Raw genomic sequence first — 57,671 nt, 5'->3', positions numbered from 1 at the left:
TTGTTGTTTATATCTTTATCTATAAGGTAATAAATTGTTCATCTTTGATTATAAATGTATTTGCCAGGGGCTCAATGGGAGAGAACCAGTTTGCGCAACCTGGGGCCAAAAACGTTTACAATCAGGCCCAGCATGACGACAGCACCGCCCAGCCATTGCAGGGTGGACAATTTTTCGTCCAGAACCCATGTGGCAGACAGCAGGCCAACCACCGGCACCAGCAGGGTTAAAGGGGCAATAAGGCCTACAGGGTGCTTGCCAAGCAGGCGTCCCCACAATACGTAACCCACCAGCGTTGCGCCATAAGACAGGTACATGATAGAAGCAATGCCGGTAAAGGTGGCCGATTGCAGGCTGGTTACCATAAGGTTGCCACCTTCAAAAATCCATGAGCAAAGCAGGAATGGGATAATGGGAATGGTAGCGCCCCAGACCACCAGACTTAGCATGTTTACATTTTTGGCCTGCTTGATGACAATATTGCCGGTAGACCAGCTAAAGGCGGCCAGAAAAATAAACACCAGCCCCAGGAAGGGAATGGGGTGTCCGGCATCGGCATTGGCGTTAATAATGAACAGGCCAAGCAGGGAAATGGCAATCGCCAGCAGGTTATGGGGCCGGATTTTTTCATGCTGCACCAGTGCGGCCAGCAAGACCGTGAAAAAAGCCTGTACCTGTAAAAGCAGGGAAGCCAGTCCGGCTGGCATACCAACCGCCAGCGAGGTAAACAGGAAGGCAAACTGCCCGAAACTGATGGTTAAACCATAGACAAGCAGCAGCTTGAATGAAATGTTGGGGCGCTTTATAAAGAAAATGGCCGGAAACACAACCGCCATGAAACGCAGTGCGCCCAGCAATAAAGGTGGAAAATCAACCAGCCCGAATTTGATAGCAATAAAATTGACGCCCCACACCATAATGACAAGCAAGGCGAATAACCAGTCGATCAAAGGCATAATAGGATCCTGAAGGATTAACTGAACAAGGCCAGCAGCCAGGCCAGCAGGAAAGGGGCCGTCAGGCTGAGTACCGCCCCGCTGAAAATGGCGGTGGCAATGTAATGGTTACCGGTTATTTTCTTGATAATGGGCAGGGTGGTATCCATGGCGGTTGCCCCCGATGTGCCAATGGCAGGAACCGGATGGCGGGCGCCCAGAAAAAACAGTACCACAATGGACAGCAATTCCCTGAACAGGTCGGTCATGAGGGAAGCCGCACCGTAGAATTCACCCAGACGGGCCGTAACCATCACGCCCGACAGTGAGAACCAGCCAAAGCCGGCGGACAAGACCAGGCCATTACGGATATCCATGCCCATTAACCAGGCCACGACAGCCCCGCCCAGCAGGGAAAACAGGATGACCACCACGGGTGTGGCTATGATTCTGAATTGCAGGAACTTCAGGGAAATCGGGGCATTGACCAGGTCTACGCCAATGAGCACCAGCAATATATACAGAAGGGTTTCAACCGAAGGAAGCAGTTCGGTATTCATGTGCGACATTAGCAGCAGTTTGGCCAGGCCAATACCGGCCAGTAAAAAGGCAAAGGCAATACCGCATTCCCGAATCACATGCCAGATACCAAAGTCCGAAGTGGTTTCGGTAGTGCTTTTTTGGCTTTTTGGCAAAAGCAGCCACAAGCCCGCAAAAGAAAAAACGCTTGTCCCCAGGGCATAGGCTGTGGCAATCCCCAGAATTTGCGTGACGTTTTGCAGGTTTTCCAGTTGCAGGCCAAATTTATAGCCAATCGCAAACAGCAGCAGCCAGACAAAAGGTGTAATCAGGCGGGCCAAACGGGCTGACTGGGTGGCGGGCAGTATTTTGCCAATGAGCAAGCCAAGAACCAGATACAGGCAAATGGGCAATAATGAGAGTAGCAGGTCTTTCAAGGTGGACGCCTTTTTGGGGCCTCATGGGTTTAGTCGTGTATGGATGGGTGACAGGCATGAGGCCAATAATGGGATTCAGGCAGGATTGTTTTTATTGAAAGCGGCCAGTTTTTCTTTCAGTGCTTTTTTGATGGCCGGCCACTCTTCACGGGTGACGCTGTACATGACCGTATCCCTGACAGAGCCGTCACGACGCTTGGCATGGCCGCGTAACACGCCGTCTTTTTTTGCGCCCAGTCTTTCGATGGCTTTTTGTGAGGTGTGGTTGATGATGTCTGTGCGCCAGCCCACAACATTGGCCTGCAGGCTTTGGAAGGCATAAAACAGCAACAGGTATTTGCAGGCGGTATTCACATGGGTGCGTTGCCAGGATTTGGCATACCAGGTATAGCCAATTTCAAGCCGGGCAATATCCGCGACAATATCGTGATAGCGGGTGGTGCCGATTATTTTTTTGGTTTTGGCGTCAAGGACGGTAAACGGCAGCATGTGGCCGTCTTGTTGACCTTTCAGGGCAGCTTCAATATAGGTGGTTTCCTGGCCCGGTTCGGGGACCGAGGTATACACCAGATTCCAGAGTTTACCATCACTGGCGGCGTTTTTAAGGCCTTCAGCATGCGCCAGTCGCATGGGTTGGAGAATAACGCCAAAACCTTCTAACTGGATCGGGTGGAAGGGGGTGACAAAGGGGCAGACTGCTGGCTGGCCGGATTCTGAAGAAAGGGTCATGGTACAAGACTATAAAGAAAAAGCAATCAGAGTTGAAAATCCGCAAAAAACATAGTGTATCAGATTGCGGTCAGCACGCCGCTTTTTGGCCTTGCCCCGGATGGCCCAAAATAAAGGTGTTCCCTAGTGGCAATAAACAGGCCTTGCGGTTATTATCGGCTTATGTCGGATAGGAAAACTTTCCGTATTGAATGGAAAGTATTAGTCTTATCTTTCGTTTTTGATTAATTTGCATAGGAAACGCAGGCATGAAAATCAGAAAAATATTGATTGCAGCAGGATTGGCATGTTCAGTTCTTGGAATGGGTAATCTTGCCACTGCCAATGAGTGGAAAGAAATACGTATTGGTGTGGAAGCGACCTATCCGCCTTTTGAATACAGAAATGCCCAAGGTGACATGGAAGGATTTGACGTGGATGTGGCCAATGCCATTTGCGGTAAACTGAACGCCAAATGCGTGTGGGTGGAACAATCCTTTGATGGCCTGATTCCCGCCCTTCAGGCCCGCAAGTTTGACGTTATCCATTCGAGTATGACCGCCACCGAGGCGCGGGCAAAGGTCATTAACTTTACCGATCCCCTGTATGCCATTCCCACCCAGCTGATTGCCAAAAAAGGCAGTGGCACTTTGCCTACTGCTGAATCCTTGAAAGGAAAACGCTTGGGTGTGCTGCAGGGCACCACCCAGGAAACCTATGCCAAAAAAGCCTGGGGCAAGGGAGGCGTGCAAATCGTGTCTTACCAGGACCAGTCACAAACCTATGCCGATTTGCGGGCAGGCCGTCTTGATGCCGCCCTGCTTGAAAAACCCAATGCGATTGCCGGCTTTCTGGTCACCCCAGAGGGCAGGGACTTTGAGTTTGTTGGAGAAGTGTTGTCTGGTGACCCTATCCTGACCAATGAAATTGCCATGGGATTGCGCAAATCCGATGTGAAATTGAAAGACGCCATTAATAAAGCCATCAATGAGCTGGTTACAGAAGGTACAATTGCAGAAATTGCCGGCAAGTATTTTCAGCCTGGTGAAATTGGTCTGATGCAGGCCAAGTAAGTATCAGCCCGAGTGGCATACAATCAATTGAAGTCATCGCTTGATTGAGCAATCGCGGGTTGCTCAATCATTTTTTGTTTTTAAGGGGCATTCATGTTTTTGCATGGCTATGGCGGCCAGATTCTCGACGGCACTTGGGAAACCATCACGCTGGCATTGTTGTCGCTGCTGGTGGCCTTTTTGCTGGGCCTGATCGGGGCAAGCGCAAAACTGTTTGGCAATTTCCTGTTCAAAGGGCTTGCCCAGGCTTACACAACGCTGGTGCGCAGCGTACCCGACCTGGTCCTGATGCTGCTTATTTTCTTTAGCATTCAAATGGGCCTTAACAATATTACCGATGCCTTGGGTTTGCCCATGCTGGAAATTGATCCGTTTATTGCGGGGGTTCTTACCATCGGGTTTATTTACGGGGCCTATTTTGCAGAAACCTTCCGTGGCGCCTTTTTGGCGGTGCCTAAAGGGCAGCTGGAGGCGGGCAAGGCATTTGGCATGAGTGATCGGCAGGTTTTCAGCCGAATTCTTTTCCCGCAGATGATGCGCTTTGCCTTGCCGGGCATTGGCAACAACTGGCTGGTATTGTTGAAGGCGACTGCCCTGGTGTCCATTATCGGGCTGTCTGATCTGGTTCAGGTTACACAAACGGCAGGTCGTGCCACAGCCAGCATGTTCCTGTTTATTTTAGTGGCCGGCCTGATTTATCTGGGGCTTACCACTGTTTCCAGTATTGTGTTGTGGTGGCTCGAGAAGAAGTATTCTGCTGGCGTGCGTGAGGCTCATTTATGATCGAGTCATTTGAACATTTTATGCTCATCATCAATGAGTATTGGGAACCGTTTTTGTTCTGGGATGGTACCCATTTTTCAGGTCTGGCTGTCACTTTATGGATTTTAACCCTGTCGGTGGTTCTGGGTTTTGTACTGGCTTTGCCGCTGTCAGTCATGCGGGTGTCCAAAAACAAATTTATCAGCGGCCCGATCTGGTTCTTTAGCTGGGTTTTTCGGGGTACACCGTTTTATGTACAGCTGTTGCTGATTTACAGTGGTATCGTGGGGCTTGAGTTTGTTCGTGAAACGCCCCTGCTATACGCTTTTTTCGTGAGTGGTTATAACTGTGTGGTGCTGGCACTGCTGCTTAATACCCTGGCCTACACCATAGAGATTTTTGCCGGTTATATAAAAGCGACGCCCTATGCCGAGTTGGATGCCGCCCGTGCCTATGGCATGTCACGCTGGAAAATGTATACCCGCATCATTCTGCCTTCCGCCCTGCGCCGGGCCTTGCCTGCTTACAGCAATGAAGTCATCTTGATGCTGCATGCCACTTCTCTGGCCTTTACGGCCACGGTGCCGGATATCCTTAAAGTGGCCCGGGATGCCAATGCGGCCACTTATTTAACGTTTGCCTCGTATGGCACGGCGGCGTTGTTGTATATGTCAATTTCGTTTGTACTGGTTTGGGCATTCAGGCGGATTGAACGCCGTGCACTGGCCTTTCTGGCATACGAAAAAAATTAGGAAAGCCATGTATAAACTGGATGTTAGAAACATACATAAATCGTATGGCCAAAACGAAGTCCTGAAAGGCGTTTCGTTGCAGGCCAGTGCCGGAGACGTGATTGCCTTGATTGGCTCAAGCGGCTCTGGTAAAAGCACTTTTTTACGGTGTATCAATTTTCTGGAGCAACCCAACAGCGGCAGTGTTTTTCTCAATGGTGAAGAGCTGACGGTTGTCCAGGATAAAAAAGGCCGTTTGCGCGTGTCTGATGAAAAACGCCTGCAATTGTTCAGGACCAAATTGGCCATGGTGTTCCAGCATTTCAATTTATGGGCACACATGACGGCGTTGGAAAACGTGATAGAGGCACCCATGCATGTTCTGGGTGTGAAAAAAAACGAAGCGCTTGAACGGGCCCGTCATTATCTGAACAAGGTAGGTCTGGCGCAAGCGGTGGAAAAACAATATCCCTCGCAAATGTCAGGCGGGCAGCAGCAGCGCGTGGCCATTGCCCGGGCGCTGGCCATGGAGCCCGAGGTGATGCTGTTTGATGAACCTACTTCGGCCCTCGACCCGGAGCTGGTGGGCGATGTATTGAAAGTCATGCAGCATCTGGCTGAAGAAGGTCGAACTATGCTTGTCGTGACCCATGAAATGGGGTTTGCCCGTAACCTGGCTTCGCAGGTCATGTTTTTACACCAGGGCAGTGTGGAAGAACAAGGGACGCCTGCCGAGGTTTTTGGCAATACCAAGAGCGTCCGTTTGCAGCAATTTTTATCAGGTAACCTGAAATAATGATATTAAGTTTTGGAATGGTTGTCGCCTTGCTTGTACTGGGGGCGTTTGGTGGTTTTATGGCCGGTTTGCTGGGTGTTGGTGGGGGAATGGTGCTGGTGCCATTTCTTACCATGCTGTTTACCTGGCAGCAAATGTCGGGTGATATTGCGGTGCATGCAGCCATCGCAACGTCCATGAGCATGATTATGTTCACCTCGCTATCAAGCATGCGGGCGCATCATAAAAAAGGTGCGGTGTTGTGGCCGGTTGTTTTTTCACTGGTGCCGGGCATTATTTTAGGCGGATTGCTGGCCGGTGGCGTGGCCTTCAGATTTATCAGCATGGCTTGGCTGGCCTTGTTTTTTGCGGTTTTTGTGGGCTATTCAGGGCTGAACATGTTAAAAAACAAAAAGCCCAAGGCGTCACGCCAGCTGCCGGGTGTGGCCGGCCGCACGGCCGTGGGTACCGGGATCGGGTTTATTTCCGGCCTGGTGGGCGCCGGTGGCGGATTTTTGTCAGTGCCGTTCATGGTCTGGTGTAATGTGCCTATCCGCAATGCGGTGGCCACGTCGGCGGCATTGGGTTTTCCGATTGCGGTGGGCAACAGTATCGGGTATATCACTTCCGGGATTGAAAAAATTGGTATCCAGGATGGGATGCTGGGTTATGTGTATTGGCCTGGTTTGCTGGTACTGATTACCATGAGTGTGCTGATGGCGCCTGTAGGGGCAAAGTGTGCGCATAATTGGCCGGTTGACAGGCTGAAGCGGATTTTTGCCTTGTTGTTGTTTTCGATTAGTGCATATATGTTGTATAAGTCGCTGACTGCGTTTGGAATCATTTAGGCAATTCAGTTAAGATTGCCGTTTTTTGCAAGGCTATACGTATCCGGGCCTGATTAAGGCTACCAGTGCAGCGACTTCGGCCCGAAGGGGCGCCGGAGCAAACTGGGTAGCCTTAACCAGACCTTTTTGGTGTCCTGAAAACCTTGTTGTCATCGTAAAAGCCGACCTGTGACTGTTCTTCATGCCAGCCCGGAATACCAAAAATCTGCAGCGGGATGAAAGGCTTGGTTTGCAGGGTTTGTTCTGTCAGGAACCCGGCTAGATAATCGTCCACTTGCTGGATGGCCGCTTCTGAAAATATCTCAGGCGTGTCGGGATCGGTTTGGTCTTTAGCGGTTACCTCGGCTACCCGCTCATCCGGGTCAGTCTTTTGGCGGCATGGCCCAATGAAATCGGGTATGCGGATGGCATGGGCGGTAATGGCTTTATAAGGGGTCACCAGTTTTTCCAGCAGGGCATGGCCGAAGGCGATAACCCGGGTTTGGCGCCACAGGGGGCGTAAGGTCTGAAAGGCGGTTTGCCATTGTTTGGCTTGCAGGGCCTGCCAAAGCTCGTCCGGGCATTGGATGAAGAAACCGTTTTCATCAATAATCGTAATGGCATCCCTTGTTTTTCCCCTGGTATCACCCACACCTGCTTGTTTTATTTGCGCCGCCTGTAACCGGTTAAGGCGGGTTTTGGTGTTCGGGAAGGTAAACCAGCACAGGGCATTGAAATAATCATGCAGGCCATCACGGGTGGGCACATTGCCGGTTTCATAAATATAGGTTTCATAGGCCATGCTGTCGGGCAGGATTTCCTGTGGGACGAAGTTAACCGGTAGGAGGGCAGGGCGATGGTCGTTCAGGAATGCGTGAACACTGGGTACGGTTTGCTGCGGGGCAGGGAAACGGGTTTTCCAGGGGGACCAGTAGGGGGCGTCAAGATGGATCCGGTTCAGGACAGAGATGGGCATGGCATTGCAAAAAAGTTAAGCCGCTCCTGTGGCAAGGGCGGAAAGGGTAAAGCCGGGTTATAACGGGCGTGGAGGGACTATTTCCTGAATGTTACTTCAGGCATTTTATCGCCCCAGGGCATGAGCGGAACGCCTGATATGCTGTTGTAAGGTGAGCCTTCAATAACCCGCTCACTCACCACCAGATAAACCAGCGTATTATTGGGTTTGTCCAGCAGACGGGTCACGTTAAGGTCTTTGAATAACAGGCTCATGCGCTGGGTGAAGATATTTTCTTTTTTGTCAGGGATGGCTTTTGTGGCCTTGAGGGGACCAACCTGGCGGCAGGAAATGGCAAAGCGCGAGGGGTTCTCTGCCAGGCCCAGGGCACCCGAAATACCGCCGGTTTGGGCATGCGACAGGTGGCAGACAACGCCTTCAATATCGGGGTCATTAAATGATTGAACGCAAACCTTGTCATTATTGACAACGCGCCAGGTGGTACTGACGCAGCCAACCTCGTCGGCCTGAGCGGCGGGTTGAAAGAAAAAACCGGACAGGGCAAGGGCGGCCAAAAGTATTTTTTTCATGCTAAGCGTCTTTGTGGTGTAGTGATAGTATGTCAAACTGCAATATGGGGTTCAATCACTAAAATTCAAAGCCAGCCAAATATAACCAGCTAAACACCATGACTGTTCAAACCAACCATAAAACATTATTGACTATTGTACTGGGTATTACCCAAATGCTGGCCTGGGCCTCTACTTATTATTTGCCGGCCATGATTGCCCAGCCAATGGCCAGTGAGTTGGGTATCCCGGTAGCATGGGTATTTGCCGCGTTTTCCCTGGCCCTTTTGCTGTCCGCTTTTGTGACTCCCATTACGGGTCGAAGAATAGACCGGGTGGGAGGAAGGCCGGTGCTGTTGCAGTCCAGCCTGTTCTTTATGACGGGTTTGCTGCTGTTGTCATCCGCGAAGGGCATCATGGTTGTGGGATTGGGATTTGGGCTGATTGGCCTGGGGATGGGACATGGCATGTACGACTCCGCTTTTGCAACCCTGACCCGGTTTTATGGCAAACAGGCCCGTTCGGCCATTATGGGCGTGACTTTACTGGGTGGACTGGCCAGTACGGTCGGCTGGCCCTTAATGAGTTGGGTATTACATTACTGGGGTTGGCAGCAGGTTTGCCTGATGTGGGCATTGTTGCATATGATTCTGGGAATGCCGCTTCATCTGCTGGTGCCATCCATCAATCATGAAACCCAAGTCGAAACCGGTGTTCTGCAGGAAACCGGAACAGAACCGTTGCAGGCTGAAAATCAGGCAGGCAGGTCACAGGGGTCAAAGCGGATTCTATGGCAAATGATGTTACTGTCCTATGTTTTTGCCGTAGCCTGGTTTATTTCCACTTCATTGGCGGCACATTTTCCTGAATTGATCGTACTGGCCGGGTATGGCTTGTCTGTGGCGGTCATGGCCGGAGCCCTGATTGGTCCGGCCCAGGTGGGTGCCCGTTTGTTTGAGTTCTTTTTTCTGGGGAAGGTGCATCCGGTTCTGGTGGCCGTTTTTGCCGCATCGCTGCATCCTGTGGGGGCGGTGCTGTTTTTGTTTTTTAATGGCAGTCCCAATTTGTTTGCCATTTTGCATGGGGCGGGTAATGGCATGTTGACAATTGCCATGGGAACCGTGCCGTTGGCTTTGTTTGGCCCCACCAATTATGGACAAAGGTTGGGTTTGATCGCCATGCCAGCCCGTATCGTGCAGTCATTTTCCCCTTTGGTGTTTGCGTTTCTGCTGGCGCAATGGGGCGCGTATTCTCTTATATTCACAACAGGACTGCTGCTGACGGCTATAGTATCATTGTTAAGTATTTATTATTTTGGTGTCAGGAATGAGCACGCTTGAAAAATTGCGTATTGATAAATGGCTTTGGGCCGCCCGCTTTTACAAAACCCGTTCGCTTGCAGCAACCGAAGTTGGCAAGGGCAGGATTGATGTGAATGGGCAGCCTTGCACCAAGCCTGCCCGGGAAGTCAAGGTGGGCGACAGGCTCACTATCCGGCAGGAGCGTATGAATCGGGTGGTGGAAATCAAGGCCTTAAGTGCGGTACGCGGCCCGGCACCGGTGGCGCAGTTGCTGTACGAAGAAACCCCTGAAAGCATCCAGGCCCGGGAAGCGGAAAAAGAAAGAAGAAGGCTGGCCAATGAGCCTGCCGATACCATCTTGCATGGTCGCCCCACCAAACGTGACCGGCGTTACCTGGATGACTTGAAACGGCGTTATTGAAGACAACCACATCTGATTTAATAATTATGTAATATTTTTTCCATAAAATTATTTATAGTAAATTATTTTAAATATATATGAATGGGTCAAATTGTAGTCCAGGATTATGGAATATATTGATATTCTGTTCCTGGTTCCCATGATCCTGCGTGGGAATGGGGCAAGACATAAAGCCAAATAAATGGTATGTTTTGTATTCAAATAAAAATATAAAAAACACCCACAAAGGAGGCATTATGTCTATTCAATTCAAGCGAAGTACGGTTGTTACATTCCTTGGTCTGGCATTATTGGCTGGGGTTTCTGTTGCACCCTTACAGGCCAAAACACCCGCCCCGGTGGCACCACCCCAGGTGCAGTATGACTATGATATGGATATTTTCCATCCGGTCATTGCCCATAACGGGATGGTGGCAACCGAGCAGCACCTGGCTTCTGCCATAGGGCTGGACATCCTTAAAAAAGGGGGCAATGCCGTTGATGCGGCCGTGGCAATCGGCTTTGCGCTGGCGGTTGCCCTGCCCAATGCCGGCAACCTGGGGGGCGGTGGTTTCATGATGGTGCATGACAAGGACAGCGGCCAAACCATTGCGCTTGATTTCAGGGAAATGGCCCCTGCCAAGGCAAGCCGTGACATGTATCTGGACGAAAAGGGGGATGTGGTTGCCGGCAGATCGCTTTATACTCACCTGGCGGTTGGGGTACCGGGTACGGTGGCCGGTATGGAACATGCCCTGAAAAAATGGGGCAGCATGCCTTTGGAACAGGTTATCCAACCGGCCATTGAGCTGGCGGAAAACGGTTATATTGTGAGTAACTCACTGGCAGAAAACCTGGCGGCCACCAAAGAAAGCCTGGGTAAGTGGGACACCACCAAAGCCATCTTCTTCAGGGATGGCGAACCGTTGAAAGCGGGTGATTTGCTGGTGCAGAAAGACCTGGCTGAATCGATGCGTTTGATTGCCAAAGAAGGTGCCGACGCTTTCTACAAGGGGAAAATTGCCGATCAGATTGTAGCGGAAATGGGCAAACATGACGGCCTTATTACTAAAGAGGACCTGGCCAATTACAAGGTGGTCGAACGAGAACCGGTTAAAGGCACTTACCGCGGGTATGAAGTGGTTTCCATGCCGCCGCCCAGTTCTGGCGGTATTCATGTCATCCAGATGCTGAATATGCTGGAACCGCACGATCTTAATGTTTTAGGGTTGAACAGTTCAAAAACCGTTACCCTGGTGGCTGAAATCATGAAACGGGCCTATGCCGATCGTTCCGAGTATCTGGGTGACCCTGATTTTTCCCAGGTGCCACAAAAAGGGCTTACCTCAAAAGCGTATGCCAACAGTCTGGCCAATACCATTTCTTTTGATAAGGTAACGCCATCCAAAGAGATTCTGCCGGGTAAGCCGCAACCCTACGAAAGTGACCAGACCACCCATTATTCGGTGGTGGACAAAGACGGTAATGCGGTAGCCGTTACCTATACCCTTAACCTGAATTTTGGCAGTGGTATTGTGGCTGGTGAAAGCGGTATTCTGCTGAATAATGAAATGGATGATTTTTCAGCCAAACCAGGTGTGCCCAATGCTTTTGGCCTGATTGGCGGCGATGCCAACGCGGTTGAACCGGCAAAACGGCCGCTGTCTTCCATGACGCCCACCTTGGTATTGAAAGATGGCAAGCCCTGGCTGGTTACCGGCAGTCCGGGTGGCGCACGCATTATCACGACCGTGCTGCAAACCATCCTGAACAGTATTGATTTTGGCATGAACCCGGCCGAAGCGGCGTCCACTCCCCGTTTCCACCATCAGTGGTTGCCTGATGAGTTGCGTGTGGAAAAGGGTTTCAGTCCCGATACCCTGGCATTGTTAAAGGAAAAGGGTTATGACATTGCCCTGAAACCTGCCATGGGGCGTACGCAAACCATCCAGGTGCGCGATAATGTGCTGTATGGTTATTCTGATCCACGCAACCCGGATGGCGTGACGATTGGTTATTAGCGGGTTACAGGCATTTTCCCATCTTGTTTCCAGCGATATAAGCTGTTATTGTTGCTTTTTTAACAGAGTATGGTGGCAAGGCAAATGAACGTTTCCGGCAAGGCATTGGTCGTATCGTTGATGATAGTTGCAGGCTTTTTGACTGGCTGTGACCAAGGGGCGCCTGTTAACAGCCCGCCGGTAACCGTTCATGGTGAAGTAGACCATTCCGAAGTGGAACTGGCCCGCGCCAAACAGGCTGAAGCACAGGCCAGGGCTGCCGAGGCCAAGTCCCGCAAAGACGAGGCCAAAGCAGTTGCCGATGAGGCGCGTTTGCGACAGAAAGAAGCGCTTAGTAAGGAAAACGAAGCAAAAGCATTGGCGGCCAAGGCTAAGTCTGAAGAAGAGGCCGCCCGCCTGAACGCCGAAGCCGCCAAACACAATGCCATCGAAGCGCAGGCCAATGTGGAACTGGCCAAACTCAAGACTGAAGAAGCTCGCCTGAAAACCGAAGAAGCCAAGGCGCGTGCCGATGAGGCCAAAGCCCGTGCGGATGAAGCACGCTTGCTGGCTGAAGAGGCCCAGGCACGACTGGAAACCGCCAGACTGCAATTGGAAGAGGCGCGTTTGCAAATGCCGGTGGCAGAGATTAATGAAAGCCCGGTGCCCGGCGCTGGCCTGTCTGCTCCTGAAAGTCCGAATCCAGAGCCGGGCTCGACTGTTCCAGATAGTACAGGCCTCACACCTGAAGCGGTGACTCCGGCTGAACCAGACTAGCTGCTGGCACAAACATCTGGCCGACCTTGAACAGGTTGCCGTGAATGTCAAAGGGGCCAACGGTCGCGCTTGAATTGCCGCAGTTGCCGCCACGCATATCCGTGGCGGGAATACCGGTTTGTGATGATCTAAAACGGGTGCAGGCCGGAAGCGTTAAAGGTATTTAAAAACGTTTAAAGTGGATAAGAACCATTAAAAAGCCACGGAAAGCCCGCCATCAACAGCCAGGATCTGGCCGTTGATATAAGAGGCGGCAGGGGAAGTCAGAAAAAGCACGGGGCCGATGATTTCCTCGGGTTTGCCCAAGCGTTGCAAGGGGTTGCGTTCCTGGATTTTACGCATGGTTTCGGGCTCTTTGATCAGTGCTTCATTGTGTTCGGTATCAAAAATACCCGGTGCAACCGCATTGCACAAAATACCCTCATGACCATATTCAACCGCAATGGAACGGGTCATGGTATTAAGGGCCTGCTTGGTGATGGGATAAATGAAATCGCCATGGCGGATAACGTGGCCGGCAATGGAGCTGATGGTCACGATGCGACCATGGCGGTTTTTGCGCATCAGGTCGATGGCCGAGCGGGAAATACCGATATTGGCCAGGATATTGGTATGAACGATATGTTCGATTTCAACCGGGGTAAGGTCGTGCAGGGTTTTACGAATCCGGATGCTGGCATTGTTAATCAGGATATCAAGGCGACCGTATTGTTCTTCTATCTGAGAAAAGGCCTCGCGGCGGGAATGGTGGTCATTAATATCAAAAGATAGCCAGCTGGCCGACAGGCCCATGTTATTGAATGCACCGGCGGTTTCTTTGGCGCGTTGCTCGTCTCGGGCATGTACCACAACGGTGGCGCCGGCGTTGGCCAGTCCATGGGCTATTTGGTAGCCCAGGCCTCTACAGGCACCAGTGACCAGGGCAACCTGGTCCTTCAGGGAAAAAAGCTGGTTGGTGTTGCTTGTTGCACTCATGAATTGGCTCCTTGGTCCCGCTGCTTTGGTGTGCTGGCAGGCGTATTCATGAATATGCCTGCCAGGGTGATGATTGTTATTTTGCAAGTATAGTGCGGATTGCCTGCTTTTCAAACACGGTAAAAACCATACTGTCGGGATAGCATGAATGCTCTTTTTTCTGTTATGGTAGTTTTGAAAAAACAATCAACCGTTTTCAGGACTATTAAAATATGGCAGACAACACTTTTTTATTACCCGGTATCCAATATCCCATTATCCAGGCACCCATGGCGGGGGTTTCCACACCGGCCCTGGCTGCGGCGGTATCCAATGCCGGCGCTTTGGGTTCATTGGGGGTGGCTGCGGTTGATACGGCCGGCGCACGCCAAATGATTGAGCAAACCCTGGCCTTAACCCATAAACCGTTTAACGTGAATGTGTTTTGTCATCGGCGAACCTCGCAAAACCCGCAGAAGGAACAGGCCTGGCTGGCTTATTTGAAACCCCTGTTTGATGAGTTCGGTGCCACGCCTCCCGCGCAGCTGAATGAAATTTATGACACCTTTGTGGATAACCGGCCTATGCTGGATATGCTGCTGGCGCTTAAACCCGCCTTTGTCAGTTTTCATTTTGGCCTGCCTTCCACGGACTATATACAGGCCCTGAAAACGGCGGGAATTACCTTGCTGGCCAGTGCCACCACCCTGGAAGAAGCCCGGCAAATAGAAGCGGCAGGCATTGATTTTATTGTGGCTCAGGGGTACGAAGCCGGTGGACACCGGGGGGTGTTTGAGCCTGAGCAGGGCGATGCCTGCATGGGAACGCTGTCATTGGTGCGTTTGTTGGTTAAAAATTGCCGCTTACCTGTTATTGCAGCGGGAGGGATTATGGATGGCAGTGGCATCAAGGCCGTCTTAAAACTGGGGGCCTGTGCTGCCCAGATGGGCACGGCCTTTGTGCTGTGCCCCGAGTCATCCGCCAATGCGGCTTACCGTGCCAACCTGAAAAGCGGGCGGGCCTTGCATACGGCCGTTACCACGGTTATTTCGGGTCGTGCCGCCAGGGGTATTGTTAACCGCATGATGACAGATCTTGAATCGGCTGGTGCTCCGCCCACGCCGGGTTACCCCATGACCTATGATGCTGGCAAGGCATTGATTGCCGCAGCCAATGCCCGGGGCAATTTTGAGTTTGCCGCCCAGTGGGCCGGGCAGGCGGCTTACCTGGCGCGGGAAATGCCGGCCGCACATTTGGTGGCAACGCTGGTGGAAGAACTGAAGTGATTGTTTGGGGCAATATCATTAGGGTATTGCGCCCAATGTGTTTTAGCGGCGATTGCGCGACTTGTTGCCAGTGGCGGCACCATTTGCCGGGCGACCTGGCAGATGCCTGAAAGTAATTCGGCCTTTATTCATGTCGTAAGGTGACATTTCAAGTGATACTTTGTCACCGGCCAGAATACGGATATGGTGTTTGCGCATTTTGCCACCGGTGTAGGCGATAAGCGGGTGGCCGTTATCCAGTGTGACGCGAAAGCGGGAGTCAGGTAGCACTTCGGTTACCATGCCATTCATTTCTATTAATGCTTCTTTGGCCATAGATAAATCTCCTGTGTGATTGAAAAATAACATGCATGAACGGGCTGGGCCGCAAGCTTCAACAAAAGCGGTATGCATGGATAGGCGCCGTGGCGCTGGCGGGTATCGGGATGTAGCGTATTTTTTCCGCAAGGGGAAAAGATGTATAGCGTATAGCCGGTATAGCTGCCTGGGGTTAGTCAGGGACTGGGTGAAATTCTTTAAGCATTAAAAATTAATGCTTGAGGAATAAGTGGTTAGCACTTGGCGAACAAGTGGTTGGATTAACGATACCCGTTGAATATTACGCCATCATAGCGACGACAATATGGCATTGTAACATACTTTGCGTTGTTTGTTAATGATATGAAAATAAAGCGAAATATACAGCGGGGTCAGGGGGGCGGCTGACCGTGTCGGTCAGCCGGAAAATGATTTTGGTTTCAAGCTTCAAGTTTGGCCTGGTTGGGTAGATCTTTCAGGGCGGGGGCCGGTGGCAGGCCGGTCACATCCAGAATTTCCTGTTCGTCCAGCGTTTCGCGCTCTAGCAGGGCGGCAACCAGCGCATCCAGCTGCTGGCGATGATCGCGAAGCAATTGCTTGGCCTGCTCATGGCTCTCATTGATGATTTTATGCACTTCTTCATCAATCAGGGCGGCGGTTTGTTCGCTTACACCGTCAAGCTGCCGTTGTGCCACACCCAGGTAAGGGTTCTGGCTGGCGGCCAGTTTTACCATGCCCAGTTTTTCACTCATGCCCCAACGGGTTACCATGTTTTGTGCCAGTTCGGTAACCTGTTCAATATCATTTTCAGCGCCGGTGGTTTTGGTGCCGTAAACGATCTCTTCGGCCGCCCGTCCGCCCAGCATGCCAATAATGCGTGCCCGCAAATAGGCTTCGGGGTAGTTGTAGCGGTCTGCCGGCGGGCGCTGGTAGGTGACGCCCAGCGCTTGGCCACGTGGCACGATACTGACCCGGTTGACCGGATCGGCACCGGGTACGACCAGGCCAAGAATGGCATGGCCGCTTTCATGATAGGCAATTCGCTCACGGTCGGCCTGGCTCAGGATAATGGGACGCTCTGGGCCCAGCATGATTTTTTCAAGGGAGTCCATAAAATCCTTCAGGTGGATTTCATGTTGCTCGCGTTTGGCTGCAAGCAGTGCCGCCTCATTGCTCAGGTTTTTAAGGTCCGCACCGGATAAACCGGGTGTGGAGGCGGCGATTTCCATTAAATCCACGTCTTGCGCCAGGGGTTTGTCGCGGGTGTGAACCTGTAAAATGGCTTCACGACCGGTTTTGTCGGGCAGGTTCACCACGACCCGGCGATCAAAGCGGCCTGCTCGTAGCAGTGCCTTGTCAAGAATGTCTGGTTGGTTGGTGGCCGCCAGCACAATCACTTCTTCCTTACCCGAAAAGCCATCCATTTCAGTCAGAATCTGGTTGAGGGTCTGTTCCTGTTCGCTGGCCCCGCCCAATACGGCCTGACCCCGGGCACGGCCGATGGAGTCGATTTCGTCAATGAAAATAATGGAGGGGGCATGTTCGCGCGCCTGCTTGAATAAGTCCCTGACGCGGGCAGCACCCACACCGACAATCATTTCAACAAATTCTGAGCCGCTCATGGAGAAAAAAGGAACATTGGCTTCGCCTGCCACGGCTTTGGCCAGCAGGGTTTTACCGGTGCCCGGTGCTCCCACCAGCAATATGCCTCTTGGGGCAGTGGCACCCAGTGCCGTGTATTTTTTGGGGTTTTTCAGGAAATCAACAATTTCAACCAGTTCGTTTTCGGCCTCATCAATACCGGCGACATCCTCAAATGTGACTTTTTTAGCCTGCTCATGGTCATAGCGGCGGGCCTTGCTTTTCCCCAAGCCAAACATGCTGCCACCCAGTGCGCCACCGGTCTGCCTGGAGGCACGACGGTAAAGCCATACATAAAACAGGATAATCAGCAGTACCGGTCCGAAACCGAACAGCAGGTTGCTTAGCGAGCTGCCGGTTTGGGCTGGCGAGGCGTTAATCCTGACATTATGGCTGGCTAGAAAGGAGGCCAGTCCGGGGTCGGTGAAGTCGGGTACAACGGTAGAGAATGTTGTGACGTTGCGGGGGGGAGCCGAGGCTGCCGGCTGGGCTGCGTTTTCAGCAGGAGGCAGGGTGACCGGATGGTTGAATTGTCCCTGGATGAGCTGGCCCTGGCTGTGAATCGACTGGACATTGCCTTGCGCAACCTGTTCTTTGAAGGTGGTGTATGGCACTGGGATTGCCTGGTTGGCACCGGGCAAAAGCCATTGGGTGACCACATAATTGACTACAAGGATCAGTAAAATGATGAGCCAGAAATTGCGTTGTGGCAGCCGGGCGCCATCGGGGCGTCCCGGCGTATTGTTGAATGAATTGCCTGAAGAAGAATTATTGCCGTTTTTCATCATGCTTTGATTGCTCTGGAGTTGTTATGGGGCAGAGGCCTTGCGGCTTTGCCCGAAGGACGCTTTCAGTGAACTAAACGGGGTAATCGTTTATGTCCAATCATAGCATTGAACATGTATCTGCATGCTACAGTCAGGCGGACGGGTGCTTGGTCACCTTCTGAGACCAGCCATCCAGGGGCCAATCCCGATCCGCTTTGTGAAAAAAAAAGCAGTTTCTTCCTTTGCGTCAGGATGCTGTTTCCGCAAAATTTCCGTCACGAAAATCCTGCAAGGCCTGATACAGTTCCTCCTGGGTATTCATGACAAAAGGTCCATATTGGGCAATGGGTTCATTCAGGGGCTGGCCGGCAATCAGCAGTACCCGGGTGTCGGCACTGGCCTGAATCACCACACCATCGGCCTGTGCCTGGTTTTCCAGAATAGCCATGCGTTGCACCGGTACCGCTTTTCCTTCAATGGACACTTCCCCACGATAAACATAAACAAAGGCATTATGGCTGGCGGGCAGGAGTTGTTCGAAACGGCTGCCGGCTGGCATATGCAGATCCAGGTAGAGCGGTTCGGTGGTTTCGCGTGTAACGGCACCGGCAACACCATGGCTGCTACCGGCAATCACCGTTACGTCAACGCCTTCCGGTGTGCGAAATTTGGGCAGTTCTTCGGCTTTAATGTCCCGGTACCAGGGTTGGGTCATTTTGTTGCGGGCAGGCAGGTTCAGCCACAGCTGGAAGCCTTCCATGACGCCTTCTTCCTGTTGCGGGATTTCCGAGTGGATGACTCCCTTGCCAGCCACCATCCACTGCACACCGCCATTTTCCAGCAGCCCTTCGTTGCCAGCGCTGTCACGGTGCTGCATGCGTCCGGCAATCATGTAGGTGATGGTTTCAAAACCACGGTGCGGGTGGTCGGGGAAACCGGCAATGTAGTCGTCGGCTTTATCGCTGCCAAAATTGTCCAGCATCAGGAAAGGGTCAAGCCGGCGTTGCAGGTTTTGGGTAAGCACCCGGGTCAGTTTCACGCCCGCGCCATCAGAGGTGGGCTGGCCGGCAATAATATGTTCAACCTTACGAGGGTGGGTAACGGTGCTGTGGCTGGTGTTCATGTTTTGCTCCTTGCCGGTATGCCTCATCCGCAGCATGCTGCTTGCAATACCGGAAATTGGGGGATTAATCGTATTGTTCCACTATACACAAGACACCGGTACTGAAAAACCACCAAAATGGACCAGATTGTTTCATAAGAGGAACAATGATAAAGGTGAAAAGCGCAGGCTTGTCAGGTGACGGCAATAGGATGGCAGCAGGAGTACTGATAACACTGGTATAAACCCTGAATAAATGAAGACAGGTCGTATTTAATTTGGATTTTGAGTCGTTAATATATATCATTATGCTTTTTTGTGATAAGCATATGCATATTGGTTATATTGAATATTAAGTGTCTGTGCTTTTTATTTTGTATTTCAGAGGGGGAATAATTCGATTATGCGTTATTCATTAGTTCGATTAATACGGGCCGGTGCCTGGGTGGCCGGCGGGTGGACGCTGGCCTTGCCTTCGGCCATGGCTGCCGATACCATCAACGCAGAGGCCATTGCCAGGGGTAAAACGGTTTCAGCCACCTGTGTGGCCTGTCACCAGGCCAATGGCGCTGGCATGAATCTGCCCCAGGGCGAATCCTGGCCCCGTCTGGCCGGCCTGAACCGGGACTATATGATTGCACAATTGAAAGCGTTTAAGGACGGCACCCGCAAAAATGCGTCTATGGTGGCTTTTGCCTCTATGCTGAATGACGAACAAATAGCTGATGTGGCCAGTTATTATGCCAGTTTGCCGGTTCCTGAAATTACACCCGTTGCCGCTGATGCGGCATTGTTGAAGCGGGGCGAACAGTTGGCTTTGCAAGGAGACTGGGAGCGTTATATCGTGAGCTGCAAAAGCTGCCATGGGCCCGGTAACCAGGGTAATGGTGCCGACTTCCCCGTTTTGGCAGGACAGCAGCCTGCTTACATCGTGCAGCAAATCCAGGCATGGAAAAACGGTACCCGTATCAATGACCCACAAGGGTTAATGGCAAGTATTGCCAAGCGTCTTGATGACAACGATACACAGGCAGTAGCGGCATGGCTGGCACAGCAGCCGGTGCAGGAACAAAAGTAAGGGGAAGCAGGCATGAAACATCGTATTAAATTCAGTTCAGTATTGGTTGCGGCTGCGTTGGTTTTTTCAGCGACAGGCGCCCAAGCCACTTCTTTTACCAAACAAGGCAAGGATTTGACACCGGCCGAGCTGGAAATAGTGAAACAAATGGTGCAAGGCGCCGCTTTACCTACTGAAAACGAGTTGGTTCATATTCCTCCCTCCATTGACGAGCTGGAAAACACTGATTTGCATCCGAAAATGAAAGAAGCCATCCGGCGCGGTCATGATTTATTCGTTAATACCCAACAGTTGCGCGGCAAAAACGTGTTCAATAATATGAATTGTTCAAGCTGCCACCTGGCAGACGGGCGGATGCCTTATGGTGGGCCGGTATGGCCTGCAGCCATCGACTTGCCTGCTTACCGCCCCAAAAACGGTCATGTGAATAATCTTGAAGAACGGATTGCCGGCTGTTTTACGTATTCAATGAACGGAAAACCACCTGCCTATGGCAGTGACGATATGTTGGCCCTGTCCCTGTACCATCAGTGGCTGGCAACCGGTGTGCCTATGTTCTCCAAAGATAAAATTTATGGCCGTGGCTTTCCCAAGCCGGCCGATCCTGAACTGAAGCCGGATGCCGCCCGGGGTAAAGTGGCTTATGAAGCTAATTGCACTGTTTGTCATGGTGCTGATGGTGCCGGTCAAACCGAGAATGGCAAGGTGATTTTCCCTGCCTTATGGGGTGATGACTCTTATAACTGGGGTGCCGGCATTTCGCGCGTATTTACCCTGGCCGGTTTTACCAAACACAATATGCCCCTGGGTCAGCCTAATACGCTGTCAGACCAGGAAGCCTGGGATATTGCGCAATACATTGATAGCCAGGAGCGTCCGCAAGATCCCCGTTATACCGGTAATATTAAAGAAACCCGTGAGAAGTATCTGGAAACCTTTCACAAGCACACGATGTATGGCACTGAATATAACGGTAAGGTTCTGGGTGACCACGACAATGTGGGCCATAAAGACTTCCTGAAACCGGACATATTGCGTGACCGTGACTTTACGGGTGCCGCGGTCAAGCCTTAATTGGTATCGGCCAGTTCTGCCATGTCCGTACGGGGGTACCCGAAACAGGATATGGCAGAATCAGGTTTCGATTGAGTTGGGCGGGTCCAGTTTGCGTATATGAACGGTGTCAATGCGTTGTTCTTCGATGCTTGCCACCCGTAATTCAAGCTGCTCATGGATCAGGGTTTCTCCTTCTTTGGGCAGGCGGCCAAACCGGCTGATCATATAACCCCCCAGGGATGCATAGTCACCTTCCGCGCTAACCAGGCCTTCTGTCTGGAGCGCAATTTCCAGCTGATGCAGGTCGGCACAGCCTGCCACTGTCCATTGCCCGGGTCCGGTTGCCTGGATTTCCATGGTTTCGTCTTCGTCGGGGAACTCACCGGCAATGGCCTCAAGGATGTCGATGGGTGAAACCACACCCATGAGTTCACCAAATTCATCACTGACCAGAACGATTTGCCCGCTGGCCCTGCGCAAGGTTTCGATCAGGTTGATGGCCGTGATGGATTCCGGCACGTAGATTGGGGTGCGCAAGCTGTTTTTTTCATTGATTTTGCCTTCGCGGATCAGGTCGCCAAGCAGGTCTTTCACACGGGCCACCCCAATAACATTATCAATGGTTCCACGGCAGACCGGGAAGTAACCATGGGGCACTTCAAGCAGTTTTTCACGGATTTTTTCAGGATCTTCATCCAGGTTCACCCATGAGATATCAGAGCGGTGCGTCATGATGGATCGCACGTTGCGTTCGGCCAGTGTCAGGACGCCGCTGACCATGCTGCGTTCTTCCGGGGCAAAGGCGGCAGGCATTATGTCTTCAGGGACATCAGGTAGCTCTCCGATGTGTTCCTCTTCTGACTGGCGTCCACCCAGCAGGCGAAGAACCGCTTTTGAAGTGCGCTCACGCATGGGGAAACGGGCCTGTTTTCGGACAACATTGCGTCGGGCGATCTGGTTCAGGGCTTCAATCATGATAGAAAAGCCAATGGCCGCATATAAATAACCTTTGGGTAGATGAAAGCCCAGGCCTTCAGCGAACAGGCTTAAACCAATCATGAGCAGAAAGCTCAGACACAGTACGACAACCGTAGGGTGTGCGTTCACGAAGCGCGTCAGCGGTTTGGAGGCGATCAGCATGACACCGATGGAGATGATGACCGCCGCCATCATGACTGGCAACTTGTCGACCATGCCAACGGCGGTGATGACTGCATCCAGGGAGAATACGGCATCCAGGACCACAATTTGTGTGACGACAACGCCAAAGCTGGCGTAACCGCCTGAGGCAGACCCTTTGTGAGAAACCCCCTCAAGCCGTTCGTGGAGTTCCGTGGTGGCCTTGAAAAGCAGAAAGAGCCCCCCGACCAGCAATATCAGGCTGCGGCCTGAAAAACCATGCCCGAAGAGACTGAACAGGGGGGTGGTGAGCGTGACGATCCAGGAAATGACTGAAAGCAGGCCCAGTCGCATGAGTAACGCCAGTCCAAGGCCGATGACACGGGCCCTGTCCCGCTGGTGAGGGGGCAGCTTTTCAACCAGGATAGCGATGAAAATGAGGTTGTCAATGCCAAGGACGATCTCAAGAACGACAAGCGTGGCAAGACCGATCCAGGCGGTGGGGTCCATGAGCAGTTCAATCATTGTGTTTTCGGGTAAAGGCGTGACAAGGCAAACAGGCGTACAGTGACATTGGCCCGGGATGGATGGGTCCGAAGCAGGCTATGAGGTGTAGCGGGGCGGGCAGGGGAAAAGGCAATCGAAATCTGGCTGGCGCAGGCCAGCCTCGTACTGGGTGGTTCCGTGTCAGAAGCCATAAGTTGGGTTCAATTGAAGTAGGATAAACATAGATAGCTGAATTAAATGTTATTTAAGCGTTGCATGATCCTAGCACGCGAATATGACAATGACAAGACACAAACATGACATATGGGCAGGTGTCCCGGTTGTGTGAAGGGCAATAATTTGTCTGATTTCAGCATTGGGGTGAGGCGGTGAATATGATATAGTTGCGGACTATGCGAATTTTTCAGGATCAACCTCGATACAAGATGACACGCGTCTGGCAAATGCTTTTTTGCCTGACGGTTTTGTCGTTCCTGTGCCGGGCGCTGATTCCTGTGGGCTATATGCCCGACTTTTCCGGCGCCCGTGACGGCAGATTTTCCATTACCATTTGTACCGTTGCCGGTACAAGCACCATCCTGGTGGATGCAAACGGACAGCCGGTCGAGCCATCGTCAGGCGATTATTTTGACAATCAGAATTGCTCATTTTGCCTGCTTGCATCGCAGGTATTAATCCCCGCATCGGAAGCGCCTGCATTGGTGACGTTCGTTACGCAACGTCCTGCCCCATTGCTACATGGCAATGAAGCACTCCCTCCTTTGCCCGCCCTGGGCCCGCCGCTGGGCTCCCGTGCCCCTCCTTTAAGCCTCGGTTAACTTTTTGCCAGTGATTGTGTTCGCCTCAATCATGCCTTGACGATCGTTTTCCGAGGTTTTTTTGTGTTTATTGTCCATTCCCGCTTACGCGACAGCGTCAGGCCGGTTGTGCTATTGCCTGTTCTTGCACCTGCTTCAAATATCAGGCCCGCGCCCAGGCATTAAGTCTTTCCGGCGATCCGTGAATCGGTCAATGCATCGGTAACAATCGTCTATTACAGACTCTGGTAACGTCCGGCGTCACAATCAGTTTACGTCCGTGCTTTGTTACCTATAAATATAAATAGATATATAAATTCACAAATGACAGATTTTAATTTTATTTGCCTATCACGTTTTCGCCTGTCTGTTTTGGCCTGCCCTACGGTAGCCGGTGCCCTATTTGGTACTGCCTGGGCCAATACCAGCGTTGCCAGTGTTACCCAATTGGAGCCCATTGTGGTAACGGCATCGGCAAGCGAGCGTTTGTTGGAGGATGCACCCGCCAGTGTCACGGTGTTAAACAGCGAGGAGCTGAGTCATCGGCCGATTTATGATGTGGCTCAGGCGGTGGAGGGCACCCCTGGTGTTACGTTGAGTAGCGTTGGCATTAATGGCAAGGGTATTTCAATCCGCGGCATGAAAACAGACCACACCCTGGTCCTGTATGACGGCATGCGTATCAACCAGTCGGGTCCCCTTATTTTTGGTTCGGATTTTGAACACGGCTGGATGCCGGCGGAAGCCATTGAACGTATTGAAATTGTCCGTGGTCCCATGTCTTCGCTTTACGGTTCCGAGGCGCTTGGGGGAGTCGTCAACGTGATATCACGACGTGCCACCGATGAGTGGGTCAGTGTTTTTTCTGCCGATGGCGTTTTTCCCCGCACCAGTCGGGGCGGTGACCGTCACCGTCTGGGTGCCTATATTTCAGGTCCACTGGTACAGGACGTGCTTGGCCTGACGGTGTCCGGGCAATATCAACATACGCAGGCCTTATACACGCCTCAAAGTGCAACGCCCACGGCTTTTCATGAGACCTCCATGGGGTACCGGAAAGACCTGTTGGGCACGGTGGGATTAACCTGGACCCCTGATGACAGGCAACGCCTGGACGCCACCATGAGTGTCGGCAAAGAAGATCGTTGGCGCAATAGCACCACTTACCGTTCAGATGACAATATTCGCCGGCAGCGCCTTTCCCTGTCTCATTCCGGAGACTGGGACTGGGGGAAAAGTGAAGTCAAGGTGTACCGCTCCAACCTCAAGCGTGTCAATGACCGGACAGACGGTGGCAGCACCGGCCCGCACCAGTTTACCGATAAGGTTGCCAGCGGCATGATCAGCTTTGAGCCATTGGCCGGACACACCGTTACGCTGGGCGGTGAATTGCGCAAGGAAATCCTGGAAGACCCCACCGTGAATGCGTCCGGTCGGGAAAATGCCACTCACAAGGCTTTCTTCCTGCAGGATGAAATGATGCTGGGGGAAAACTGGGAGTTGCTGCTGGGTAGCCGTTTCGATCATCATCCCAATTATGGCTGGCAGACCAGTCCGCGTGCCTATGTACTGTATCACTTCAATGATGAGCTGGTTTTCAAGGGTGGTGTGGGCAAGGGTTTTCGGGCTCCCACACTTAAACAGCTGTCACCCGGATATCGCGGTACATGGGGGCGGGGTTCAGAAATCTTCGGCAACCCAGACCTGAAGCCCGAGACCTCGGTGTCGTATGAAGCGGGGTTTGATTATACCGGTGACCGCTGGCAGGCCAATGCCATGCTGTTTTTGAATCAGGTGGATGACCTGATTGATAGCAACTGTGTGTCCGGGTGTGGCGGCAAACTCAAAACGTACGAGTACATTAACATCAACAAGGCTCGCATTAGCGGCCTGGAGCTGGTCTTTGGGGTTGAGCTGCCCTGGAACCTGCATCTGAAAACCAACTATACCTATCTGGATGCGGTGGATCGCACCAGCAAAACGCGCCTGACGGACCGACCGCGCCATACCGCCAATGCCACATTGAACTGGCAACCGGCAGATGACTGGGACGCCAGCCTCAGGTGGCAGTATGTCGGTTCACAACGGACGACTTCAGGGTCGGGGTATCAGCCTGCCTATTCAATCCTTTCCCTGTACGGCAGTTACGATGTCAACCGTCATGTGACCTTGCATGCAGGTATCGAAAACCTCACTGACAAGCGTCTGGCCGATGAGTCCGCAGATTATGTGTTCAGTGATGAAGGACGTCGCCTGTTTGTTGGTATGGAAATGAGGTTCTGATCCTATGCGCAAGTTTATGCTTAACTTATGGATATTGTTGTGGTGGTGTTTGGGGGGTGCCGGGCTTGTCCCGGCCCAGGCGGCAGCTGACGTTTCTGCTCCGCTTGTCAAGGTGGTCACCAACCGTTCGGTGCTACCGGCCAAATTTCAGGTGCTGGCTCCGATTGCCGAACGTGCCGGTGTCCGGCTTGAGCATGTGGATGTTGGGACGATAGGTGCACCTGCCGGGCAATGGTTGCTGGCCGCCAGCCTGGTGGTGCTGGATACACCGCGCCCCAGTGCCCGTGCCGAAGTGGATGGCGCGATTGGCGAAAATCTGAAGATGGGGAATATCCCCTGGCTCAGGGTTGGCAGCCGTGTTGAAGACTTTGGTGGCATGACGGCCGAACAGGCCCGGCAACTGTCCAGCTATTACACCAACGGCGGTACCGGCAATTACGGCTTGTTTTTCCAGGCCGCCAAAGACCTTGCCGAAGGCCGTTCCATTGCCTCGCTGCCGGCTGCCGAACCGGTGCCTGAGACGGGGTTTTATCATCCGGCCGCCCCGCAGGTATTCGAGTCGCTTGAGCCTTACCTGGCCTGGGCCCGGGCACGCATGCCCCAGCCCGTTGGCCACGTTGCCTTCCTGATTCACAATGGCGTGGTCAGTGACATGCAGACGCAGCTTATTGATGCCCTGATTGCCGCATCTGAAGCCAGAAACATCTTGCCTGTTGCCTTCTGGTATGACAGTAACGACCCCAAGGCGTTGACGAAAGTGGTCAAGCCGGCCGGTGCCGATGCGATGGTCAACCTGCGCATGACGCAGAACAGCACCGAGCGCGCTGCCGAACTGGCGCAACTGGGTATCCCCGCGATCCAGACCCTGACCTATCGTGAGGGTGATCAGGTCCAATGGCTGGCAGCGCCCAGTGGTGTGGCGCAAAGGGTTGTGCCGATCTTTATGGCCATTCCTGAAACCTGGGGCATGAGCGACCCGATGGTGCTGTCTGTCTTGCAGGACGGAGCAGCGGTGCCCATGGCCGAACAGGTGGACGGTTTGCTGGATAAATTGCGCAAGTTGATTGAGTTGCGCCGTAAGCCTGCCAGCGACAGGCAGCTGGCACTGATGTTCTGGAATTACCCACCCGGTGAGCGCAATTTTGGTGCTTCCCACCTGAATGTCCCGGTCAGTATTGAAAATATTACCGGGGCGCTGAAGCAGGCGGGCTACGACATTGATCCCATCAAGGAAGTCGACATGATTGAAAAAGGCCAGGCCATGCTGTCCATGCTGTACCGAAGCAGCCCGCCAGAAGACCTGCTGGCCCGTGACCTGGCAGCGGTGCTGCCGGTGTCACAATACCAGGCATGGCTGGACAAACTGCCGGCCGGGCCACGCGAGGGCATGGCGGTTTGGGGGAATCCGGCAGACCATTGGGCGGTACGCACGGTGGATGGCGTGCCTGCGTTCGTGATTCCCAGAATGAAGTTGGGTAAGCTGGTGATCATGCCACAAATGCCCAGGGCCGCGGAAATGGGCAGTCATTACCACGATGAATCGAAAGCACCCGATCATTTGTACATGGCGGCTTATTTGTGGGTGCGCGAAGTGTTCAGTGCCAACGCCCTGATCCATCTGGGCACGCATGGCACCCAGGAATGGTTGCCCGGCAAGGACAGGGGGCTTTCCATGCGTGACTATCCCTTCCTGGCATTGGGAGATTTACCTGTTTTCTACCCTTATATCCAGGATAACGTCGGTGAGGCGCTACAAACGCGGCGCCGGGGCAGGGCGGTGTCCATCAGTCATCAAACACCGCCTTTCGCACCGGCAGGGCTTTATGACGAACTGCGCGATATGCTGACGCTTATAGAGGAGTATGAGCAGCTGGACGAAGGTGCCGTGCAGCAGGCGGTCATGGAAAAAATCCTGGCCGCCACACGTGATTCCAGCCTGATTCAGGATTTGGGCTGGCAGGAAAGCCAGGCACGTGAGGATTTTTCGGGTTTTCTGCAGGTTTTGCACGATCACTTGCAGTCACTGGCCCAAACCGCCATGCCACTGGGGCTGCATCGTTTTGGCCAGCCTTCTGCGCCGGAGCACCGGCTTTTCGTGGTGATGCAACAGCTGGGACAGCCTTTTTATGAGGCGCTGGGCTTGCCGGATGGGGTGTTGGCGGAAGATTTCACGAAGCTGCAAAGCAGTGTTCCTTATCAAACCCTGAGCCGTTACTTGCGTGAGGGTGAAGATATTGCCACGGCTGTGCCTGAACTTCAGGCGCATCTGCGGCGTGCCCAAGAGCTGGACGCAGGCCTGGCTGATACCGGCGAGATGGAAGCGTTATTAAGCGGCTTGTCGGGCGGTTTCGTGTTGCCGGGGCCGGGGGGCGATCCCATACGCCGTCCCGGTTTGGCCAGCGGCCGTAATCTGTATGCGCTGGAACCCGATAAATTGCCCACGCCTGCCGCTTATGAAAGCGGTGGCACGGCATTGATGCAGCTGGTGGATACTTATCGCAGCGAGCATCAGGGCGTCTGGCCCCAACGCCTGGCATTCAGCCTGTGGGCGGGTGAGGCGGTGCGTCATCAAGGCATTACCGAAGGGCAGGTTTTACAGGCGCTGGGTCTGAAACCGGTATGGGCGCGCAATGGCCGGATTTCCCGTCTGGAGATCATTCCTGCCACTACGCTGGGCCGGCCGCGTATTGATGTTGTCATTCAGACAACGGGTGTGTACCGGGATCAGTTTGACGGTTTTATGCGCTTGCTGGCCGAGGCCATGAATCGGCTTGCGGAGCTGGACGAACCGGATAATCCGGTTGCGTCCAATACAAAGCGGATCACGGCTGAATTGCTGGCATCGGGCATGTCTGCAAACGAGGCCGGGCAGGCTGCCCGCTATCGGATTTTCAGCAGTGCGCCGGGCAATTATGGCACGGGCCTGCCCGGCATGATGCAGCAATCCACCCAGTGGGAAGGGGATGCCGCCTTGGCCGGGCAGTTCCTGAGTCGCATGCAGTATGCCTATGGCAGTGAAGGCTGGGCCATCAAGCCGTCTTCGGTCAACCTGCTGGCGGCCCAGTTGCGGGGCACCGATGCAGCGGTCATGTCACGCACCTCAAATATACATGGCGTGCTTTCCACCGACCACCCATTTGAATTTCTGGGTGGGCTGTCGGTGGCGATCCGGCATCTGGATGGCAAAAGCCCACCACTGTATATCTCTGATTTGCGCCACAAAGAACCCAAGACCACTTCCATGCAAGCCTTTCTTTCCAACGAAATGCGGGTCAGATACCTGAATCCGCACTGGATACAGGGCATGCAAACTGAAGGTTATGCCGGTACGCTGGAGGTTGTGGATACGGTTAACAACCTGTTTGGCTGGCAGGCCGTAGACCCGGCTACCGTGCGGCCCGATCAATGGCAGGCCATCTTCGACACTTATATTGAAGATACCCGCCAATTGGGTACGAATGAGTGGTTTGAGCAACACAACCCAACCGCCCAGGCGCAGTTGCTGGAACGCATGGCCGAAGCCATACGCAAAGGCTATTGGGATGCGCCCGAAGCCACCCGGCAGGCGCTGGCCGAGCGCTGGCAGGAACTGGTGCAGCAGTTCGATGTCACGGCCGGAGATTCGCTGACACAGGCTTTTGTGGCGGACATGGCCCAGGGCTTTGGCCTGGTGCAAGCGGCTGCAGAAATGGATGCCGCAACACCTGACTCCGCTTCTGCCGCCGACACCCAGGCACCGTCTGTGGTTAGTGGCCAGGTTATGCAGGCGGTGGAAACGGCACCGCCATCGTTTCCCTGGATGCTGGTTTTTTCATTTGTCCTGTTGGGGGCAGCCACCTTGTATGGTGCCCTGCGCCAATGGCGCGGGACCCGTACAGGGCATGCGCATGCATAATTTTTTTTGGAGTATTAAATGAACTTTCTTGAATCAGGCCTGTACGAACTTGCCAGTCTTTTCCTTGCACCCGTACTTGTAATGATTTTGTTGTGCCTGTTGTATTCCTTCGCTTCGCTGGGTGGCTTTGCGGTTGAGTGGTGGCAAAGACGCCAGCAACGTGCGCAATGGGTGCTACGCCGGCGGCATGCCAGCCATGGTGGCACTGCAGATGATCTGGAACTATGGATTATGCATCGCCTGGAACTGTTGCGTATTGTGTCGCGCACGGCACCCATGCTGGGTTTGATTGCCACCATGATACCCATGGGGCCAGCCTTGCTGGCGCTTGGCGGGGGCAATGCCGCCGGTGTTGGCGAGAACCTGGTGACCGCTTTTTCTGCGGTTATTTTGGCATTGATTGCCGCCAGCATTACGTTTTTCATTTTGACGGTGCGGCGGCGTTGGCTGTTACAGGAACTGCGTGAGCTGGAACGCCAGGGCCTGCTTGTCATGCAGGAGGCCTAAGCATGCGATTTCTGGAATCTGATGACGCAGACGATCCCATCCTTTCGGTGGTTAATATGATTGACCTGTTTCTGGTGGTGATTGGTATTTTGATGGTGGTGGTTGCCCTTAACCCGCTTAATCCGTATGCCGCCCAGGATGTGATTGTGATTGAAAATCCTGGCAAGGCCAATATGTCCATGACGATTAAAGAGGGTGAAGAGCTGACCCGTTATGAGTCCAATGGTGAAATCGGGCAGGGGCAGGGTGTAAAAGCCGGCATTACCTACCGGCTTGATGACGGGCGCATGATTTATGTGCCTGAAACGGTTGCCGCCCGTTAAAAAAATCTTCGTTGTTTAACGTGCTAGCCGTTTGCCCTGGATAGGGTGAACGGTTTTTAATTAATTTTGGTGCCGGTAGTCTTGGTAAGGTTTTGCCATTTGATGGCTTCCTGTTTGATGAAAGCCGCGAAATCTTCAGGGGTATCGTGTACGGAGCCAGAACCGGTTTCATCCTGAATGCGTTTGTATTCTTTTGTTTGCATGAAATCAAGGATGGTCCAGTTCAGTTTGTTGATGACATTCGTTGATGTGTTGGCAGGTGCAAACAGGCCGTACCAGGCAGAGATTTTCACGTCTGGCAGCCCGGCTTCGGCAAACGTGGGTACGTTGGGCAAGAGCTTGGAGCGTTCAGGGCTGGTAATGGCGATAGGGCGCACTTTGCCTGCCCTGATATGCGGCACAATGGCAATGGTGCTGTCGAACATCATCGTGACGCGGCCTCGCAGAAGGTCTGCGATGGCCGGTGCGGTGCCTCTGTAAGGGACATGGATCATATCCAGCTTGCCGTTTATCCGAAACAGCTCGCCCGCCAGATGTTGCGTGGTGCCATTGCCGGCAGAAGCCCAATGAAAGTTGCCGTTCTGCCCCTTGATGTATGTCAGCAGTTCCTGCAGATTGTGGGCCGGAACGCTTGGGTTCACCACCAATACCAGTGGCACTTGCAACAGGCTGCTGATGGGCGTGAAGTCTTTCTGGGCGTCATAAGGCATTGTCGCGTTTAGATAGGGATTGATGACGATGGGGCCGCTGGACGTAAATAACAAGGTGTGGCCATCGGGTCTGGCGTTGGCCACCATATTGCTGCCAACATTACCACTTTCTCCGGCCTGGTTTTCAATGACAACCGGGCGGCCCAGTACTTTTTGCATATGTGCGGCCAGAGGGCGGGCCCCCATGTCTGAAGGGCCGCCGGGTGGCCAGGGCACCACCATGGTAATGGTATGTGACGGGAACGAGTTTGCCTTGGCAGCGCCGCTTGAAACGGCTATTGCCATGCCTGCTGCCGCCAGAAAGGGTTGCCATTTTATTTTCATTATTGGTCTCCTTTGGTTGTTTGTTTCATTATTAAAATATTCGGAGTTTCTTGTAAGTGGTTTTTACCATGATGTGGAATTTGGCGAAGTATAGGACAAATTATTGTTTTTAACCATGCATCAGGTGCATACCAGCTTTGCTTTGGCCGGGCCTTGATGGCACCAGGCTGAGGTGCCAGGACTTGGTGCTGTGTAAAAATCTCCCCCGCCAGACCGGTAGGTTAGCGGTGGGAGCAGGTTAAACCGGTGCGTTGTCAATTCTGGACAAGTCATCATTCACCGCAAATATTTTTCCATTCACATGGGGAATGCCAAAGCTCTTCAAACGGGCGGCGTGCATGTCCAGATAGGCCAGGGCACTGGATTTGTCCTGAAACAGGTAAATACCACCGGCCTCATTGGCACTTTCATTTTCTGTCCATATTTTCCAGATCAGACCGGGTTCTTTCGCAATAGATTGGGCCAGCTCATTCATTGTTCGGGTCATTTCCTGACCCCAGGGGCCGGTGTAGGGGAAGTCAACTTGGAGCAGGTATTTCATGTTTGCATGATTCCGTAGTTAGGGATGAAAGTCTCTAGTGTACTACCCAGAACTGCTTCCTCCAATGTTCTGCAAAGCAGGGTGTCTATGTGCGGGCAGCTAAACGGCTGTATGGCAAAGCTGGTATGTACCGGGCGCATGGGTGGATTCATTGGCATGCCATATACTGCGAAACCATAAGGCTGCAATCACATTTTCACAGGCAGTCCGGTTTCAAATTATCGGGTTCATATGCGTACACAATTATTTAAGAACTATATAGGTGGTCAGTGGGTGAGCGCTGAATCAGTCAGCACCAACCGTAATCCATCCAATATTAAAGACATTATTGGCGATTTTGGACAGGCGGATCTTGAGCAGGCGAAAACTGCCATTCAGTCTGCCAGGGATGCGTTCCCAGCCTGGGCCATGTTTTCCATGCAAGAGCGTTCCAATATCCTGGCCCGTGCCTCGGCCGAAATTCTGGCCCGCAAAGATGAGCTGGGCCGGCTGCTGGCCCGTGAAGAAGGCAAAACATTGCCTGAAGCAATTGGCGAAGTGGCCCGTGCCGGGCAGATATTCGGCTTTTTTGCCGGAGAAGTCTTGCGCATGGCCGGTGAAAAACTGCCTTCGGTACGCCCCGGGGTGGATATTGAAATTACCCGCGAACCTTTAGGCGTCATTGGTATTATCACGCCCTGGAACTTCCCGATTGCCATCCCTGCCTGGAAAATCGCACCTGCCCTGGCATACGGTAATACCGTTGTTTTCAAACCGGCTGAACTGGTACCAGCCAGTGCATGGACGCTGGTGGATATCCTGGCACGGGCGGGTTTGCCTGCCGGTGTACTGAATCTGGTGATGGGACGTGGTTCGGTGGTGGGCGAAGCAATCGTGAGCAGCCAGGATGTGGACGGGGTTTCTTTTACCGGTTCGGTCGTCACCGGGCAGGCTATTGCGGCCAAAGTGGTGGCCCGCATGGGCAAGGTGCAGCTGGAAATGGGCGGCAAGAACCCGCTGGTTGTTACTGATGATGCCGATCTGGATGTGGCGGTGGAATGCGCGATCCAGGGCTCCTATTTTTCAACGGGGCAGCGTTGCACGGCCTCTTCACGGCTGATTGTCACGCCTGGTATTCATGACCGTTTTGTCCAGGCCATGCAAGAACGTCTGGCTGCCCTGAACGTGGATGATGCGCTGGCCGCGGGCACCGATATTGGCCCCGTGGTTGACCAGAATCAGCTGGAAACCGACCTGTCTTATATCAATATTGGTGTGGAAGAAGGCGCGCGCCTGGTGTATGGGGGCGAGCGCTTGCAACGCCAGCATGACGGATTCTACCTGTCTCCGGCCCTGTTTGTGGATGTGGACAATAGGATGCGCATTGCACGGGAAGAAATTTTCGGGCCGGTTGCCGCCGTGATTCGTGCCACTGATTATGAGCATGCCCTTGAACTGGCTAACGATACCTGCTTTGGCCTGTGTGCCGGGATCGTAACCACTTCACTGAAACTGGCCACACATTTCAAACGCCATGCCCAAGCAGGCATGGTGATGGTGAACCTGGCGACTGCCGGGGTAGATTATCACGTTCCTTTTGGTGGTCGTAAGGGCTCCAGTTATGGGCCACGCGAGCAGGGCAGGTATGCCGCCGAGTTCTACACCACCGTGAAAACCGCTTATGTGAATGCCTGATTGGCTTTTTGAACTAAAAACCATCAACCCCCCGACTTGATTAACGAGTTTTTCCATTAATACTTGAAGTAGATACATAACATGACGATTGCTCAAACGCCTGATATTCCTTCCCGCAATGGTGGCCAGATTCTGGTTGAGGCACTGCGCTATAACCAGGTTGATACCGTGTACTGTGTACCCGGAGAAAGTTACCTGCCGGTGCTGGATGCCCTGCACGATGCTTCGCAAATCCGCACCATTGTGACTCGCCATGAGGGTGCCGCTTCCAATATGGCCGATGCCTATGGCAAACTCACAGGCCGGCCGGGTATTGCTTTTGTCACCCGGGGACCGGGGGCGACTCATGCCAGTAATGGCGTGCATACCGCCAAACAGGATTCTACCCCCATGATTCTATTTGTGGGCCAGGTGGAAACCACCATGAAAGAGCGTGAGGGTTTTCAGGACGTGGATTACCGCCAGATGTTTGGTGGTCTGGCCAAATGGGCCACCGAGATTGAAGACATTGAGCGTATCCCCGAAGTGGTGGCACGTGCGTTCAGTGTTGCCATGTCGGGCCGGCCCGGGCCGGTGGTAGTGGCTTTGCCCGAAGATATCCTTTTCAATGCGGCCACGGTGGCAGATGCCCCGCCGGTACGCATTAGCCATGCTGCGCCTTCGCAAGAAGACCTGGATGAACTGGCCGGTTTGCTGGCCCAGGCCAAACAACCCTTGTTGGTGGTGGGTGGCACTGGCTGGACGCCAGAGGCAAGCCGTGATCTTGCTAGTTTTGTTCAAGCTTATAATTTGCCGGTGACCGCTTCGTTCCGTCGTCAGGACTTGTTTGATAATCGCGATGCGCATTATGTTGGCCAGCTGGGCCTGGGTACTTCGCCCCAATTGGCTGAGCGGGTCAAACAGGCTGATCTGTTGCTGGTACTGGGCTCACGCCTGACTGATACCCCTACGGCAGGATACAGCCTGGTCACCTCGCCCAGCCCCGGGCAGACCCTGGTTCATTTACATGTCGACCCGGCTGAACTCAACCGTGTTTTTGTGGCGCATTTGCCCATCAATAGCAGCATGCCTGCTGCTGCCGCCGCATTGGCCAGTCTGAAACCGCAGGCTGAGCCGGTCTGGGCCAAGTGGACAGAAACCGCCCATGCCGATTACCTGGTCCATTCCACACCGCAGGCACCCGTAGCCGACTATAAAGGCGTGGATATGGGGGCGGTTGTCGGGCATTTGAATACCGTGTTGCCGGAAGATGCCATCATTGCCAATGGTGCAGGCAACTATACCGTGTGGGTCCATCGCTTTTTCCGCTATCGCCAGCCCGCCACGGAACTGGCACCCACCAATGGGGCTATGGGCTATGGCCTGCCGGCGGCCATTGCAGCCAAGTTGCATGCCCCCGAAAAAACCGTGGTCTGTTTTGCCGGTGATGGCTGCTTCATGATGTATCCGCAAGAACTGGCCACTGCCATGCAGTTTGGCGCGCCCGTGGTGGTGATTGTGGTTAATAACGGGATGTTTGGCACCATTCGCATGCACCAGGAGCGGGAGTATCCGGGCCGGGTTTCCGGCACGGCGCTGTCCAATCCGGACTTTGTTACGTTTGCCCATGCGTTTGGTGCCTATGCCGAACGGGTACAGGAAACCGCAGACTTTCCGGCCGCTTTTGAGCGGGCACTGGCTTCAGGTAAACCTGCCTTGCTGGAGCTTTGCACCGATCCGGCACAAATTAACCCGCAAGTGCGTCTGGCATCTGTTTAGGTTGCCGGTGGTGTGACAGGCAAAGGGCCGGAGTGCAGGGCGGCATCAAGTTCTGTGTCCGGCCAGAGCCGGTTTTGTACCAGCTCAGTCACGGTGTGCCTGATGATCTGATTGATTTGCCAGGTTTCTGAAGCGTCTCTTGGCGTTTTGCCCATTAACAGCGCCACACAGCGGCTGATACCCGGTTCGGTAAGGCGATAGGTTTTAAGGCGGCCGGCGTTAACATCATCTATCACGGCGGCTAGCGGCAGTATGGTGCAGCCGCAACCGTCCATCACCAGCTGTTTGGTCATGGTGGTGGAACCATCGCATTCCAGCGCCAGCTTCAGGGAAAAACCATGGCGGGCGGCTGCGGTTTCAGCCATAAGCCGTATGCCGTGATGGGTACTGGGCAGGATCAGGGGGATATCAGCCAGCTGGCTGAGCGGTACGCTATTGGCTACCGGGAGCGTGAAGTCGGGTGGCGTGATCAGCCAGATGCCTTCATGCAGCAAAGGGTCGTAAGGCAGGGCACCGGCATGTTCAGGGCGATACAGCAACAGCAGATCAATTTCACCATCATTGAGACCGCTTAACAGCTGGCTGGCCAGTCCTTCAATGAAACGTATTCGGGTATTGGGGTAACGCGTCCTGAACGCATGATAAAGCCTGCCAAAGGTCATTCTGGCAATCGTGGGTTGGGCCCCGATGTGCAGTCTGGCAGGGCCGGTTCCGGTTTCTTTTTGCATGGCCCGCATGGCGGTTTCCAGTGTGCTGGAAATGGTTTGGGCATAAACCATTAATTGCTGCCCGCGTTCAGTTAGCGTTACACCACGCCCGCTGCGATGGAACAGACGGCCGCCCACTTCGGATTCCAGCATGCTTACCCGCCGGCTCACCGTAGACTGGTCCATCCCTTTTTCAATGGCAGCACGGGAAATGCTGCCTGCGTGCACAACCGCGGCAAATAGTGCCAAATCATCGGAGTTCATAAGGAGATTTTAACGCAGTAACAGGATTGGTTTTGTTGAGCGGGTAATAAGCCTGGTGGTGGTGCTGCCAATAAAAAACTGGCGTATTTTTGAGTGGCCATAGGCACCCACCACAAGCAGGTCTATCTGATGCAATGCGGCATAACTCATGATTGATTTATCCACTTCGCCTTCCAGTGTGTTTGTGGTGACGGTAAAGCCTTGTGATGCCAGTTGTTCTTTGGCCCAGGACAGCTGGTTTTGCATTTCCTGGCTGGGCTGGCCCACATAAACCAAAAAGGCGGCCAGCCCCTTAAGAAGCGGGCTTGATGCAATTTGTTCAATACATTTTCTTGCCGTCGGGCTGCCATCAAAAGCCACCAGAAAAGATTGGGGCGTCTGGAATGGAGAAGTGGCGATCAATACCGGTTTATAAATCGCACGGACAACATTTTCAATTTGTGTTCCGATTTTGTCGGAGCGCAATTCGGTTTGCGTGCCATGTTTTCCCATCACCAGCACACGGATATCTTCTTCCAGTGCAACCACTGTTTCCAACAGGCTACCATGGCGCTGGAAACCATGAGTTTTAAGATTGAATTTATGTAGCAGGTATTTGCCGGCTTCTTCAAGCAAGACCTTGCCATGCTTGATTTCAATTTTTCCCTTGCGCTCTTCCAGTTCTACCAGTTCCTGCAACAGCGTTTCCCGGCTGCCAAAACCAATGGCGCCACTTAAGTCTTGCGGGGCCTGGGCCTTGGGGGCATCAATAACATGCAAAAGTTCAAGGGGTGCATTCAGTTTATGGCTGAACCAGGCGGCGTAATCACAAACGGTATGGGTACCGGGTGAGCCATCAATACATGCAATAATTTTTGACACGGTATAAGCTCCTTTTAGTGCTTGCCCAATTGATCCAGGGCATCCGGTTTAAGGTGAACGCCGAATTTTTCAATCATGGTCTGGCTTGCTTCATTCATGCCAATCACGTTTACTTGCGTACCTTCACGCTTGAACTTGATGACCACTTTATCAACGGCGGCCACCGCGGAAACATCCCAGAAATGAGCCTGGCTGATATCAATCACGACGTTTGAAAGCGCTTCCCTGAAATCAAATGCCGCTGTGAATTTTTCGGCAGAACTGAAGAAAACTTGCCCCTTAATCACGTAAGTACGCGTGTTTCCCGTGTCATCCAGGGTTGATTGGACCGACATGTAGCGTTCAATTTTATTGGCAAAAAACAAAGCCGACAGCAAGACGCCAATCAGCACGCCATAAGCCAGGTTATGGGTGGCAACCACAACAGCCACCGTTGCAATCATAACAATATTGCTCGAGAGCGGGTAGGTGCGAATATTTTTAAGCGAATCCCAGTTAAACGTGCCAATTGATACCATGATCATGACAGCCACCAATGCCGCCATGGGGATGACCTTTAACCAGTCACTAAGAAAAACCACCAGAATTAACAGGAAAATACCGGCACAGAATGTAGACAAACGGGTACGGCCCCCCGATTTCACGTTAATTACCGACTGGCCAATCATGGCACAACCGGCCATGCCACCCATGAATCCGGCGGCAATATTGGCCACCCCCTGGCCCTTGCATTCACGGTTTTTATCACTGGAGGTGTCTGTCAGGTCATCAACAATCGTGGCGGTCATCATTGATTCAAGTAAACCCACGGCCGCCAAGGCAATGGCATAAGGAAAAATAATGTTGAAGGTTTCAAGGTTTAGGGGAATGTCGGGAAGCAGGAAGACCGGCAGCGTGTCGGGTAACTGCCCCATATCACCCACGGTACGGATATCCAGCCCAAGAATGACTGCCACCAAGGTCAGGACCAAAATTGTGACCAAGGGCGAAGGAATTAAGGCGCCAATTTTAGGAACCAGCGGGAATAAATAAATAATGGCCAGCCCTGCTGCCGTCATGGCATAAACAGGCCAGGTCACATTCGTCAGCTCGGGCAACTGCGCCATGAAAATAAGGATGGCCAGTGCATTAACGAATCCAATCACGACCGATTTGGAGACAAACCGCATCAGCTCAGCTAATTTAAGGTAACCCGCGATAATTTGAATGACACCGGTCAGGATTGTGGCTGCCAGCAAATATTCCAGGCCATGCTCTTTGACCAAGGTGGTCATTAATAAAGCCATGGCTGCTGTGGCGGCGGAAATCATGCCTGGCCTTCCACCAAAAAAAGAGATGACAACAGCGATACAGAACGAGGCGTATAAGCCGATTTTGGGGTCTACCCCGGCAATAATGGAAAAGGCGATGGCTTCAGGTATTAAAGCCAACGCAACCACCATACCCGACAGCACATCGCCACGGATATTCGAGAACCATTGTTCTTTGACATTGGAAAACATAGGAATAGGAATCCGTAATGAAGTTTGGCCCCGCATTATAGACCGGGTTGAACGGGACCGCGCTGTTTTATGGCATAAGCGCTTATTGCTGCAGGCTTAAGGCCGAATTCTCCAAATGGGTTTTCAGGCTTTCTTTTAGATCCTGTGCTGCTTGCATTAATTGTTGTAAAACGTTTTGTATGGACATGAGTGCTTTTTATTATGCTTTTTATTAATGAATGTTCAGCGTTATGTACGCTTGCCCTTTATTTTAAAACTTGGCGCAGCTTTTTCACTGCGCTTAGGAGTTGTGCCTCAGTAAAACCGCCGAATCCGAGCATTAGGCCAGAAAGTTGTAGATTGTCTGAACACATCGGTGAGAGGGCGCGCACAGAGATACCCGCTGTGCTTGCTGCAGATGCAATTGCTACATCATCCTGGCCTTCAGGAAGCGAGACAACGATATGCATGCCTTGGTCGGCAGGTTGAACTTTTAACTCGGGTATCTCTCTTTGGAGTGCATCAATTAACACTTGACGCCGCTCTCCGTAGATTGCCCGAATTCGCCGGATGTGAGTGTCAAAATAACCCTCCTTCATGTAGGCTGCGACAACGTGCTGTTCCGTTAATGGTGAGCTTCGACCTAACAGGGAACGAGCCCCTATGAAGGATTTGAGAAGAAACCCGGGAACCACGATGTATCCAAGGCGCAGCGAGGGAGCCAGCACTTTGCTGAATGTACCCAGGTAAATCACCCGCTTGGGGGCCAGACCCTGCATTGCAGGAAAGGGCTGTCCGGTATAACGCAACTCGCTGTCGTAGTCGTCTTCAACAATCCAGCTATCATACTGCCGTGCCCAATCGATCAGCGCAAGGCGTCGGGGCATGCTCATTGGCATCCCGAGGGGATATTGGTGTGACGGGGTAACAAACGCAGCACGGGCGGCAGGGCATGTTTCCAACGCACTGGCAAGATTCATCCCCTGGGTATCTACGGGTATCCGGCTCACTTGGACACCACGGTCTTGCAGTACAGCGGTTAGCCCGGGATAAGCGGGATCTTCAGCCCAGGCCAAGTCACCCGGAGCGAGTAAAACTTTGCTGGCCAGGTATAGGCCTTGCTGGGTACCCTCCGTAATAATGATGTTTTCAGCCTCACAATTCACGGCACGCGCCCGTCGCAAATAATCGGCAAGCGCTTCTCTCAAGGGGAGCAGGCCTTGCGGACAGGTATAGCCAGACGGAGCCGCCATTGGCGAAGTGCGGATTCGGTTGCCAAGTCTGCGCCAATGATCATCCATCGCGACCTCACCTCTTGGGACGGCGACTGAAAACGGTACGGATGGCAGCGGCGTTAGATGGTCTGCCATGGCGATGTAAAGGGAGGCTGATGTGGGAAGTGAGGGTGGTTGCTCTGTTTGTTGGTTAATGGTTCTTTGCGCAGGCGTATCCCATTCCTGGAGTCCGGCGGCAACGCGTGTGCTGGCACTGGCTTTAGTGTCCAGCAATCCCTCGGCTCGCAATTGCTCATAGGCTTCAGTTACCGTTCCACGTGACACGCCCAGTGAATCTGCTAACGCACGGCTGGAAGGCAAGCGTTCACCAGCCTTTAGCTCGCCTGTTGAAATGGCCTTGCGAAGTGAATCGGTAAGTTGTTGGCCAATGTGTCCCTTGGTGCGGTCGATGGTTCCCAGAGCGGGAATTTCAATGACAAGTGGACGTTTTGGCATTTGTTTTCCCCTTGGGTATTGCAAACTGGACTATTGATTTATTCATTATCTGGCCCTTAATTATAGACCAGTTAAGTGTGAAAATGAGCCCATTAACCGATAAAGAAGGAGTCATAATGCATTGTCCTGGCCTGTTTCGAGAAGAACGTATGGAGGTTCTCCATGGCTTGATAGCCGCCTATCCGCTGGCGACCCTGATAACTGCAGGCAGGGGTGGTTTGATGGCAAATTTAATTCCATTTTCGCTGCATGAAGGGGGTGATTATGGAATATTGCGCGCCCATCTTGCTCGAGGAAACAAGCAGCTTGAGGAACTATGCGAAGGCACCGAGATCTTGGTTGTCTTTCAGGGACCAGAAAGTTATGTGACACCATCGTGGTATCCGTCCAAGACAGAGCACGGGAAAGTTGTGCCCACTTGGAATTTTGTGATGGTTCAGGTGAGAGGGGATGCCCGGGTCATTAAGGATTCCGGTTGGATTCTCGCCCAGCTTGAACAGCTAACGAACAATCGTGAGCGTGAGCGGGAATATCCCTGGAAAGTCTCCGATGCGCCAGAGTACTTCATTGAGGCACAGCTCAAGGGTCTTGTTGGCATTGAGATTTCCATTCGTTCCATTGAAGGAAAGTGGAAGATCAGTCAAAATCGACTTTCAGTAGACCACCAGGGAGTTATTGACGGACTGAGAGCAGAGGGCGGTTGCCCCGCCATGGTGGCCTTGATGGAGCAACGGTAAGGGCACTGGTTCTGCGCAGAGTTACGGTCGTAATCTCTGCCATTTTTACTAGTTTGATGATTAGTCGCGTGGCGCTTACCGCTGCGGGCTTAAAGCCGAATTCTCCAAATGGGTTTTCAGGCTTTCTTCCAGACCCAGCTGGCGTGCCAGTTCGTCTAAATAAGCACGTTCCATGAAGCTGTCGGCGCCATTAACCAGCACGCTGGCCATATAGGCTTCGGCAGCCTGCTCGGGCGTTTTCACCAGCTTGGCAACAGTGGCCGGGTCAGCAGGGCCATTAATCTGGGCACGAATCCAGGCGTGCTCATCGGGTGATGCATTTAATCGGTCAAATTCGGCTTCCAGCAAGCGCTGTTCGTCGGCGTTGATATGGCCATCGGCTTTGGCGGCTGAAATCATCGCGCTCAGGATAAGCTTGCTGTGTTGCTCCAGTTCGGTGGCGGGCAGCTGCTTGAAGGCCTGGGTTTGATGGGCGATTTGTGCGGGTGCAGGTGCGGCAGGCGGCTGGCTGGTGGCTTGTTGTGGCTGGGCTTTGTTGCCCATCAATAAGGCTAACGCCCCACCGGTAAGGGCACCATCTGCAAAACCCTTAAGACTAGACGAGTTGCCTGAAGAAGAAGCCGGCTTGGCTTGTGAGTTGTTTTTCTCAGACATCAAGCCCTGTGCCGATTGCATCAATTGCTGTAAAACGTTTTGTATTGACATATGTCACTCTGGATTAAAAAAATGGTCAGGGCTAGATGATGAACAGCATAATTGGTTCATGAAAAAATAGTCTGATTTTCAACTCGGTTACTGAGGTAATCAGGTGTGGCCCCAATAATTGCTGACGCGATCAACACGGCAACAGCTGCTTTTTCAGGTATTTCCTGAATACGGGTAAACGATTATATGCTCTAGAATAAGTATTCTAGTATTATCCAAATCTTGTGATAACTTGATTTATATCAAATTATATTTTTTTGATTGTTATCGTCAGTGACTGCTCAAGATCGATGCAGGCACGATGCCATGATTAACCTTGCGCCACCTAACATCAAGGCGCCTATACAGCAGAGAGAGACAAATGAAAATTTTGACTGAAGAAAACACTAGTAAACGTATTAAGACCAAAAGCTGGGATATTCACTATAACGAGGCGGGTGAAGGCACACCGCTGGTTTTGGTGCACGGCGGTGGTCCCGGTGCTTCGGGCTGGAGTAATTTTCACCCAAACATTCCTTATTTGGCTGAGCGTTTCCGTGTATTTGCGGTTGACCTGCCAGGCTGGGGCAAATCCCAGTCCGTTAAGTACGATCAACGTGATAACAGCGGTGCTTTGGCTGAGTTCATCGAAGCGTTGGATTTAGGTCCTGTTGCTGTGGTGGGTAACTCGATGGGTGGTTCTTCTTGTATCCGTTTTGCCTATGAGCGTCCTGATTTAGTCACGCACTTAGTCACTTTAGGTTCTTCTGCTGGTGTACCTAGCATTTTTGACCCAGTGGGTTTGAGTGAAGGCGTGAAAGCGCTGGAAGCGGCTTATTTTGAGCCTGGTCCGGAAACGATGCGCAAATTTATTGCCACCATGGCATTTGACAGTAGCTATGTGACTGATGAGTTCATTGCTGAACGCGTACAGATTTTGACTTCAAGGCCTGACCATATTGAAGGCTGGATCAGCGGTCATGGCAAGCCCATGGTGCGTATTGACCAAAGTCGCCTGGCTGACATCAAAGCACCGACTTTGTTGATTCATGGCCGTGATGACAGAACCGTGCCCTTTACTGCCGGCCTGCACTTGGTACGTCATATCCCAGATGCACGCTTGTTGCTTGTAACACGTTGTGGTCACTGGGTACAGCTAGAGCATGCAGACGAATTTAACCGTTCTGTGGCTTCGTTCATCCAAGGCTGAAAAACATAGTGGGTGAGGGTGATTATTAGTCTGTTCACTCGGCCTGTTTTTTTTAATTTTTAATGAACTAATATTCTAGATTATGTGTTCAGAAGCAGCTAAAAAGGAAAAAGCATGATTACTTCTCTTGCTTATTTTGGTGCTACCTCACCTGATTACAAAGAGTGGGAAAGTTTTGGTCCTTCCATTCTGGGTTGTGAGCTCGTAGAGCCTGGTCCTGATGGTGCCGTGTGTTTACGCTTTGATGAGATGGCTTATCGAGTGGCCATTCATCCTGGTGAAGAAAATGGTGTTGCTTACGTTGGTTGGGAAACGACGGGTATTGAAGGGGCCGGGCAAGTTGTGGCCCGCTTGGAAGCCTATGGGATTAAAGCCAAACGGGCCTCAGAAGACGAGGCGGCTGTGCGGAAGGTGATTGGTTTTTACTGGTTCATTGATCCGGCAGGTATCCGTCATGAGTTGATTTGGGGACATATGCGTTCCAAAACATCTTTCCATCCAGGTCGTGCCATGAGTGGTTTCCGTACGGGAGACCAAGGTTTGGGCCATGTGGTGTTTGCGGTACCCGACTTGGAGCAAAACGATCGTTTTTATCGTGATGTCTTGGGCTTTAAATTGTCTGACACCGTGGATATGCCACCTATTTATGCCTTCTTTTATCATGTGAACGGACGTCATCACTCGTTGGCGGTGGCGCGAGCGCCTGGTGATAAAGCCGCGTTTTTGCATTTAATGATTGAGACCCGGTCGTTGGATGATGTGGGAGCCGGCCTGGATTTGTGTTTGAAGCATGACATCCCTATTACGCGAACGTTGGGTTGTCATACCAATGATCGCATGGTCTCTTTTTATCTGCAGTCTCCGGCCAATTTCCGTATTGAGTATGGTTGGGGGGGGGAGGATGTGGATGATTTGTGTGCGCCACGTTATTACGACCAGACCAGTTCGTGGGGCCACCATCCCCAGCACCCCGAGTTGTCCCCCTTTCTACCCATTAAACCCGCTAATCAACAGGGCTGAGCTTTAGCTCACAACACAAACTGTTTAAGAATTTTTAAAAAGGAAGTCAATCATGCAGGCTCTAGGTAAAGAAGCGTTAAAAAAGTTGAGCGATTTGGTCGCTAACGAAGTAAATGATAGTGAGGAGTTAGGTCGTATTTCGGATGAGGCTGCCCGTTTATTGCGTGACTCCGGTGTGATTCGTATGTTGCAACCCAAAGATTATGGTGGCCACGAAATACACCCGCGCGAGTTTTTTGAAGTACTCATGGAGCTGACCGCTCGTGCCCCATCTATTGGTTGGGTGAGTGGCGTAGTGGGCGTACACCCCTTTGAGTTTGCACAGGCAGATCCCCGCGTTCAAGAGGAAGTGTGGGGTGAGGATCCTGACACCTGGATCGCTTCGCCTTATGCCTTTATTGGCCGTGCCAAACGTGTAGAGGGTGGTTTTATTTTGAATGGTCAGTGGCCATTTTCTTCCGGTACCGATCACTGTAAATGGGTGGTACTGGGTGGCCGTGCTGAAAAAGAAGGCGGTCCCGCCGATGAGTTTACCGAGCCCCGCCACTTTATCTTGCCTCGTGCTGACTATGAGATCTTGCAAGACTCCTGGAAGGTAATGGGTTTGGCGGGCACAGGCAGTAAAGATGTGGTGGTGAAGGATGCTTTTGTACCGGATTACCGCACATTGGAAGTAGGGCGGTTGAACTCCAGGGAGTACGCGTCCAAATATCGCCCCGAGTCGCCTTTATACCAAGTGCCGTTTGATTTGCTGTTCCCGGGGGCTATTGCTGCCGCCACCATTGGTATTGCGGATGGTGTGGTGCGTCATTTCTCTGACTACTCTCGCGACCGCGTGTCCCGTATGGGGGTGAAAGCCACTCAAAATCCGTACCACATGGCGTCCTTGGGTTCCGCTATTGTGGATATCGATGCAGCACGCAATCAGGTATTGAATGACATTACTGATGCCTACGAGCTGGTATTAGGTGGTGGTCGTGTGACCAGTGAAATGCAAGCGCGTGCCCGAGTGCACCAAGTGCGTGCAGTTCATCGTGCTGCCGACGCAGCCGCTTTGGTATTTAAAAATGCCGGTGGGAATGCGAACCGTCTCTCGAATCCGATTCAGCGTCAGTGGCGTGATTTATCGGTGGCTTTGGGTCATGCATGTAACGTGCAAGAGCCTGTGTATGCTGCTTTTGCTGGTTCCTTATATGGAGTTCCAGTTCCAGCAGGTGTAATTATTTAATTTAGCTTGGGTGTCGTTGTGATGAATTGGTAGCGGCATCCGGCGTGACATGGCTTATATAAGGAAAACATCATGGAAAACAGGAACAGCCAAGTTAATAGTGAAACCTTTCGGGCGGTGTTAGGTAATTATCCCACGGGTGTTGCCGTAGTGACTGGGTTTGATCCTGCGGGAGAGCCAATTGGGATCGTGGTAGGCACGTTTACCTCGGTGTCGCTGGAGCCGCCTCTGGTTGCTTTTTTGCCAATGAAGTCGTCCCGGACTTTTAATCAGTTGCGAGCTGCCTCAGATCAATTTTGCATCAATATTCTGGCCGCAGACCAAGAGTCTATTTGCCGTCAGTTAGCCTCATTCGGTGAAAATAAATTTGCTACGGTGCCGTGGCATAAGAGTCTTGAAGGCAATCCCGTGATTGATGGGGTGGTGGCGTGGATTGATTGTGAATACGCCAATGTGGTGGATGGTGGCGATCACTACATTGTTTTAGGTGCAGTGAAAACCATGAGCCTGGAGCGTGATGCATCACCGCTACTTTTTTTTCAGCGGGGTTATGGGCGTTTTTCTACCAGCTCGCTGATGTTGGCGAGTGACCGGGAAGTATTGCATCAGGTGCGCCTGGCGGAATTGGCGCGTGAAGAGATTGATGCCGTAGCACGTGAGTTGCGCGTGGGCTGTAGCGTGGTAACAGCTGTAGGGCAGGAATCTGTGTATGTAGCCGTTGCGGATCATTCTGAAGCGCAGCTGGGTAAAAACCGTTTAGGGGTGCGGACTCCAATGGTACCGCCGCTAGGCACATTATTTGTAGGCGGAGCCAATGCTATTTCAGTAGAAGACTGGTTGGTACGGCTGGGGAAAAATGGTGCGGAAGCCGCCGATCGGGCACAGCAGCAATTGGAACGCGTGCAAGAACGCGGTTGGTCTATTGCTTTACTTGGTGATTTAAGTGCCGGTGAGCTTGAGGAGGCCGTGGAGTTGTACTCTTGTCCACATAGAACGCCAGAGCAGGAACGCCGCTTTTTACATACTTTATCTAAGATGTTTGACCTGCATGAGCCGGTACAAATAGAGAAAACCCAACACTACGATGTGCTGCATTTATCAGTGCCTGTACGTCGCTCATCCGGTGATACGGCTTTTGTATTGCGGCTTAGTGAGTTGCCACGTTCCGTACAGGGCGCTGAGGTAGATCGTTACTTAGATCGTTTGCGCAATGCGGCAACGCAGGTGGAAGCTTTGCTGGCGCAATTCTCAGACTGAAGGTTGAGAGGTCCGGGTAAATAAGTGCAGGCATTTGGTGTTTGGGTTTTTCTTTCTGTAGGTAAATTTCTATTATGACTTCCTCTGTTGCTATGGACCTTGCTCAACTTCGTACTTTCGTTGCCGTGGCTGAAGCCGGCAGTTATGTCAAAGCGTCGGATTTATTAAAAATTCCCCAGCCTACCTTGAGCAGGCATGTAAGGGCTTTGGAGCTGGAGTTACGGGCCTGCCTGTTTCATCGGCATGGTCGAGGCGTACGTTTAACGGATCGGGGGAATACTTTTATTGAGTATGCCCGCTCCATTATTCATACCATGGAAACGGCTATCCATTCGGTGCGTGACTCCAGTGCGATGTATGCCGGTAATGTAGTGATTGGCTTAACGCCCAGTATAGGGCGAGTGTTAATCCCTAAATTAGCCCCACGTTTGAAAGAAAAATTTCCCTTGGCTTCGTTACGTTTAACAGAAGGGTTATCGGGGGCTTTGTATGACAAAGTACTGCTGGGGCAGGTGGACTTTGCCTTGGTGCTAAGCCCTGCTGGTTCGCCGAACCTGCAGATTGAACCGCTTGCCACGGAGCAGTTGTATTTAGTTGGCCCGAAGGGTGAGAAATCTCCGGCAGCGACTATCACTTTGCGAGATTTAGTGCAATATCCTTTGATTTTGCCCTATAGCAATCAATGGACTCGCCCTGCCCTGGAGACAGAGGCAGCACGGTTGGGTCTGCAGTTGAATATTGTCTTGGAGATTGATTCGACTGCATCAACGGTAGAGATTGTTTCTAAAGGAGGTGGATACGCTATTTTGCCGGGCAGCTTACAGAAATTAAGTAGCTTGCCCGATTTAAGCTGGCAAAAAATTGTAGAGCCTCGGTTAGAAGCCACCATGAGTTTGATTTCCCAGGCAAAACAAGCGCGTAGCTTACTTTCGCAGGCTGCGTCTGCAGTGGTGAAAGAAACTCTGTTAGAAATTTTTAGTGATGCACCAAATAATGATTGGAAGGATGGAGTAGACCAGAATGAATGATCGATTAATTCAAGATTTAGCCGGGCGTTTACGCGAAGCTGAGCAAACACGTAGCCCGATTGCTCCGATTAGAGATGAGCTTATCAAGGACAGCGAAGAGCAAGCCTATGCCATACAGATGGCCAATGTGGAACATGCTTTGCTGCTAGGTAGACGCATTGTTGGCCGCAAAATTGGCCTAACCTCAGTTGTGGTGCAAAAACAGTTGGGTGTAAACCAGCCTGACTTTGGCACCTTATTTGCCGATATGGTGTTTGGCGATGATGAGGAAATTCAGTTGAATCGTACCTTGCAGCCTAAGGTCGAGGCCGAGGTGGCTTTAGTACTAGGTCAAGACCTGGTGCGCGAAGATACGACTTTAATTGAATTAATGAATGCAGTTTCCTATGTGTTGCCAGCGATTGAAATCGTGGGCAGCAGAATTGCTAACTGGGATATTCGTTTTGTCGATACGGTAGCCGATAACGCTTCCAGTGGTTTAGTGGTAGTTGGTGGCGCTCCCATTCCTTTGCAAGGTTTGGATTTGAAATTGGTTGAAATGAGCATGACCAGAAATGGTGAAATGGTTTCGGAAGGCAATGGTGGAGCTTGTTTGGGGCACCCTCTCAATGCGGCGTTGTGGTTAGCACGTAAATTGGCCCAATTAGGTCAACCATTACGGGCAGGCGACTTGGTCTTGACGGGAGCCTTAGGGCCTATGGTGCCAGTGAGTCCAGGTGATTCGTTTGAGGCAACGATTAGTGGTGTGGGGCGAGTACGCACTCGTTTTGCAGCGCCTTAATTTTTTGTCATTAATTAGGGAAGGCGAGGTTTTCGCTCCCGACTGATTTTTTCTTGAAGGTGGACGCAATGACGCGCAAACTAAAAGCTGCCATTATTGGTAGCGGCAATATTGGCACAGATTTGATGATCAAAATCTTGCGCAATGGTAAAAACATAGAAATGGGAGCCATGGTGGGCATTGATCCCAATTCCGATGGCCTGGCACGTGCTGCACGTATGGGTGTGGCTACAACGCACCAAGGGGTAGAGGGTTTAGCCCAGCTGCCTGTTTTTTCAGACATTGATTTTGTGTTTGATGCGACCAGTGCAGGGGCTCATGTCATAAATGACGGGTTTTTGCGCAGTTTTAAACCCAATATCCGTATGATTGATTTAACACCTGCTGCGATTGGGCCTTACTGTGTGCCTGTCGTCAATGGTGAGCAGCATTTGGATGCCTTGAACCTGAATATGGTGACTTGTGGTGGGCAGGCTACGATCCCGATGGTCGCAGCGGTGGGCAGTGTAGCCAAAGTGCATTATGGTGAAATTATTGCTTCTATTGCGAGCAAAAGTGCTGGTCCCGGGACCCGCGCTAATATTGATGAGTTTACGGAAACAACCTCTAAGGCCATTGAAGTGATTGGTGGTGCCACCAAAGGCAAGGCCATCATTATTATGAACCCTGCGGAGCCTCCTTTGGTGATGCGTGATACCGTTTATACCCTCAGTGATTTTGCAGACGAAGCGGCAATCGAAGCTGCTGTAGAAAAAATGGTGGCCGGGGTGCAAAGCTATGTGCCCGGTTATCGCTTAAAGCAAAAGGTACAGTTTGACCGAATTGAAAAACCGACCCGTATTCCCGGTGTTGGTGATGCGGTCACCGGTTTATGCACCAGTATCTTTTTAGAGGTAGAGGGTGCTGCGCACTATTTACCTGCTTATGCGGGCAACCTGGATATCATGACCAGCGCTGCGCTTCAGACCGCAGAGCGTATGGCTAAACGTATGTTGGTGAGCGAAGCTGTCGCTACACAAGGAGAGTAAACATGACAATCACTAAAAAAATTTACATTTCTGATGTGACTTTACGTGATGGCAGTCACGCCATTCGTCACCAATACAGTTTAGACAATGCGCGTCAAATTGCCCAAGCCCTTGATGAGGCGGGGGTTGACTCTATTGAGGTGGCTCATGGTGATGGCTTGCAAGGCTCCAGCTTTAACTATGGCTTTGGGGCACACACCGACCTGGAGTGGATTGAGGCGGTAGCCAGTGTAGTGAAACAGGCCAAAATTGCCACCTTGTTGTTACCAGGTATTGGTACTGTCCATGATTTGAAAGCTGCCTATGAAGCCGGTGTGCGCGTAGTGCGTGTGGCTACTCATTGCACCGAGGCTGATGTTTCCAGGCAGCATATTGAATATGCCCGCGAGCTAGGCATGGAAGCGGTGGGTTTCTTGATGATGAGTCATATGACTACCCCTGAAAATCTTGCCCAACAAGCCAGGCTCATGGAGAGCTATGGCGCCACATGTTGTTATGTGGTGGATTCGGGTGGTGCCTTGGGCATGCAGGATGTACGGGATCGTTTTAGGGCGTTCAAAGATGTTTTGAAGCCAGAAACCCAAACGGGTATGCACGCTCACCATAACCTGGCTTTAGGCGTAGCCAACTCAATTGTGGCTGTAGAAGAAGGATGTGATCGCGTTGATGCGAGCTTGTCGGGTATGGGCGCAGGTGCTGGTAATGCTCCCTTGGAGGTTTTTATTGCTGCTGTTGACCATATGGGCTGGAAGCATGGTACTGACCTCTACAAACTCATGGATGCGGCAGACGATATTGTACGTCCTTTGCAGGACCGTCCTGTGCGCGTAGACAGGGAGACTCTGGCTTTGGGTTACGCCGGTGTGTATAGCTCTTTCTTGCGTCATGCCGAGGCCGCCGCAGCCAAGTTTGACTTAAAAGCCGTTGATATTCTTGTTGAACTAGGCAAACGTCGTATGGTGGGGGGGCAGGAAGACATGATTGTGGACGTGGCTTTAGATTTGCTAAGACGAAATGACTGAACAGCACACAATTCATTGGGAGGTGGATTACACCTTGGGATATGATCCGATGGATCATATCCATGACGAGTTCCTGGCGTTGTTGGCTCAACTCCAGGAGGCTGCCGATGAGCAGTTGCCCGAACGCCTCAAACAAATGGAAACGCATCTGCAAGCGCATTTTGATGAAGAAAATACGTGGATGGAGCAGACTCTGTTTCCACCACGTCAGTGCCATATGGATGAGCACATCGCGGTGCTGAAATCGGTAGCTGAGGTTCGAATTTTGTTGGCTGAGGGTAATACTCAAGTTTGTCGATCTTTAACTCAGGCTCTAGCGGAGTGGTTTCCCGGGCATACTACTCATTTAGACTCCGCTTTGGCTCATTGGATGGGTAAAGATCGACTTAAGGGAAAACCCATGGTATTCAAGCCTATGAAACGTGTCTAAATTCTCAAAGCCATAGGTGCTGCGGCTTTTCGCCTATGGTTTCTGCAATCTGGTTTACGTATAGCAGTCATTCACGATTTTGAGTTGTGATTATCTGAGACTTGGTTAATAATTTTAGAAAATAAATTCTAGAGCGTTATTCTAGAAAAATAGGAGACAACACCATGCCAAGATTGCATAAGTATTTTAACGAAACGGATAGTCCCTGTACTAACTGTTCCCTGCTAGCGAGTGCTGCTTGTTTAAGCATTTCAATCTCGTTGCTTGTTTCTTCTTCTTTTTCCGTGGCCTTGAACTAAGGCTATTTCTGTCAACTTCGTTCAGCGTAAGTAAGAGCTATAAATCTATTTTAATTTTGCTCTATGACTTCATGAGGTGTTGATAATCGAAATAGGCTTGGCGAAATGCTTTCATGCTTATTCAGGTTACCTAATTACTGGAATGAAGGGCGTACTGTACTGTTACGCTGAGTACCCAACTTAACCTAATCTAATCTAATCTGAAACGTTATGACAAACTCTAATAAGGTAATAGAGCAAGAGAAACAAAAGCGACGCGCTATTTTAGCGAGTTATCTTGGTACTACGCTCGAATATTATGATTTCCTTTTATATGGCGTGGCTGCGGCCCTCGTTTTTCCTAAGGTCTTTTTCGTAGCCCTGGATCCGATGGCGGCAACTTTGTCATCCTTTGCGACTTTTGCAGTGGGCTATTTTGCACGCCCGTTAGGCGCTATTGTTTTTGGGCACTATGGTGATCGTATTGGGCGTAAGAACGTCCTGGTGGTGACGCTGGTCTTAATGGGCTTGGCCAGCATGATGATTGGCTTGTTGCCCACTTATCAGCAGATTGGTGTTGCTGCTCCTGTTTTATTGGTGCTCATGCGTTTACTCCAGGGTATCGCCATTGGGGGAGAGTGGGGTGGTGCCACTTTGATGTCCATGGAGCACGCTAAAAAACGTGGTCGTGGTTTTGCGGTCAGTTTAGTGAGTGCAGGTGGTCCAACCGGTGCGGTACTAGGTACTTTGGTGATGACTCCCTTTACCTTATTGCCTAACGATCAATTCCTGACTTGGGGTTGGCGTATTCCTTTCTTGTGTAGCGTATTGCTTACGGTCGTGGGCTTGATGATTCGTATGAAAGTAACGGAAACACCTGAGTACGCAGAAGCCCGCAAGAAAATGGAAGAGGAAGGCAAAAAACCGAGCATTCCTTTGGTAACCGTATTCCGTTACAACAAGCGTCATATTTTCTCTGGTGTGATCGGTGGTTTGGCACCCTTGTCCTTTGCAACTTTTGCCGCCGCTTTTTTGCTGAACTACGCTGTTGTGGCTGGTCACTCTCATACCAGTGCTTTGGTGGCAATGACCATTGCTAACTTCTTGAATATTTTCACTTTGCCCCTATTTGGTGCGTTGTCGGATCGTGTGGGTCGTCGTTTATTGATGATTAGCGGTGCGCTAACAGGCATTGTTGTGATATGGCCTATTTTCCTGTTAGTACACCATCAAAGCTTCTGGACTTTAACGTTGGCTATGGTGCTTGCCATGCCTGTTGTTCAAGCCATGATGGGGGGCGTGTTTAATACTTGGCTTAGTGAAAAATTTGCGGCAGATGTGCGTTATAGCGGTATTGCTTTGACATTCCAGATTGCTTCCACGCTGGGCGCCGGCTTGTCACCCTTGATCGCAGCTAGTCTGTTGGCGGTAGGGGGGGGTACCAATCCACAGTGGGTCGCTCTGTACTTTGCCGCCATTTGCGTGATCAGTTGTATTGCTTACATTTACAGCCGTGATCACTTTGATCAAGAGTTGGCTACAACTACCGAGCCAGAACAAAAGCCCGACTCTAGTTACAAGTATAACGCTAACGTTCAGCACCAACAACTTACTTAGTAGTAACTTACTTAGTAGTTTAAAGCAAGGTTGGCTTTTACTGAAACGTAAAACTGAAGTCGGAAGCCAACAAAGGACAGCGGTATGAGGATAATCCTGCCGCTGTACCATTCCAAAAAAAGAGGAAGAGACAGTGAATAAAAAATATTTAATTGCCGTATTTATGGCGGCGGCTTTGCCGTGCGCTGCGTCTGCAACATCAGTCACTTTATACGGTGTGCTTGACGTGAATTTCAGTCATTTTAGTCAGGAAGGTTCTAGGAGTACCGGTCTAAACTCAGGAGGCTTGGGCGGCTCACGTTTTGGTTTGCGTGGCGTAGAAAAGCTTAATGAAGACCTGGATGTGATTTTTACGCTTGAGGGTGGTTTTGATCTCAACACTGGGGAATCAAGTCAGGGAAAACGTTTGTTTGGGCGCCAATCTTTCGTGGGGTTAAAGAGCAAAACTTACGGTACGGTGACTGCGGGTCGTTTACAGGGCTTGGGTTATCGCTTTAGTGGTGAGTTTGATCCCATGATGATAGCACCCGGTTCCGTAATGGGATCTTTGACGGGTGAGGTGCCTAGAGCATGGATGTACAACCCATTGGGTGATCCTGCTCGTATGGATAATGCAATCTTGTATGTTTCTCCCAAAATCAGTAATTTTGAGTTTGGTTATCAACACGGGTTTAGAGGGATTGACCGGGTCCCCGGCGTACGTAACAAGCGTTTTGACTTGGCTTCTTTAACCTATGACGACGGTGCCTTACGTGTGAGTTATGGTTTTGGCCATAGCTCAGCCACAACAGACAATAGCCCTGGCACTAGCAAGCAGATTGAGCATGCTTTAGGGGTGCGTTATCAGTTTTCCTGGGCTACGTTATTTGGCAGTTACCAAATTCGTAAAACCCACGGTTACAGTGGCTCAGACCGTGCTTGGCAAGTGGGGGCGCGTGTTCCTGTGAGTGATGCCGGTGCAGTGCATATGGCCTATGGGCGTGTGAATAACGAAACACCGTTTGGCAATGAGCCAAATACTGATGATTATGGCGTGAGGACATGGGCGGTAGGTTATGTGCATAACCTCTCCAAGCGCACGATACTGTATTCCTACTTTAAACAGCTCAATAACAGGGGCAATTCCCGTCAAACGATTTTCCCGCCCTCAGGTATGCCTAGTCCTCATCGTCTCAATGCCAAGGTTACTGCTTTTGGCATCGGTATTCACCATCGATTTTAAATTATAACTATGGCTTAAGTTAGAGGGTTTAGGTTGGGGTAACTGGTCTGGGCCTGATACTCTCCTGATAACCTAAAAGCCTTTTAATAAGGAAGTGATATGCGAATTTTATCTATTTTGATAGGCGCCATTTTTGTGGCTTGGATTGCTCATGGTTTACATACCAACCCTCGTTGGACGTGGTCGCCAGGAGAAGGTGAGTTACCTCGTGATGTGGTCGCGTTGTATATGGATATGGTGTATGAGCAGGGTAAGGAGGAAGAGGCAAAAGAGTTGTTTTTCCTGGCTAATACCAAGGACGAAGTACCGGCAGAGCGACTTCTACCCAATGGAGAGACTTTCACTCCAGAAGTGATTCGTGTAATTGCTGAAGGTTTTAATGTGGCCGTGCATTTCAGTGCTAAGGATGCCAATGGTGTGCCTACTGAGTTCATCGAAGTTTATCACGTGAGAGGTGGACGTATTCTGTCACGCGAACGTATCGTACATCGTACTGGAGAGCCCACAACGGTTCTCAGTCAGCGAGTTGCTGTGCATCTAACCACGAATGAGTGAGCGAAGGGAACAAACCATGAATGGAATTAGCAATATTAAGTTTGATCTGAGCACCGTGTGCCAATTAATTATTTCTTTTTTTCGCCTCTATTTAGGAGCGTGGATGATTGTGAGTGGTACCAGTTATTGGTTGCATCAGTGGGGTTATCAACCTGTTTTCCCGCAACCGTTTGGTTCTTTACCTGATTCAAGCAAGATGCTCATTACCTTTGTTGAGGTGGGGCTGTTTGATTTAGTTAAAACCTTAGAGGTTGTTGGCGGCCTGATGTTGGTTTGTAATTTATTTGTGCCATTAGGTTTGGTGATTCTGTTCCCTATCAGTGGCATGGTGTTCTTCAACGCCATTTTCTTGAATCTGCGTTATGACGGCTTGCTTAGCGTGACTTATATGGGTACTGCTACCTTGTACATGAATGTGATCTTGTTGTTGGCTTACATTCGTTATTACTTGCCGATGCTGTCTTTGAATGCGAGTACAGGTCGTTTGGCTGACTTAAAACGTTTGCCAGAAATTTTTAAATAAAGGCAAGCCATTATGCAGGGAACAGACATTAGTTGTCGTTTGGTATTGGCTGCTCAAGAGTTCGAACAAAAGTTCAAGAGCTGTGGCAGTTCAGTCGACTTGAACCCCGTTCAAATCACTTCACTGAAGTCCATGACTCAAACTTTAGAGGCGCTGACGGAGGTGAAGGTTTTAATGAAGCAAATACAAAATCACGTTTGCTACAACAATTTTTTTACTAATAAAGGAAACTTAGTATGATACGCGGCTCGACGAGTTATTACGTTATTCATTGGATTCGCCTGTATTTCGGGGCGCACTTGTTATTTTCTGGGGTGCGTTATGCCCTCACTGGTTATGTACCAATGATTCCAGGTATTGGAGGAGAGTGGGTACAGGCGAACGCCGATATTTATCTCTATCAGTTTGTGAAATATCTAGAAATTCTGACAGGAGCTATGTTGTTGTTTAACCGTTTCCCCTTGTTGGCATTGATTTTAGAGTTTCCTGCTACGGTGAATATTTTCTGGTTGAACACTTTTATCGTGGCTACCCCTCGTCAACTATTTACGGGACCTCAGGAGCTATTTTTAAACGGTATTTTGTTGTTGGCTTATAGCGGCTGGATGTTTGCTGTCATTAAGCCAAAAGTGGAACCGCTTTGGTTATGGAATGGGTCTAAAGCCTATACCTCGGATCTGGATAAAGGCTATGTTGATACGTCTCATAACGCTATTGTTAAAGGGTAAATAAAAATGGATAAAGGAAAATGGATTGCAGTAGTGACTTGCTTGTTATTGACTGCTGCTGCTTATATTGGATCAACGGGTTTGTTTTATACGGAATACCGCCCCATTCGTAATTACGATTTAGTGGCATTCGCTGCCTCGTGGACGGGGCTGATTTATATGCTAATTCGCGATAAAAACAAAAAAGACAGATAACCCGTTTCGATTGATACATAACAAGAGGGAAGGAGACAATTTTGACAATGACTCGTCGTAATTTTGCCAAGCTATCTGCTTTTTTGGCAGCAGGCTTGGCAACTGGAGTCCCCTCATGGGCTCTGGCACAAGAAGCCATTGATAAGTTAGCGCGTGCCGGTGGAGCGGTTCCAGACGCTATTTATACCTTGGCAGATTATTGTTTAAATACACGCTATGAGGATTTACCTGCAGAGGTAATAAAAGTCACCAAAGGGCAAATTCTAGATACCATTATCGTTATGCTACCGGCTTTGGACTCGGATGGCATTGCACAGTTATACGAATGGAGTAAAACAGCGGGCGGTAATGAAGAAAGCCTGGTTTTAGGTACATCAGTACGTTTGCCTGCTGGAAATGCAGTGCGTTTAAATGCGGCAATGGCGGCGGCACTTGAGTATGATGATACTTATGAGCCTTCTTTAATGCATGCTTCTTGTGTGACCATTCCAGTGGCTTTGGCCGCAGCGGAATTAGCCGGTGGTGTCAGTGGTAAAGAGTTAATAACTGCTGTAGCAGTCGGTACAGATTTAGCTTGCCGTTTATCCATGGCAGGCTCGCCTGGCGTGTCCCCTTTTATTGTGGGCTGGGATCCTACTCCTATGTATGGTTTCTTGGCGGCAGCGATGGTGGCAGGGCGTTTATTGAAGTTGGATCAAGCACAAATGGTAGCTGCAGCGGGTTTAGCTTATCACCAACTGTCCGGTAATGCCCAAGCCAGCGTAGACGGTACCCATGCCAAGCGTTTGGGGGCGGGTTTTGCCGCTTCTGGTGGTTTGTTATCCGCTCGTTTAGCGCAGCAAGGCGTATTTGGGCCATTCCATGTTTTAGAAGGTCCCAAGGGGCTGTTCAACCAGTATCATGGGGGAAAATACTCTAAAGATGCTTTGTTAGGCGATTTAGGCACTCGTTTTGCTGGGCTAGGTATTGCACCTAAACCCTATCCCTCATGCCGTGGGGGTCATGTTGCCATTGATGGCACGCTGGCTTTGGTCAATGAACACAATCTCTTGCCCGATGATGTGGAAAAGGTGGTTATTTATAGCCCGCCTGCTGAGATGATGCTTTTAGGGCGTCCACTAGAGAAAAAACAAAATCCTCAAACTATTGTCGAGGCGCAGTTTAGCAATCCCTGGATGGTAGCTGCTGCTATTCAAGATCGAGACATAGGCTTACGCCATTTCTCCGGGGAAGCATTGAAGCGAGAAGACCTCAAGGCTTTGGCCAAGCGTATGGAAACCATAGAAGACAAGAGCTTGGTACGTCCAGATGGCGGGCCTGGTTTTGTACGGCTTGAGCTGCATACCCGTGATGGTAAAGTCCATACGCGTACTGTTAAATACGCTAAAGGCGACCCGCAAAACCCAATGACCGAAGCAGAAGTAAATAAAAAAGTTTACGAATGTACGGATGCGGCAGGTATGAAGCGCCAGCAGGCAGAGCGCATTCACCAGCGCATTTTGAACTTGGAAAATGAAACCGATGTGGCTAACCTAATCGCAGCCTTAGCTATTTAATGGTGGGTTAGGCAGTAACTGTCCGGTAAAGTCATCTTTTCAAGTCGCTAATAAAATATGAACATACTTGTCCACTATCGCAAATGGACACGTATGGACTATCTAGAAGAAATCAGCCCGGAACCAACCCCGTTACCCCGT

Annotated in this window: 54 protein-coding genes; 36 read left to right on the top strand and 18 right to left on the bottom strand. The window is 51.4% G+C overall.

All coding sequences use genetic code 11. The features are described 5' to 3' along the window. Positions 1-71 precede the first annotated feature (71 nt). The 3 genes from KU392_RS04755 to KU392_RS04745 form a co-directional block, all read right to left on the bottom strand. Positions 72-956 (bottom strand): EamA family transporter, encoded by an 885-nt coding sequence (locus KU392_RS04755; RefSeq protein WP_217734719.1) that lies wholly within the window; start codon positions 954-956, stop codon positions 72-74. A 17-nt stretch (positions 957-973) separates the two neighbouring features. Beyond that, complete coding sequence (locus KU392_RS04750) at positions 974-1,891, bottom strand: LysO family transporter (protein ID WP_217734718.1); 918 nt, start codon at positions 1,889-1,891, stop codon at positions 974-976. Between the two features lie 75 nt (positions 1,892-1,966). Then, on the bottom strand, positions 1,967-2,620 hold the full coding sequence (locus KU392_RS04745) for a GNAT family N-acetyltransferase (RefSeq protein ID WP_217734717.1): 654 nt from the start codon (positions 2,618-2,620) through the stop codon (positions 1,967-1,969). Positions 2,621-2,868: 248 nt separating this feature from the next. On the opposite strand from KU392_RS04745, the gene KU392_RS04740 reads away from it, so the two are divergent. From KU392_RS04740 to KU392_RS04720, 5 genes are all read left to right on the top strand, one after another. Further along, a complete protein-coding gene (locus tag KU392_RS04740; protein WP_211182210.1) occupies positions 2,869-3,672 on the top strand; it encodes an ABC transporter substrate-binding protein in 804 nt (267 codons plus the stop codon). A 93-nt stretch (positions 3,673-3,765) separates the two neighbouring features. Next, entirely contained in the window at positions 3,766-4,455 is a 690-nt protein-coding gene (locus tag KU392_RS04735; RefSeq protein ID WP_169293076.1) for an ABC transporter permease, read from the top strand. Between the two features lie 20 nt (positions 4,456-4,475). Continuing rightward, entirely contained in the window at positions 4,476-5,186 is a 711-nt protein-coding gene (gene hisM / locus KU392_RS04730; RefSeq protein ID WP_211182217.1) for a histidine ABC transporter permease HisM, read from the top strand. 7 nt (positions 5,187-5,193) lie between these two features. Further along, on the top strand, positions 5,194-5,961 hold the full coding sequence (locus KU392_RS04725) for an ABC transporter ATP-binding protein (protein WP_169293077.1): 768 nt from the start codon (positions 5,194-5,196) through the stop codon (positions 5,959-5,961). Further along, a complete protein-coding gene (locus tag KU392_RS04720; RefSeq protein WP_246587322.1) occupies positions 5,961-6,788 on the top strand; it encodes a sulfite exporter TauE/SafE family protein in 828 nt (275 codons plus the stop codon). Before KU392_RS04725 ends, KU392_RS04720 begins: the two co-directional genes overlap by 1 nt. 112 nt (positions 6,789-6,900) lie before the next feature. Here KU392_RS04720 and KU392_RS04715 read toward each other — a convergent pair whose 3' ends face one another. Together KU392_RS04715 and KU392_RS04710 are read right to left on the bottom strand one after the other, a co-directional pair. Continuing rightward, positions 6,901-7,743 carry a DUF3025 domain-containing protein gene (locus tag KU392_RS04715; protein ID WP_217734716.1) on the bottom strand — a complete coding sequence of 281 codons (843 nt, stop codon included), beginning with the start codon at positions 7,741-7,743 and terminating at the stop codon, positions 6,901-6,903. A 77-nt stretch (positions 7,744-7,820) separates the two neighbouring features. Next, complete coding sequence (locus KU392_RS04710; RefSeq protein ID WP_169293079.1) at positions 7,821-8,312, bottom strand: CreA family protein; 492 nt, start codon at positions 8,310-8,312, stop codon at positions 7,821-7,823. Between the two features lie 98 nt (positions 8,313-8,410). On the opposite strand from KU392_RS04710, the gene KU392_RS04705 reads away from it, so the two are divergent. From KU392_RS04705 to KU392_RS04690, 4 genes are all read left to right on the top strand, one after another. After that, entirely contained in the window at positions 8,411-9,631 is a 1,221-nt protein-coding gene (locus KU392_RS04705) for an MFS transporter (RefSeq protein ID WP_169293080.1), read from the top strand. Then, positions 9,618-10,013 carry an RNA-binding S4 domain-containing protein gene (locus KU392_RS04700; RefSeq protein WP_169293081.1) on the top strand — a complete coding sequence of 132 codons (396 nt, stop codon included), beginning with the start codon at positions 9,618-9,620 and terminating at the stop codon, positions 10,011-10,013. Before KU392_RS04705 ends, KU392_RS04700 begins: the two co-directional genes overlap by 14 nt. 236 nt (positions 10,014-10,249) lie before the next feature. Then, positions 10,250-12,013: a gamma-glutamyltransferase gene (gene ggt, locus KU392_RS04695; protein ID WP_169293082.1), complete on the top strand. Its 1,764-nt coding sequence runs from the start codon at positions 10,250-10,252 to the stop codon at positions 12,011-12,013. 84 nt (positions 12,014-12,097) lie between these two features. Continuing rightward, complete coding sequence (locus KU392_RS04690) at positions 12,098-12,769, top strand: hypothetical protein (RefSeq protein WP_217734715.1); 672 nt, start codon at positions 12,098-12,100, stop codon at positions 12,767-12,769. Positions 12,770-12,961: 192 nt separating this feature from the next. Here KU392_RS04690 and KU392_RS04685 read toward each other — a convergent pair whose 3' ends face one another. Next, positions 12,962-13,744, bottom strand: coding sequence for an SDR family oxidoreductase (locus KU392_RS04685; RefSeq protein WP_169293112.1), 783 nt, complete (start codon positions 13,742-13,744; stop codon positions 12,962-12,964). 212 nt (positions 13,745-13,956) lie between these two features. On the opposite strand from KU392_RS04685, the gene KU392_RS04680 reads away from it, so the two are divergent. Next, positions 13,957-15,009 (top strand): NAD(P)H-dependent flavin oxidoreductase, encoded by a 1,053-nt coding sequence (locus KU392_RS04680; protein WP_217734714.1) that lies wholly within the window; start codon positions 13,957-13,959, stop codon positions 15,007-15,009. A gap of 42 nt (positions 15,010-15,051) precedes the next feature. Here the strand turns inward: KU392_RS04680 and infA are convergent, their stop codons facing one another. The 3 genes from infA to KU392_RS04665 all read right to left on the bottom strand — a co-directional run bounded on the left by infA (position 15,052) and on the right by KU392_RS04665 (position 18,837). Beyond that, positions 15,052-15,324 carry a translation initiation factor IF-1 gene (gene infA, locus KU392_RS04675; protein WP_169293114.1) on the bottom strand — a complete coding sequence of 91 codons (273 nt, stop codon included), beginning with the start codon at positions 15,322-15,324 and terminating at the stop codon, positions 15,052-15,054. A gap of 422 nt (positions 15,325-15,746) precedes the next feature. Then, positions 15,747-17,735, bottom strand: coding sequence for an ATP-dependent zinc metalloprotease FtsH (gene ftsH / locus KU392_RS04670; protein ID WP_246587321.1), 1,989 nt, complete (start codon positions 17,733-17,735; stop codon positions 15,747-15,749). 226 nt (positions 17,736-17,961) lie between these two features. Continuing rightward, positions 17,962-18,837, bottom strand: coding sequence for a pirin family protein (locus KU392_RS04665; protein ID WP_217734713.1), 876 nt, complete (start codon positions 18,835-18,837; stop codon positions 17,962-17,964). A 382-nt stretch (positions 18,838-19,219) separates the two neighbouring features. On the opposite strand from KU392_RS04665, the gene KU392_RS04660 reads away from it, so the two are divergent. Then, entirely contained in the window at positions 19,220-19,894 is a 675-nt protein-coding gene (locus KU392_RS04660; RefSeq protein WP_217734712.1) for a c-type cytochrome, read from the top strand. Positions 19,895-19,906: 12 nt separating this feature from the next. Beyond that, entirely contained in the window at positions 19,907-20,968 is a 1,062-nt protein-coding gene (locus tag KU392_RS04655) for a c-type cytochrome (RefSeq protein WP_169293118.1), read from the top strand. A 60-nt stretch (positions 20,969-21,028) separates the two neighbouring features. Here the strand turns inward: KU392_RS04655 and KU392_RS04650 are convergent, their stop codons facing one another. Beyond that, positions 21,029-22,591 (bottom strand): TerC family protein, encoded by a 1,563-nt coding sequence (locus KU392_RS04650; protein ID WP_217734876.1) that lies wholly within the window; start codon positions 22,589-22,591, stop codon positions 21,029-21,031. Further along, positions 22,591-22,767: a hypothetical protein gene (locus KU392_RS04645; RefSeq protein ID WP_217734711.1), complete on the bottom strand. Its 177-nt coding sequence runs from the start codon at positions 22,765-22,767 to the stop codon at positions 22,591-22,593. The genes KU392_RS04650 and KU392_RS04645 overlap by 1 nt, the downstream gene beginning before the upstream one ends. 234 nt (positions 22,768-23,001) lie before the next feature. Here KU392_RS04645 and KU392_RS04640 point away from each other — a divergent pair, with 234 nt between their 5' ends. From KU392_RS04640 to KU392_RS04620, 5 genes are all read left to right on the top strand, one after another. After that, positions 23,002-23,394: a DUF2946 family protein gene (locus tag KU392_RS04640; protein ID WP_217734710.1), complete on the top strand. Its 393-nt coding sequence runs from the start codon at positions 23,002-23,004 to the stop codon at positions 23,392-23,394. Between the two features lie 303 nt (positions 23,395-23,697). After that, positions 23,698-25,656, top strand: coding sequence for a TonB-dependent receptor domain-containing protein (locus tag KU392_RS04635; RefSeq protein ID WP_217734709.1), 1,959 nt, complete (start codon positions 23,698-23,700; stop codon positions 25,654-25,656). A gap of 4 nt (positions 25,657-25,660) precedes the next feature. Then, the gene (cobN, locus tag KU392_RS04630; protein WP_217734708.1) at positions 25,661-29,551 is read left to right on the top strand and encodes a cobaltochelatase subunit CobN; all 3,891 of its coding nucleotides are present in this window, start codon (positions 25,661-25,663) and stop codon (positions 29,549-29,551) included. Positions 29,552-29,569: 18 nt separating this feature from the next. Beyond that, positions 29,570-30,058 carry a MotA/TolQ/ExbB proton channel family protein gene (locus KU392_RS04625; RefSeq protein WP_169293123.1) on the top strand — a complete coding sequence of 163 codons (489 nt, stop codon included), beginning with the start codon at positions 29,570-29,572 and terminating at the stop codon, positions 30,056-30,058. Between the two features lie 2 nt (positions 30,059-30,060). Continuing rightward, complete coding sequence (locus KU392_RS04620) at positions 30,061-30,381, top strand: DUF2149 domain-containing protein (protein WP_169293124.1); 321 nt, start codon at positions 30,061-30,063, stop codon at positions 30,379-30,381. Between the two features lie 56 nt (positions 30,382-30,437). On the opposite strand, the gene KU392_RS04615 is transcribed toward KU392_RS04620, so the two are convergent. Together KU392_RS04615 and KU392_RS04610 are read right to left on the bottom strand one after the other, a co-directional pair. Further along, the gene (locus KU392_RS04615) at positions 30,438-31,415 is read right to left on the bottom strand and encodes a Bug family tripartite tricarboxylate transporter substrate binding protein (protein WP_217734707.1); all 978 of its coding nucleotides are present in this window, start codon (positions 31,413-31,415) and stop codon (positions 30,438-30,440) included. A 238-nt stretch (positions 31,416-31,653) separates the two neighbouring features. Next, the gene (locus KU392_RS04610) at positions 31,654-31,956 is read right to left on the bottom strand and encodes a monooxygenase (RefSeq protein ID WP_217734706.1); all 303 of its coding nucleotides are present in this window, start codon (positions 31,954-31,956) and stop codon (positions 31,654-31,656) included. A gap of 231 nt (positions 31,957-32,187) precedes the next feature. On the opposite strand from KU392_RS04610, the gene KU392_RS04605 reads away from it, so the two are divergent. Then, on the top strand, positions 32,188-33,630 hold the full coding sequence (locus KU392_RS04605) for an aldehyde dehydrogenase family protein (RefSeq protein ID WP_217734705.1): 1,443 nt from the start codon (positions 32,188-32,190) through the stop codon (positions 33,628-33,630). An 81-nt stretch (positions 33,631-33,711) separates the two neighbouring features. Beyond that, a complete protein-coding gene (locus KU392_RS04600) occupies positions 33,712-35,388 on the top strand; it encodes a thiamine pyrophosphate-binding protein (RefSeq protein ID WP_217734704.1) in 1,677 nt (558 codons plus the stop codon). Here KU392_RS04600 and KU392_RS04595 read toward each other — a convergent pair. From KU392_RS04595 to pdxR, 4 genes are all read right to left on the bottom strand, one after another. Next, complete coding sequence (locus tag KU392_RS04595; RefSeq protein WP_217734703.1) at positions 35,385-36,359, bottom strand: LysR family transcriptional regulator; 975 nt, start codon at positions 36,357-36,359, stop codon at positions 35,385-35,387. The two genes, KU392_RS04600 and KU392_RS04595, sit on opposite strands and share 4 nt — an antisense overlap. A gap of 9 nt (positions 36,360-36,368) precedes the next feature. Next, complete coding sequence (locus KU392_RS14410) at positions 36,369-37,220, bottom strand: universal stress protein (protein WP_217734702.1); 852 nt, start codon at positions 37,218-37,220, stop codon at positions 36,369-36,371. Positions 37,221-37,234: 14 nt separating this feature from the next. Then, positions 37,235-38,722 (bottom strand): SulP family inorganic anion transporter, encoded by a 1,488-nt coding sequence (locus KU392_RS04585; protein WP_217734701.1) that lies wholly within the window; start codon positions 38,720-38,722, stop codon positions 37,235-37,237. Between the two features lie 245 nt (positions 38,723-38,967). Next, positions 38,968-40,431 carry a MocR-like pyridoxine biosynthesis transcription factor PdxR gene (gene pdxR / locus KU392_RS04580; RefSeq protein WP_217734700.1) on the bottom strand — a complete coding sequence of 488 codons (1,464 nt, stop codon included), beginning with the start codon at positions 40,429-40,431 and terminating at the stop codon, positions 38,968-38,970. Here pdxR and KU392_RS04575 point away from each other — a divergent pair. Next, positions 40,425-41,168, top strand: coding sequence for an FMN-binding negative transcriptional regulator (locus KU392_RS04575; protein WP_246587319.1), 744 nt, complete (start codon positions 40,425-40,427; stop codon positions 41,166-41,168). The two genes, pdxR and KU392_RS04575, sit on opposite strands and share 7 nt — an antisense overlap. Before the next feature lie 75 nt (positions 41,169-41,243). On the opposite strand, the gene KU392_RS04570 is transcribed toward KU392_RS04575, so the two are convergent. Then, positions 41,244-41,873, bottom strand: a complete 630-nt coding sequence (locus KU392_RS04570; RefSeq protein ID WP_217734699.1) for a tellurite resistance TerB family protein — start codon at positions 41,871-41,873, stop codon at positions 41,244-41,246. A gap of 361 nt (positions 41,874-42,234) precedes the next feature. Between KU392_RS04570 and KU392_RS04565 the strand changes: the two genes are divergently transcribed. The 16 genes from KU392_RS04565 to KU392_RS04490 all read left to right on the top strand — a co-directional run bounded on the left by KU392_RS04565 (position 42,235) and on the right by KU392_RS04490 (position 57,530). Continuing rightward, positions 42,235-43,062, top strand: coding sequence for an alpha/beta fold hydrolase (locus KU392_RS04565; RefSeq protein WP_217734698.1), 828 nt, complete (start codon positions 42,235-42,237; stop codon positions 43,060-43,062). A gap of 114 nt (positions 43,063-43,176) precedes the next feature. After that, positions 43,177-44,082 carry a VOC family protein gene (locus KU392_RS04560; RefSeq protein ID WP_217734697.1) on the top strand — a complete coding sequence of 302 codons (906 nt, stop codon included), beginning with the start codon at positions 43,177-43,179 and terminating at the stop codon, positions 44,080-44,082. Positions 44,083-44,134: 52 nt separating this feature from the next. Next, positions 44,135-45,310: an acyl-CoA dehydrogenase family protein gene (locus tag KU392_RS04555; RefSeq protein WP_217734696.1), complete on the top strand. Its 1,176-nt coding sequence runs from the start codon at positions 44,135-44,137 to the stop codon at positions 45,308-45,310. A 72-nt stretch (positions 45,311-45,382) separates the two neighbouring features. Further along, positions 45,383-46,567, top strand: a complete 1,185-nt coding sequence (locus KU392_RS04550) for a flavin reductase family protein (protein ID WP_217734695.1) — start codon at positions 45,383-45,385, stop codon at positions 46,565-46,567. Positions 46,568-46,641: 74 nt separating this feature from the next. After that, a complete protein-coding gene (locus tag KU392_RS04545; RefSeq protein ID WP_246587318.1) occupies positions 46,642-47,595 on the top strand; it encodes a LysR family transcriptional regulator in 954 nt (317 codons plus the stop codon). After that, a complete protein-coding gene (mhpD, locus tag KU392_RS04540; RefSeq protein ID WP_217734694.1) occupies positions 47,588-48,376 on the top strand; it encodes a 2-keto-4-pentenoate hydratase in 789 nt (262 codons plus the stop codon). Before KU392_RS04545 ends, mhpD begins: the two co-directional genes overlap by 8 nt. 68 nt (positions 48,377-48,444) lie before the next feature. Further along, positions 48,445-49,404 carry an acetaldehyde dehydrogenase (acetylating) gene (locus KU392_RS04535; RefSeq protein ID WP_217734693.1) on the top strand — a complete coding sequence of 320 codons (960 nt, stop codon included), beginning with the start codon at positions 48,445-48,447 and terminating at the stop codon, positions 49,402-49,404. A 2-nt stretch (positions 49,405-49,406) separates the two neighbouring features. After that, positions 49,407-50,426, top strand: coding sequence for a 4-hydroxy-2-oxovalerate aldolase (dmpG, locus tag KU392_RS04530; RefSeq protein ID WP_217734692.1), 1,020 nt, complete (start codon positions 49,407-49,409; stop codon positions 50,424-50,426). After that, positions 50,419-50,856, top strand: coding sequence for a hemerythrin domain-containing protein (locus KU392_RS04525; protein ID WP_217734691.1), 438 nt, complete (start codon positions 50,419-50,421; stop codon positions 50,854-50,856). Before dmpG ends, KU392_RS04525 begins: the two co-directional genes overlap by 8 nt. 509 nt (positions 50,857-51,365) lie before the next feature. Beyond that, positions 51,366-52,751 carry an MFS transporter gene (locus KU392_RS04520; protein ID WP_217734690.1) on the top strand — a complete coding sequence of 462 codons (1,386 nt, stop codon included), beginning with the start codon at positions 51,366-51,368 and terminating at the stop codon, positions 52,749-52,751. A gap of 133 nt (positions 52,752-52,884) precedes the next feature. Then, on the top strand, positions 52,885-53,973 hold the full coding sequence (locus KU392_RS04515; RefSeq protein WP_217734689.1) for a porin: 1,089 nt from the start codon (positions 52,885-52,887) through the stop codon (positions 53,971-53,973). A 99-nt stretch (positions 53,974-54,072) separates the two neighbouring features. Then, complete coding sequence (locus KU392_RS04510) at positions 54,073-54,528, top strand: nuclear transport factor 2 family protein (RefSeq protein ID WP_217734688.1); 456 nt, start codon at positions 54,073-54,075, stop codon at positions 54,526-54,528. A 16-nt stretch (positions 54,529-54,544) separates the two neighbouring features. Further along, positions 54,545-55,051, top strand: coding sequence for a DoxX family protein (locus tag KU392_RS04505; protein WP_217734687.1), 507 nt, complete (start codon positions 54,545-54,547; stop codon positions 55,049-55,051). A 236-nt stretch (positions 55,052-55,287) separates the two neighbouring features. Beyond that, positions 55,288-55,779, top strand: a complete 492-nt coding sequence (locus tag KU392_RS04500) for a hypothetical protein (protein ID WP_217734686.1) — start codon at positions 55,288-55,290, stop codon at positions 55,777-55,779. A gap of 6 nt (positions 55,780-55,785) precedes the next feature. Then, positions 55,786-55,974 carry a hypothetical protein gene (locus KU392_RS04495; protein ID WP_217734685.1) on the top strand — a complete coding sequence of 63 codons (189 nt, stop codon included), beginning with the start codon at positions 55,786-55,788 and terminating at the stop codon, positions 55,972-55,974. Positions 55,975-56,021: 47 nt separating this feature from the next. Then, positions 56,022-57,530, top strand: coding sequence for an MmgE/PrpD family protein (locus KU392_RS04490; protein ID WP_217734684.1), 1,509 nt, complete (start codon positions 56,022-56,024; stop codon positions 57,528-57,530). The last annotated feature ends 141 nt before the right edge of the window (positions 57,531-57,671 follow it).

It is taken from the genome of Advenella alkanexedens, from assembly GCF_019132845.1.
Lineage (GTDB): Bacteria > Pseudomonadota > Gammaproteobacteria > Burkholderiales > Burkholderiaceae_B > Advenella > Advenella alkanexedens.
Note: the sequence above shows the minus strand (reverse complement) of the source record. Positions and strands in the feature narration are given on the sequence as shown.

Coding starts and splice junctions, on each gene's coding strand:
- KU392_RS04755 (WP_217734719.1), bottom strand. CDS start 956: ATGCCTTTGATCGACTGGTTATTCGCCTTGCTTGTCATTATGGTGTGG.
- KU392_RS04745 (WP_217734717.1), bottom strand. CDS start 2,620: ATGACCCTTTCTTCAGAATCCGGCCAGCCAGCAGTCTGCCCCTTTGTC.
- KU392_RS04740 (WP_211182210.1), top strand. CDS start 2,869: ATGAAAATCAGAAAAATATTGATTGCAGCAGGATTGGCATGTTCAGTT.
- KU392_RS04735 (WP_169293076.1), top strand. CDS start 3,766: ATGTTTTTGCATGGCTATGGCGGCCAGATTCTCGACGGCACTTGGGAA.
- hisM (WP_211182217.1), top strand. CDS start 4,476: ATGCTCATCATCAATGAGTATTGGGAACCGTTTTTGTTCTGGGATGGT.
- KU392_RS04725 (WP_169293077.1), top strand. CDS start 5,194: ATGTATAAACTGGATGTTAGAAACATACATAAATCGTATGGCCAAAAC.
- KU392_RS04720 (WP_246587322.1), top strand. CDS start 5,961: ATGATATTAAGTTTTGGAATGGTTGTCGCCTTGCTTGTACTGGGGGCG.
- KU392_RS04715 (WP_217734716.1), bottom strand. CDS start 7,743: ATGCCCATCTCTGTCCTGAACCGGATCCATCTTGACGCCCCCTACTGG.
- KU392_RS04710 (WP_169293079.1), bottom strand. CDS start 8,312: ATGAAAAAAATACTTTTGGCCGCCCTTGCCCTGTCCGGTTTTTTCTTT.
- KU392_RS04705 (WP_169293080.1), top strand. CDS start 8,411: ATGACTGTTCAAACCAACCATAAAACATTATTGACTATTGTACTGGGT.
- KU392_RS04700 (WP_169293081.1), top strand. CDS start 9,618: ATGAGCACGCTTGAAAAATTGCGTATTGATAAATGGCTTTGGGCCGCC.
- ggt (WP_169293082.1), top strand. CDS start 10,250: ATGTCTATTCAATTCAAGCGAAGTACGGTTGTTACATTCCTTGGTCTG.
- KU392_RS04690 (WP_217734715.1), top strand. CDS start 12,098: ATGAACGTTTCCGGCAAGGCATTGGTCGTATCGTTGATGATAGTTGCA.
- KU392_RS04685 (WP_169293112.1), bottom strand. CDS start 13,744: ATGAGTGCAACAAGCAACACCAACCAGCTTTTTTCCCTGAAGGACCAG.
- KU392_RS04680 (WP_217734714.1), top strand. CDS start 13,957: ATGGCAGACAACACTTTTTTATTACCCGGTATCCAATATCCCATTATC.
- infA (WP_169293114.1), bottom strand. CDS start 15,324: ATGGCCAAAGAAGCATTAATAGAAATGAATGGCATGGTAACCGAAGTG.
- ftsH (WP_246587321.1), bottom strand. CDS start 17,735: ATGATGAAAAACGGCAATAATTCTTCTTCAGGCAATTCATTCAACAAT.
- KU392_RS04665 (WP_217734713.1), bottom strand. CDS start 18,837: ATGAACACCAGCCACAGCACCGTTACCCACCCTCGTAAGGTTGAACAT.
- KU392_RS04660 (WP_217734712.1), top strand. CDS start 19,220: ATGCGTTATTCATTAGTTCGATTAATACGGGCCGGTGCCTGGGTGGCC.
- KU392_RS04655 (WP_169293118.1), top strand. CDS start 19,907: ATGAAACATCGTATTAAATTCAGTTCAGTATTGGTTGCGGCTGCGTTG.
- KU392_RS04645 (WP_217734711.1), bottom strand. CDS start 22,767: ATGGCTTCTGACACGGAACCACCCAGTACGAGGCTGGCCTGCGCCAGC.
- KU392_RS04640 (WP_217734710.1), top strand. CDS start 23,002: ATGACACGCGTCTGGCAAATGCTTTTTTGCCTGACGGTTTTGTCGTTC.
- KU392_RS04635 (WP_217734709.1), top strand. CDS start 23,698: ATGACAGATTTTAATTTTATTTGCCTATCACGTTTTCGCCTGTCTGTT.
- cobN (WP_217734708.1), top strand. CDS start 25,661: ATGCGCAAGTTTATGCTTAACTTATGGATATTGTTGTGGTGGTGTTTG.
- KU392_RS04625 (WP_169293123.1), top strand. CDS start 29,570: ATGAACTTTCTTGAATCAGGCCTGTACGAACTTGCCAGTCTTTTCCTT.
- KU392_RS04620 (WP_169293124.1), top strand. CDS start 30,061: ATGCGATTTCTGGAATCTGATGACGCAGACGATCCCATCCTTTCGGTG.
- KU392_RS04615 (WP_217734707.1), bottom strand. CDS start 31,415: ATGAAAATAAAATGGCAACCCTTTCTGGCGGCAGCAGGCATGGCAATA.
- KU392_RS04610 (WP_217734706.1), bottom strand. CDS start 31,956: ATGAAATACCTGCTCCAAGTTGACTTCCCCTACACCGGCCCCTGGGGT.
- KU392_RS04605 (WP_217734705.1), top strand. CDS start 32,188: ATGCGTACACAATTATTTAAGAACTATATAGGTGGTCAGTGGGTGAGC.
- KU392_RS04600 (WP_217734704.1), top strand. CDS start 33,712: ATGACGATTGCTCAAACGCCTGATATTCCTTCCCGCAATGGTGGCCAG.
- KU392_RS04595 (WP_217734703.1), bottom strand. CDS start 36,359: ATGAACTCCGATGATTTGGCACTATTTGCCGCGGTTGTGCACGCAGGC.
- KU392_RS04585 (WP_217734701.1), bottom strand. CDS start 38,722: ATGTTTTCCAATGTCAAAGAACAATGGTTCTCGAATATCCGTGGCGAT.
- pdxR (WP_217734700.1), bottom strand. CDS start 40,431: ATGCCAAAACGTCCACTTGTCATTGAAATTCCCGCTCTGGGAACCATC.
- KU392_RS04570 (WP_217734699.1), bottom strand. CDS start 41,873: ATGTCAATACAAAACGTTTTACAGCAATTGATGCAATCGGCACAGGGC.
- KU392_RS04565 (WP_217734698.1), top strand. CDS start 42,235: ATGAAAATTTTGACTGAAGAAAACACTAGTAAACGTATTAAGACCAAA.
- KU392_RS04560 (WP_217734697.1), top strand. CDS start 43,177: ATGATTACTTCTCTTGCTTATTTTGGTGCTACCTCACCTGATTACAAA.
- KU392_RS04555 (WP_217734696.1), top strand. CDS start 44,135: ATGCAGGCTCTAGGTAAAGAAGCGTTAAAAAAGTTGAGCGATTTGGTC.
- KU392_RS04550 (WP_217734695.1), top strand. CDS start 45,383: ATGGAAAACAGGAACAGCCAAGTTAATAGTGAAACCTTTCGGGCGGTG.
- KU392_RS04545 (WP_246587318.1), top strand. CDS start 46,642: ATGACTTCCTCTGTTGCTATGGACCTTGCTCAACTTCGTACTTTCGTT.
- mhpD (WP_217734694.1), top strand. CDS start 47,588: ATGAATGATCGATTAATTCAAGATTTAGCCGGGCGTTTACGCGAAGCT.
- KU392_RS04535 (WP_217734693.1), top strand. CDS start 48,445: ATGACGCGCAAACTAAAAGCTGCCATTATTGGTAGCGGCAATATTGGC.
- dmpG (WP_217734692.1), top strand. CDS start 49,407: ATGACAATCACTAAAAAAATTTACATTTCTGATGTGACTTTACGTGAT.
- KU392_RS04525 (WP_217734691.1), top strand. CDS start 50,419: ATGACTGAACAGCACACAATTCATTGGGAGGTGGATTACACCTTGGGA.
- KU392_RS04520 (WP_217734690.1), top strand. CDS start 51,366: ATGACAAACTCTAATAAGGTAATAGAGCAAGAGAAACAAAAGCGACGC.
- KU392_RS04510 (WP_217734688.1), top strand. CDS start 54,073: ATGCGAATTTTATCTATTTTGATAGGCGCCATTTTTGTGGCTTGGATT.
- KU392_RS04505 (WP_217734687.1), top strand. CDS start 54,545: ATGAATGGAATTAGCAATATTAAGTTTGATCTGAGCACCGTGTGCCAA.
- KU392_RS04500 (WP_217734686.1), top strand. CDS start 55,288: ATGATACGCGGCTCGACGAGTTATTACGTTATTCATTGGATTCGCCTG.
- KU392_RS04495 (WP_217734685.1), top strand. CDS start 55,786: ATGGATAAAGGAAAATGGATTGCAGTAGTGACTTGCTTGTTATTGACT.
- KU392_RS04490 (WP_217734684.1), top strand. CDS start 56,022: ATGACTCGTCGTAATTTTGCCAAGCTATCTGCTTTTTTGGCAGCAGGC.